Here is a 57,546-nt window from a genome sequence, read left to right on the forward strand (position 1 = left end):
GGCGAAATATACCCTTCGCAGCAATGCCCTATCTATCGTTCGTTCCGATTTGAACAGGTGCACAGGATCGAGGATGAAGTCTTCTGGCGGAAGGATGGTAAGCCGATCCGGGTCGAATATGTATCGACGCCAATCTACGACCAACAGGTTCTGGCCGGAGCGGTGGTAATCTTCCGCGATATTACCGAGCGAAAGGAAAATGAGCGTAAACTGCGGGACGCGTTGGATGAGGTCGCAGCGTTGCGGGATCGGCTGGAACAGGAAAACGCCTATCTACAAGAGGCGATCACGTCGGAACGTGCGCATCACGACATTATTGGCACTTCTCCGGCTATTCGACAGATCGTGACGCGGATCGACCTTGTTGCTGAAACTGACGCCACTGTTCTTGTCTCAGGGGAAACGGGAACTGGCAAGTCGCTGGTGGCTACCGAAATCCACAAGGCCAGCCCACGTGCGCGCCGACCGTTGATCCATTTCAAATGTGGGTCACTTGCAAGGGACGAAATCGAGGCCGAGCTGTTTGGTCACGTCCGCGGCGCGCCCAATGGCGCAACAAGGGATAAGCCCGGCAAGCTGGAATTGGCCCATGGTGGCACGCTGTTTATTGATGATGTCGAAGAGTTGCCCCTGGAGATTCAAGGCAAGCTTTTGGCCGCCTTGCAAAACGGAACAGTAACCCGCTTGGGCGACACACGCGAAAAGCCCATCGACATTCGCGTTATCGCCGCGACTTCACTGTCCGAGGCGCAGGCGCGGCGGGCGGATGTCATTCGCGAAGACCTGTATCTATTTCTAAACGTATTCCCCATCAATTGCCTGCCGCTGCGCGACCGGCAAGAGGATATCCCGTTACTGGCGACGCATCTTCTAAAGATCGCCTGCCGTCGCCTCAACCGCCCGGTTCCTGTCCTGACCGAGCGTGGCGTTCAGCAGCTTCAGGCTTATGACTGGCCGGGAAACGTGCGTGAATTGCACAACGTAATAGAACGGGCTGCGATCGTTTCACAGGACGCGAAACTTGTGATCGAACTTGCCGGTCCAGCCCAAGGCGGACAGACCAATATGGCCTTTCGAACCGAGGCACAGATGCAGGACCTTATGCGTCTGAACCTGATTTCGATTCTGCGCGAGACACAGGGGCGCATCTCAGGCACGTCGGGGGCTGCAGCTTTGTTGGGCGTCAAGCCAACGACGCTGTATTCACGGATAAAATCAATGAATATCCAGGACGCTGAGTGGCACTGAAAAGATAGTTGTGGGTTGCTGCTATCCGTTGGGGCGGGTGCGTAATTGCCGCGTAGCCGTTTCTTGCAGTGAGCATCCTTTTTGTCGGTGAGATCAAAATCTTTGTCGCAATTGGTCAGGAATGGGTAGAGCGATCGCTCTACCCTTGGTTCATGACCGGCACACAGTACCAAATCGCAGAAAACCTTGATCGGCAATTCTCGGAAATGGGGTTTGCCACGCAAGGGGTCGAAGCCTTGCGCGAAGGGGCCAACGTATCCCTGCGCACCCTCTACAAATACTTTCCCAGCCGCGAGGCCATGGTGATTGGGGCATTGGATCACCGCGACGCAGCCTATTCGGATTGGATCGGGAGTGATCGGGATGAAGGCGCGGATCATGTCCTTCATGTTCTTGTGCGCCTGTCAGATTGGTTGCATGGCGTGTCGAACACAGGCTGTTTGTTCCGCAACGCACTTGCCGCCTATCCTGAAAGCGATGCGATCCGTGAGGCCGTGACCAGCCACAAGGCACATGTCCGGGATATGTTCCGTAAGCGGCTGCTGTGCGTAGCCCCCGACTGTGATGTCGAAGTACTGTCTGAGGCATTGTTCATCTTGCACGAAGGTCTGACAGAAAGTGCCCGGCTACTAGGGGCCGGCCCCGCGACAAATGCCACGATGCGCTGTGCCCGTGCCCTGCTGGCCGAAGCTAATATCCACTGACTGTGAATATCTGGAACGCAACAAAGGTTCTGAAATGAAGATCAAGGAAATCCACATCTACGCCCATGACTTGCCGGTCAAGAACGGGCCCTACACGATGGCGAATGCAGAAGTTTGGGCGTTGGACACGACGCTGGTCAAACTGGTGGATGCGGACGGAACCGTCGGCTGGGGTGAAACCTGCCCCGTTGGCCCAACTTATGCCGAGGCACATGCCGAAGGGGCCCGCGCTGCCTTGGCGCAAATGGCAAAGGGTCTGATCGGCGCTGACCTATGGCCGGTGTCCTTGCATCAAAGGATGAACAGTTTGCTGAACGGCCACAACTATGCAAAGGCCGCGATTGACATCGCCGCTCATGACTTGATCGGTAAAAAGCTGGGGGTCAATGTCGCTGAGCTTTTGGGGGGTGCGCTTACCGACAAGGTACCATCCTATTATGCAACCGGCGTTGGGGCTCCTGATGATATCGCTCGACTGGCGCAGGAGAAACAAAAGGAAGGATACCCGCGTCTGCAGATCAAGGTAGGTGGTCGTCCGGTTGAAATCGACATCGAGACCATTCGCAAAGTCTGGGAGGTTTTGGCCGGAACAGGCATGCGTCTAGCGGTGGACGGGAACCGGGGTTGGACGACCCGTGATGCCCTGCGGGTCAGTCGGGAGTGCCCCGAAATTCCCTTTATCATGGAGCAGCCCTGCAACACGTATCAGGATCTGCAGAAAATCCGCCCGCAGGTCACGCACGGTATCTATATGGACGAAAACAGCGTCGACCTGAACACCGTCATCTCAGCCGCTGGTACAGGTTTGGTGGATGGGTTCGGGATGAAAGTAACCCGGATAGGCGGCCTGCAGAACATGCGCACGTTCCGTGACATCTGCGAAGCCCGCAACCTGCCGCATACATGCGATGACAGTTGGGGTGGAGATATCATCGCAGCCGCCTGCACACAGATCGCGTCAACCGTTCGGCCAACACTGATGGAGGGCGCATGGCTCGCAGCGCCGTACATCGAGGGCAATTATGATCCGGTGAACGGGATCAAAATCGAAGGTGGTCATATTCAGCGTCCAATCGGACCGGGTTTGGGCATTACCCCTGACGAAACCAAATTCGGCGCGCCTGTCGCCTCATTCTGACGGAGAACATGATGATCCCCGAAACCATGCATGCTGTTCAGCTTACAGGCCATGGCGGTATCGAAATGCTCGAGTACCGCACGGACGTGCAAATCCCCCAGCCCCGTGCCGGAGAGGTGTTGATCCGCGTGGCTGCAGCAGGTGTCAACAATACCGACATCAACACCCGTATCGGCTGGTATTCAAAGGCAGTTACCGAAGACACCAATACAGGCGGTGCTTCGGGCTTTGACACGGTTAATGACGCGGATGCCAGTTGGTCCGGTACACCGTTAACGTTCCCACGCATTCAAGGAGCAGACGTATGCGGTTATGTCGCCGCGGTCGGAGAGGACGTAGACCCGACCCGTATTGGTGAGCGTGTAATCGTGCGAAACATGCTGCGTAGCTATGTCGATTACCGCCCCTATGAATGCTGGACCATCGGCAGCGAATGCGATGGCGGTTTTGCGCAATTCTGCGTGGCCCCGGGGCAGGAAACCCATGCGGTAAACTGTGATTGGGACGATGTGGAACTTGCCGCAATCCCCTGTGCCTATTCCACAGCCGAAGGGATGCTGCACCGGGCAAACCTGGGCGCGGAAACCGTGCTGATCACAGGGGCTTCGGGCGGGGTAGGCTCGGCAGCTGTCCAACTGGCCAAACGACGCGGCGCGCATGTCATCGCCTTGTGTTCCCCGGCAAAAGCCGAGGCCGTCCGTGCACTGGGGGCCGATCAAATTCTGGACCGAAACGCAGATTTGGTAGCAGTGTTAGGCGAAGGGTCGGTAGACGTTGTCGTTGATCTGGTGGCAGGACCGCAATGGCCCAGCTTGCTGGATGTGCTGCGTCGGGGTGGGCGCTATGCCACAGCCGGAGCGATCGCGGGGCCGATCTGCGAGATTGATGTGCGCACCTTGTACCTCAAGGACCTCACGCTGTTTGGTTGCACGTTCCAAGAGGACATCGTGTTCGAAAACCTCGTGAAATACATAGAAGACGGGGAAATCCGCCCCGTGGTTGCCAAGACTTATCCGCTTAATGAAATCGCCACGGCGCAAGAAGACTTTCTTGCCAAGAAACACACAGGACAGCTGGTGCTGATCCCACCGCGGGTGTCATCATGAAGATAAAAAAGATCGAGCTTTTTGAACTGCATTTACCCTATGCCGGTGGATCTTACGAATTGTCGGGCGGGCGGATCTATACCGGCTTTGACAGCATCATCGTTTGCGTAACCGCGCAGGATGGAACTGAAGGCTGGGGAGAATCCACTCCGTTCGGGCCCAACTATATCGCAGCGCATGCAAAAGGCGCGCGTGCAGGTGTCGAAGAGATCGCGCCCTATCTGATTGGCCGCGACCCGCGCGACGTCGACCGGATCAATGACGCAATGGATGAGGCATTGTTGGGTCACAACCACGCCAAGTCGGCGATTGATCTGGCCTGTTGGGATCTATTCGGTAAATCCGTTGGCCTGCCAGTGTACAAACTGCTGGGTGGCGCAACGGGCAACCGTCTGCCAGCGATCAGTTCGATCTATGCAGGCACACCCGAGGACATGCGCGCCCGCGTCGCTGAGCACCGTGCCAAGGGTTACATGGGTCATTCGATCAAGGTGGGCGCTATGGACTCTGAGGGTGGTCCGGCGCTGGATGCTGAACGGATTGCTGCGTCGTTGGCGGATCGCCAGCCGGGTGAGTATTTCCTTGTCGATGCCAATGGCGGTCTGATCCCCGAAACGGCATTGCGAATGCTGCGCGCTTTGCCCGATGGTTTGGATTTCGTGCTCGAAGCCCCGTGCGCAACGTGGCGCGAGACCCTTTCGCTGCGTCAGCGGTGCGACGTGCCGATCATTCTGGATGAGTTGGCACAGGACGATGGTGACATAGCCAAGCTTGTGGCGCTGGATGTGGCGGATGGGATCGGCCTTAAGATCTCGAAAGCCGGTGGTTTGACCCATGCGCGTCGCCACCGCGATATTTGCCGTGCCGCGGGGTTGACGATCAGCGTACAGGATACGGTCGGCTCAACCCTGTCCGCGGCTTCGATTTTCCATATGGGTGCGACGGTTCCGGAACGTCTGCTGCGCTGTGTGTTGGACCCACGCGATATGGTGACCATCCAGACCGGAGCGTTTGACGCGCCCATCGAAGACGGAGGCGTGCTGCCCCCGGACGCACCTGGCCTAGGCGTTACAATGAACCGGGACCTGCTGGGGCAGGCCGTAGCAAGCTGGGAAGAATAAACATGTTTCAGGATAAGAAAGCCTTGGTGACCGGCGCGGCCGGGGGCATCGGGTTGGCTATTGTCAAACAACTGCGGGCCAAGGGTGCGCAGGTGGCCGTCGCTGATCGGTCCACTAACGGAATTGAGGCCGAGGCACACCTGCCGGGTGATCTGCTGGATTCAAACTACAGCGACCAACTGGCAGCCAACGCACAACAGGCATTGGGGGGGCTGGATATCGTCATAAACAATGCAGGCGTTATCACTCGTGGCCCGGTCACCGAAACCTCGGACGCGGATTGGGTCCTGTCCATGGGCGTGAATGTCGAGGCCCCGTTTCGGATTTGTCGCGCCGCAATCCCTTTGATGGCCGAAACCGGAGGAGGAGCCATCGTAAACACGGCGTCTTGCTGGGGTGGTAAAGCTCCGGGTCCGAACCATGCGCTTTACTGCATGACCAAGGCGGCGATTGCGTCTTTGACGGAATGTATGGGGATGGATCACGCGCACCAGGGCATACGCATCAACGCCGTTTGCCCCAATGAAGTGAACACCCCCATGTTGAGGTCAGGCTTTGCAAAGCGGGGGTTTGATCCGGACAAAGCCGTGGCTGAGTTGGGTCAAACGGTGCCACTGGGTCGGATCGCAGAACCGGATGACATTGCAGACGTCGTTCTGTTTTTGGCTTCCGATGCGGCACGCTACATGTGCGGCACATTGGTCGAGGTCAACGGTGGAAAGCCGGTCGCATGAGACGGTTTGAGAACAAGGTCGCGCTTGTTACCGGTGGCCGTTCAGGCATTGGGCAAGCCATTGCAGAACGCCTGACGAACGAAGGCGCGCGTGTTTTCACAGCGCAGCGGGGGCCAGATGATCGGTTCGAAGGGATCTCTGCCGATTTCACTGACCCAGCCTCGCCCGCGCAAGTCGTGGCCGAAGTGATTGCCCGCGCCGGGCAACTGGATGTGTTGGTCAATAACGCCGGGATGATGCAGGAAGCCCGCGTCGAGGATATGGGTCTGTCTGACTGGCAGAGAAACCTTATGGTTAACCTGACCGCGCCGTTTTTGATGATTCAGGCCGCCTTGCCGCATTTGCGCAAAACGCGTGGCAGCATCGTCAATACCGGCTCGATTGAGGGGTTGGGCAGCAATCCGGGTCATGCCGCTTATTGTGCCTCCAAAGCCGGCTTGCATGGCCTGACGCGCGCGGTGGCCGTGGACCACGGAGCCGAGGGTATTCGTTGCAATGCAATCGCGCCGGGCTGGATCGATACAGAGTTGAACCTGGATTTCATAGAGTCCATGCCCGATCCAGACACGTTCCGCCGTGATATCGGGAAAATCCATCCGGTTGCCCGAACTGGTAAGCCGGAAGAGGTTGCGGCACTGGCCGCGTTTTTGGCCGCCGAAGAAAGTGGGTTCATCACCGGGCAGGTCTATACGGTTGATGGTGGTCGGATGGCAAAGCTCAGCCTGCCATGAACTGATCGTTGTTGTTCGCGTTGTCGTGAAACGGGATTTTGCTCTGCACTTGTTTGCTGCTAAGCGGTATCTGGTGAAACGGAGACATGATCGTGGCAGAGCATAACTGGACGGATGCCATTCTGGATCGGCTTGCGGGCGAGAGCACCCGCTTGGATATCCCGGATGGCGCCGAACTATTCGCCCCAGGCGCCTACGGCGAAGTGTTTCTGATCGTCTTGTCTGGTGTCGTGCGAGTGGAACAGACCGGGCCGTCTGGTCGCACGGTCGTTTTATACAGGGTCGGACCCCACGATAGCTGCGTTATGACGACCTCGTGTATGCTGGCCGACACGCCCTATTCTGGCTTCGGCTATGCCGAAGGGCAGGTGACTGCGCTGGCGATCGGACGCGAACGGTTCAATGCGCTGCTGGCCGCAGATGCCGATTTCCGGGCTGCTGTTTTCGCCGCTTTCTCGCAACGCATTGTAGAGATGTCCGAGGTTATTGACGATCTGCTTCTCAATCGTATGGACCAGAAACTGGCTCAATGGCTGGTTGATCAAAGCGACACTGAAAATGAGATTCACACAACCCACCAACGCATCGCAACAGAACTTGGCAGTGCGCGTGAAGTCATGTCTCGTATCCTCAAGGATTTCGAACGGCGAGGCTGGGTTCGGCTGGAGCGGGGCGTCATTCACGTTCACGATATCGTGTCGCTAAAACGGCTGAGCCGACGCGAAACTGTGTGACCGCGTCACATTAAGTCGGGCCGTAATCTGCGACTCTCTCTTCAGACAAACGAGGAGAGTCGATTATGCAAATGTCATCTAATGTAGGAACGTTCGACCGTCTGGCACGCTTGATATTGGGGTCCGTACTGATCCTTCTTTCGGTTACTGGTACAATCGGTATTTGGGGTTGGCTGGGTGCGATTTTGGTCGTGACGGCCTTTGTCAAATTTTGCCCGATCTATGCGATGCTGGGTCTTTGCACTGACAAGGAGGCCGGACGATGAATGGAGCACTTGGCCCGTCTCGTCGCGCGGTTCTTAAGTTAGGTGTTGCAGGTGCCTTGGCGGGTCCTGCGACAATCGCGGCAGCAGCAAGCCAGATCAACACAGCGGTTGATCCGGCAAAGCTGAAAGACCGACAGCGCACCCCGCTTGGGTTGTACTTGACGCCGCATGATGCCCACGCCGCATTGCGCCGAAATCCGGACATACTGTTCGTTGATGTGCGCGATCCTGTCGAGATTTCGTTCGTTGGGCACCCACAAGGTCTGGATAAGATCATCCCTTTGGCAATTGTGACCCATACGGTTGATCCCAACAGCGGGCAGTACCGAATGGTCAATAACCCCAATGTCGTACAGGAATTCAATGCATTGCTCGAAGCAAGCGGAAAAACAAAAGACGCGGCAATCTTCGTAACCTGTCGATCCGGCGCGCGATCAGCCGTCGCTGCACGCCAGCTTATTCAAGCGGGCTATTCGAATGTCTGGAATCTCGTGGAGGGGTTTGAAGGCGACCGCGACGCAAACGGTGTACGCGCATTGAACGGGTGGCGGAATGCAGGGCTACCTTGGGGGTATACCCTTGGGCCCGGTGTCGCGTGGACGCGACCCGCATAAGTGGGCTATAGACAAGGCTATTGGCGGTTGAGTTGGCCGGTTTTTGCTTGTGCAAAAACTGGCCTTCAGCTGCGTTTCAATTTGTAAGATATGGACTGCACATGCGACGCAGACCTATCTGAAATCGTTAGGAAAAGACCTCCCCGAGTGCTTTTCCATCGTGGTTAGCGCTAAGATTGTTGACGTAACCTAACAGTTGCGTGAGATTTTCGGCCTGCGGCAAAGTAACCTTTGCTCTCCCTGTCGGCTCACTTCAATACTGGCACATCTGTCGTTTTATGCGGAGCTTTCATGCGAGTCAGCGTAGGCATCGCTGTTTCAATTCTGGTTGCGTTTTCTATCGGTGTTTCAACGTTCATTGTTCATTCTCTTTGGTGGACAACTGCGCGTGATAACAGCCGTATGTTGGCGGCTGAGATCAACAGCCAGATTGCGAACACGGTCCGCATAGAAGTCGGCGCATCGCTCAGGTCTGCTGAGGCAGCGTGGGCAGCCGTGCGAACAATCTTTGTGCAGAACGTGATCGAAACGCGCGAGGCGGATAAACGCGAGTTTGTCTTTCTGTCTCAATTGCAGGCTCAACCGAGTATCTCGTGGATGTTCTTCGGTTGGCCCGACGGGAACTTTTTCGCCTCGCACCGTTTGGGTGACGGCGGGCTTGAGATGATAGAAATCGACGAAAACATCCATGACCGGATGTTGCGCACGGATCGCTACATCTTCATTCCCGGGGATATTCAGTTCGAAGAACGGTCTTTTTCCGAAACCGATTATGACCCGCGTGACCATGCGTGGTTTGGAAATTTCATGGGCCTGAATTCCCAGGGATGGATCGAGGCGCGCGATCTGCCGGGCAGTGATAAGACGGTTTATGCCTTTGCCGGGCCTGTCGACGTGAACCGTACACGGCAGGGAGTTTTGGCGGTTGCAATTGAAACAGACCGGATCTCGCGGTTTCTGGCGACTTTGCATCCAGGCGAATTTGGTGCTGCCTTTATTCTCGATGCGAATGGCAAGGTAATCGCGGTACCAGATGCGGAAGCGGACGAGGTGACACCTGCCCGGATGGGTGAGGGTGAGCTGTATGAAGTCGCTATGATCTCGGGCGAAAAATTACTTGGCGATCCGAAAACCAAGGTTTCAGGCAGTCAGACAAAGCGAGTCGTGATAGATGATGTGCCCTATGCTGTCGCTCTGACACCATTGGGCTTTTACGGGTGGCGGGTGGCCACAGTAATTCCGGAATCTGCTTTCCTTTCCGGCATTGATGAGACGTTGATCAATCTCCTTTACATCCTGATTGGCGTGGTCGTTCTTGCGATTAGTTCTGCGATTTGGCTGGTCCGCCGCGTGGTCGCCAACCCGCTTGCGCGCATTGCCGAAGACCTTGGCCGGATTGAACGATTTGACGTTGAACGTATCTCGCGCAGACCGTCCAACCTGTCGGAACTGGCCAATCTGTCTGCAGCGACCGCCAGCATGGCAGCAGGCCTGTCGGCGTTCCGAAAATACGTTCCGACCGATCTTGTTCGGATGCTGGTTGCCGAAGGTATCAAGACGCAGCCCGGCGGGGATATGAAGCAGATATCGGTGCTGTTTTGCGATGTCACCGGCTTCACGGGGCTGTCCGAAAAACTCGGACCTCAAATCGTCCAGCTGATGGAACCGTTTTTCAGCGCGGCATCGGCAGCTATTACGCGGCATGACGGAACCATCGACAAATTCATGGGCGATGCAGTGATGGCGTTCTGGGGTGCGCCGCGCAAAGATGTTCATCATGCGGAGAACGCCTGCCGGGCAGCACTGGATCTTGTTACTGCCGTGGACGAAGCCGGAATTGTGGATGAGGCGGGCAATCCCCTTCGTGTCAGGATCGGCTTAAACAGCGGCGAGGCACTGGTGGGGAATATCGGTTCTGAACAACGTCTGAACTATACCGCGATCGGTGATGTGGTAAATGTTGCCAGCCGTCTGGAAGGGGCCAACAAGGACTATGGTTCTCAAATCCTGATCGGACCTGAGACGCGGCATGAGGCGGCCGAAACGATTATTGTGCGTGAGCTGGACACTTTGACCGTCTTTGGTCGTTCAGAAGAACTGATCGTTTATGAGCTGATCGCTATGGCTGATGCGTTTGACGGTGGACATACGTGGATTGGCTCTTACGAGCAGGGTCTGGCGCATTACCGGGCGGGTCGGTTTGAAGAGGCAGTCAAAGCTTTTGAAACCGCCGATCATGAGCGTGGTGGAGATCCGGCCTCGGTCGTCATGAAGACACGCGCCAAGGAGTTGCTTGAAAACCCGCCGGCGCAAGGCTGGCGAGCAGTTGCAAGCACTGACAAAAAGTAGTGTTTAAAAGCCTTCCCCTTTAGGCGTTGAAGCATTTTACGATCCGCTGGGTCAATCATCCCGTTGATTAAGCACTCCTGTGCCACCTGTATGACTGGCTCAAAAAGAAGTCTTGTGAAACAATTGAAACACGAGATTTACGTTTTGAAATAGCTTTGAAACACGCGCGTTTTAGAAATTCGGGATGACCAAGGATATGGCGAACGATTTTGCAGAAATCGAAAGAGCGCGAGATTTGCTGCGCGACGCTATTGAGTCCTTGAAAGAAGGTTTTGCCCTTTACGACGATGATCGCCGCCTTGTGATGTTCAATCAGCGCTATGCGGACATGAACAAGGGCGTCGCGGATCTGCTGAAGCCGGGTTTGGATTGGGAAATCCTCATGCGTGAGACCGCGCGCCGGGGTATTTATGCCGGTGCAATCGGGAATGAAGAGAAATGGGTTTCTGATCGTCTCGCCAATGGTATCGAGTTTATTCAGGATTATGAACTCACAGAGACAGACGGTCGAACGTATCTAGTCTCGGTCCATCCGACTAAATTGGGTGGTTTTGTTGTCACGCGAGAGGATATAACTGAAAGAAAACGAGCCGAGAACGAAGAACGCGACGGAGACCTGCTGATCCGCAAAGTGCTGGATTCCAGCTCGGCTATTGTGACCATGGCACGTGTTGGTGACGGTCAGATCCTTTACCGGACCCCGGCTGCCTTGCAGATGTTCGGGCCGTCAAAATCCGCGAAAGAACATTACCTCAACCCTGAAGAACGAGCCGACTTTATAACGGTACTATTGGCGGACGGCCGCGTTGATGACTACAAGCTCGACCTTTTGAACGCCGATGGCAAGGCGTTCCCAGCATCCATCTCCTCGCAACTTATCGACTACAAGGGTGAAGAGGTCATCGTTACCAGCATTGTCGATTTGACAGTGCAAAAAGAGGCCGATGCTTTGATCCGGCAGGTCATGGCCTCGTATCCCGCAGCGATCAACATGACCAATGCGGAGACGGGCGAAGTGTTGTTTGCGACGCCTGAGATCAAAGCGCTTTTTGGGGACGCCCCGAGTTCGAAGTCATATTATGCCGACCCAACGGAACGCGAACGATACCTGAAAGAACTTCGCGCAGCAGGTTCGCTCAAGGATCGTCGGGTTGAGTTCGTTGATGCCAACGGGCGAAAATTCTGGGCATCGGATTCCTCTCGGCTGATCGAATTCAACGGCGAGGAAGTCATCATCTCGAATACGCGGGATATGACAGATGAGCTGGCGATCGAGGAAGAGCTTTCAAGCCAGCGAGAACTGCTTTTCCAGAACGAGAAGATGTCGGCCTTGGGTGAGCTGTTGGCCGGCGTGGCGCATGAGTTGAATAACCCACTTTCCGTTGTCGTCGGTCATTCCCTGATGTTGAAGGAAGAAATCGCCGATCCTGATCTGATGGTCCGGATCGAAAAGATCAGCAACGCGGCCGAGCGCTGTGCCAAAATCGTCAAGACGTTTCTGGCGATGGCGCGTCAGAAACCCAGCAAGATCGAACAAGTTGATCTGGTCGGTGTAATCGAAACCGCCGCAGACGTCGTTGGTTACGGCCGAAAGACAAGCGACATCACGATCCGGCAAAACCTGCCAGCTGGACTACCCCGCATTGCGGCTGACGCAGATCAGATTACGCAGGTTGTTATCAACCTGATTATCAATGCTGAACAGGCCATGAACGCCTCTGGCAAAGGTGATCTGATAGAATTGACCGCCTCGGCGAAGCCGGACAGCGAAATGGTTGAAGTGCAGGTCAAGGACAATGGGCCGGGCATTCCCAAAGCCATTCGCGCCCGTATCTTTGAGCCGTTTTTCACGACCAAGGACGTGGGCGAGGGAACGGGTATTGGTCTGGCCTTCTGTCACCGCATCATTCTTTCGCATGGCGGGCAGATCAGGCTGGATCCCAACGAAGGCGCGGGAACCTGTTTCCGAATTTTGTTGCCCATTGCGATGGGCCAAAAGCCTGACCCGGAAGAACCCGCGGCACAGGTTCCACCGGTTGAACACCGCAAGATACTTGTTGTCGATGACGAGGCCGACGTCGGCGAGCTGAACGCCGAAATTCTGCGCAAAGAAGGTTTTGACGTTGAGTTTGTAACCTCTGGTGAAGAGGCCCTCCGTCGTCTTTTGAAGAACAAATATGACGCGCTTATCAGTGATCTGAACATGCCGGGCGTTGATGGCCGCCGTATCTACGAAACACTGAAAAGCCATTTGCCGGAGATGTTGGCAAGAACCGCCTATGTCACCGGCGACACCATGGGAAAGAGCTCTCTGACTTTGCTCAGAGAGTCTGGCCTGCCTTACCTTGAGAAACCCGTTTCACCCTTTGAACTCAGACAACTTGTCGGGCAACTCATCGCCGACCAGAAGGACACAGCAGATGGATAACCAAGAAACTCATATCCTGGTTTGTGACGACGAGGTCGATGTGCGCGATATGCTGCAGGAATACCTGGGCAAACGGGGTTACAAGGTTTCGGCGGTTTCGGGCGGGCAGGAGCTTCGGCAGATTATTGCAGCCGATACGGTGGATGTCATGATTATGGACATCAACATGCCCAAGGAAGATGGTCTTTCCATTCTAAGGTCTCTGCGTCCCGAAAACACGACACCTGTCATTATGTTGACCGCGGCGGGCGACGTGGTGGACAGGATCATCGGTTTGGAAATGGGAGCAGATGACTACCTGGGCAAACCCGTTGACCTACGTGAGCTAGAGGCACGCATAAAAGCTGTTATCCGGCGTAGTGCGATCAATAATGACGCAAGCCCTGAAAAATCAGAAGGTCAGACTGCTGTATTCGGTGATTGCACGCTGGACCTGGAGGGCGCCAAACTCTTGGCGTCGGACGGGTCTGAGATTCAACTGACAGCGATGGAATACAGCCTGTTGAAGGTTTTCGCCGAAAACAAAGGGCGCGTTTTGAACAGGGATCAACTGTTGGAACAGGCCCATGACCGCTCATGGGACCCTTTTGACCGGAGCATAGATATCCGGATTTCGCGCCTGCGCCGAAAACTGGAAACGAACCCCGAGAAGCCCGAGGTTATCAGAACCGTTCGTGGGATCGGCTATCTTTACGATCCAAAATAAACGCGCTCTTCAGACGCAAGTCTATCACCTGCTGCTAAAACCTGCGCGATTTCTAAAGTACAAACCAAGCGACTTTCGCCACAAACCATCAAGCGCTGCGTCCTGCGCGTAACGGCTTGTGTTGTATGTCTCGTGCTGTTCGCCGCCTTGTGTTGCAGTGCTTTTCGTATTTATCGCCCAAACGTTTCAATTGTTTCAGGCCAGAAATGAGCCAAGATTTCCGATTGCAGATTCTTTATATTTTCTAAGCGCTTTCATGGCTGTGTGACCTGCTTCACATAGTACAAATGAAACATTAAACGCCCCCAAAAGACATCGCCCTGAAACAATGAAAAGTCAGATTTTACCCATTCAAAACGCAAATGGGTAAATCCAATGACTATTCCATTTAGATCTTCCGAAGCAGACAATGCACCGATCGTCGCATTGCATTCTTCCGCGTCGAACAGCGGCCAGTGGCGCCAGCTGAAAGCAGAGCTGGAAGGCCGTTTTAAGGTCCATGCTTTCGATCTGCCTGGCTACGGCAAAGCGCCTTTGACAGGTGATGCGACGCAGAAAGGGGCCGCAATTTCCGCGACCTCGGTTATCCGGGAAATTGAAAACCTGGGACGCGCTGTTCATCTTGTGGGCCATTCAAACGGCGGTGGTATCGCGATCAAGGTTGCATTGATGCGCCCTGATCTGGTCAAAAGCCTGACGCTCTATGAACCCGCAGCCTTTCACGTTCTGAAAAACGGTGATGATGCGGACAAACGTCTGTTTCAGCAAATTCAGCTTGTTTCTGCGCAGGTGACTGCGGCCGCTGCCTCTGGTGAGGCTGCGGACGGGATGAAGCATTTCCTGGATTTCTGGAACGGTCGGGGCTTCTGGGACGGTCTTCCCACCGCGGCCAAATGGAAATTTGCAGGGATGATTTCGTCGATCATGGCTGATTTCGCGAACGGTTTCGCTGAAACCTGGACGCTGAGTGATCTGAGCAAGCTTGAGATGCCGGTATTGGTGATGATGGGGTTGGAGTCTCCGGAAATCACACAGCATGTTTCGGCTGCCATCGCAAAGGCGCTGCCAAATTCAAGGATCGCTTTGCTTCCTGAACTTGGACACATGGCGCCGGTTTTCCAGCCAAGCTGGGTCAATTCCAGAATCTTTGAACATATCGCTGGGGTCGAACGACCTGTGGCGAAGTTCAGCTGGCCAAGCCAAGCCGCTGCATAACGAAAAGAACTCGATAATTAACGAAACCCAATACCGGCGAATTCCGGTAACAAACTCAGAGGATTGAAAACATGGGCATTCAAACATCAATCGACGCGACAACCGATTTCACCGCGATCAAGGCCAAGCAAAATGTGGCTTGGGGATCGGGCGACTACAGTAAGGTCGGCGTCACGCTACAAATCACCGGCGAGGAGCTGGCCGAGGCGATGGACCTGCAACCCGGTGCCAAAGTTCTGGATGTGGCGGCAGGAAACGGCAATGTCACACTGGCCTGCGCAAGACGTTTCTGTGATGTCACGTCAACCGACTACGTCGAGGCCCTGTTAGACGCCAGTCAAAAACGCGCTCAGGCCGAAGGTCTGTTTGTGACGTACAAGGTCGCTGACGCCGAGAACCTTCCATTTCAGGATCATTCCTTTGACGCTGTCGTCTCTACCTTTGGTGTGATGTTCACGCCCAACCAACAGCAAGCTGCAGCTGAACTTCAGCGCATGGTGGTGCCGGGCGGCAAGATCGGGATGGCCAACTGGACACCGCAGAGCTTTGTTGGCCAGCTTTTCAAGACAATCGGACGGCATGTGCCGCCGCCTGCAGGCGTGAGCTCTCCAGCGCTTTGGGGGGACCGTGATTGGGTGGATGAGGCGTTTGGAGCCAACTGCGATGTGCGCTCGTTCCAACGGAAGAACTTTATGTTCCGCTACCGTTCCGCCGAACATTTTTTGGAGTACTTCCGGTCTTTCTATGGTCCTATGCACAAGGCCTTTGAAGCGCTGGATGTAGTCGGGAAGGAAGCCTTGCAGGACGACATAATGACACTTGTCGCCAAGTTTGACGTCTCGACAGGTGACACATTGTGCCTCGCGTCCGAGTATGCAGAAATCGTAGCCGAGCGCCGCTGAAACGGGTGAGAAAAGCTGCCTCGGGGACGTTGTGAACCGGGGCAACACAGGTCGGCAAAATCTGGAATAAGTTATAGTTTTAAAGGGTAAGATCATGGCTGAACGCACACTTTACGAGAAATACGGCGGGTTTTCGAAGATAAGTAAGATCGTGATCTCGTTTTATGACATCCTTTTGGACAACGATGAGGTTGGTCCATTTTTCGACGACATAGACATGACGCGGATGGTCGATCACCAGACCAAATTTGTCGCTTCGTTGCTTGGTGGACCCGCGTCATACACAGATAACCAACTGCGTCAGCTGCATTCTCATCTGGATATCAGTGACGCGCATTTCGATGAGCTCGAGGCCGTTTTGCGGGACGCTTTGCACAAACACAGCCTGGATATTGAGGATGTTGAAGCCGTCGTTGCAGAATTCGGCAAACGTCGTCCTTTGATTGTTGGGTAACTCATGACTATCGAAGCTATCAATGAACAACTGCTGCGCGCGATTGGTGTTGGCGTCGCCCTGTTGGACCGCGAAACTCTTCAGTTCGGGTTCCGGAACGACACATTCGAAGATTGGTTCAGCAACGAAGATCAGCCGACCCAGTTGCCGCAGCTTTTCCCTGATTTGGATATAAGCGCGGTCCGGCAAAACCTGTTGGAAAGCGGGCGTTACACATCCGAAATTAGTTTCAAGAAAAAACGCCGGACACTGGTGATCGCGCTGGATTTTACCGTGGCGCATGATGATGTGCTGGTTCTTGTCTGCCAGAACATCACCCGCATCAAAGAGTTGGAAACCATGATCGATTCCTATTCGATGATGGTGGAGCGCAACACGCGCGAGCTTAAGCGTGAAAAAGAGCAGGTCGAAAAGCTGCTGCTGAACCTCATGCCGCGATCTGTCTACGAGGAATTTAAGACCTTCGGCGTGGTGACGCCCCAGCTTTACGATCCGGTGTCTGTACTGATGCTGGATTTCGTTGGGTTCACGGACATGGTTGCCTCACAGGATCCGAGCGTCACGGTGACAGAGTTGAACGACATTTACAGTGCGTTTGACCGGATCGGTGAGCAATTCGGATGCGAACGCATCAAAACGATTGGCGATGCCTATATCACGGTTGCCGGTCTGCCCGACCCCACACCTGACCATGCCAAAGCCATCGCGAATACAGCAATCCGTTTTGTCCGCTATCTAAACCGCCGGAACCTAAGCCACCCACACCAATGGCGCTGTCGCATCGGTTTGTCGTCGGGGTCGGTTGTCGGTTCGGTCGTTGGAATTCAAAAATATGTCTACGACATATTCGGGCCCGCGGTAAATCTGGCTTCCCGCCTGCAAGAGTTTTCCGAGCCGATGGAAATCTCCGTTCAGAATGAGGTCGCGCAGGTGCTCAAAGATCGTTTCAACTTGGAAACAGTAGGCACGAAAGCGATCCGTGGTTTTGGCGAGCAAGAGGTCTGGCGATTGACGGACGATGATTGATCCACACCTGATGGATTGAGCGCTTTATGCACGCATGTCGGTGTCAGACCTGCCCCATGAAGGCGCTGGTTCAGCGTGCAGCGTTTGTTCAGCTACATATTTTTTTGACCCTGGAACCCGATATTTGTCGGTTCCGGCGTTGTTTATGTCCGAATCCGACGCTGAAGAATCTGGGCTCGGTTGCGTAGATTATCATCAGCAACCAATAGGAGCCCTCATGCGATACTCGGCGCTGCGACTTTTCAAAGAGGCGATAACCGGCCACAAAGGCTGGGGTCCGCAATGGCGCGACCCTGCACCTGCGGATTCCTATGACTATGTGATTGTTGGCGGTGGTGGTCATGGTTTGGCGACGGCGTATTACCTGGCCAAGGAATTTGGTGAGGCGCGGATTGCCGTTTTGGAAAAGGGCTGGATCGGTGGCGGTAACGTGGGCCGCAACACAACCATCATCCGTTCAAACTATTTGCTGGACGGGAATGAGCCGTTCTATGAGTTCTCGCTGAAACTGTGGGAAAATCTGGAACAGGATTTCAACTACAATGCGATGGTCAGCCAGCGCGGTATTCTGAACCTCGTCCACACGGATGCGCAGCGCGATGCGGCGCGGCGGCGGGGCAATGCGATGATCTTGAACGGATCGGATGCCGAGCTGCTGGATACCGACGGTGTGCGCGCGATGTATCCGTTACTGAACTTCAACGATGCGCGGTTCCCGATCAAAGGTGGCCTGCTGCATCGCCGAGGAGGCACGGTGCGTCACGATGCGGTTGCGTGGGGCTATGCGCGCGGTGCGGATATGCGTGGCGTCGACATCATCCAGAACTGTGAGGTCACTGGCTTCCGCATCGAGAATGGCAAGATTCTGGGGGTCGAGACTTCGCGGGGCTATATCGGCGCTAAAAAGGTCGGTGTTGCGGTTGCGGGCAGTTCCAGCCGCGTGATGGAGAAGGCGGGGATGCGCCTGCCCATCGAAAGCCATGTGTTGCAGGCTTTTGTGTCCGAGGGGCTCAAGCCGTTTATTCCGGGCGTTATCACCTATGGTGCGGGTCACTTCTATTGCAGCCAGTCCGACAAAGGCGGACTGGTCTTTGGCGGTGACATCGACATGTACAACACCTATGCCCAACGCGGGAACCTGCCGGTGGTCGAGGATGTGATCGAAAGCGGCATGTCATTGATACCGGCGTTGGGTCGTGCGCGTTTGCTGCGCAGCTGGGGTGGGATCATGGATATGTCCATGGACGGCTCACCCTTTATCGACAAGACGCATATTGATGGGCTCTTTTTCAATGGCGGCTGGTGCTATGGCGGGTTCAAGGCCACGCCCGCGTCTGGCTATTGCTTTGCTCATCTTCTGAAAACCGACCGTCCGCATGAAACCGCGACTGCCTACCGGCTGGACCGCTTTATGACCGGTCACATGATCGACGAAAAAGGGCAGGGTGCCCAACCGAACCTGCACTAAGGAACAAGGCCATGATCAATAAGTTTGCACGTGATCTGATCGAACATTGGCATCTGGGCTTTGTTGCCACTGCCGATGCCGAAGGGAATCCGAACGTATCGCCCAAAGGAACATTCGTGGTTCATGACGACACCACGATCAGTTTCGCTGAAATTCGCTCGCCGGATACACTGGCCAACATCGCGGTACGCCCGCAGATCGAGGTGAATTTCGTCGACATTCTGACCCGTCGTGGTCTGCTTATTCAGGGTGAGGCGACCTATGTACCGCGTGACAATCCGCGTTACCCGTCGCTGCGCCCGGTTTACACCAACCGCTGGCCCGATCTTGAGCCCGAGTTTTCAGGCTTTGTCGTAATCAACGTGACGGCCTGCAAACCGCTGGCGACACCGGCCTACGATATCGGTGCCACAAGCGAGGACCTGCGCGCCAAATGGATGCAGCGGGTGCGGGACATCAACATCATTCACAAAGGGGCAGAGGTGGAAGCATGCTGATCAACCATCCTCTCCTTGGGCCGCGCGACGCACAGGAATTTACCTATCTGGGTGATGCGACCTTGATCAACCGCCCCGACTGGCAGGCCGAAGACGCAGCGCAAGCGTTTCACGATTATCTCTACCTGCGTGACAATCCGGCGGGCGAACACCGTGAGCTTTGGTATCACGAACAGGGTGACCGGTCGTGGCTGGTGGTCACGCGCAACACGCTGACGCATGAAATTCTGAATGTCGAACTTGCGCGCGATGTCGCCAAGGCGGCCAGAAAGGCAGAACAATGACGCAAAGCAATCGTCTGAACGGCGGGCTGATCGACCGGGACGCCAGCCTGAGTTTCACTTTCGACGGCAAATCCTATCAGGGCTATGAAGGCGACACGCTGGCCTCGGCCCTGCTGGCCAATGGTGTGCGACTGATGGGTCGGTCGTTCAAATACCACCGCCCGCGCGGCCCGCTGACTGCGGGCAGCGAGGAACCGAACGCTCTGGTCGAGCTGCGCTCGGGCGGGCGGCAGGAGCCCAACACGCGCGCCACCGTGGCCGAGCTGTATGAGGGCCTGAACGCCAATTCCCAGAACCGCTGGCCGTCGCTGGAGCGCGATTTCATGGCGATCAACGACCGGTTCTCGAACTTCCTGACAGCCGGGTTTTATTACAAGACCTTCATGTGGCCCAAAGCGTTCTGGGAAAAACTGTATGAACCGATCATCCGCAAAGCCGCCGGTCTGGGCAGCCTGACCGGTGAGGATGATCCCGACCTTTATGACAAGGGTTTCCTGCATTGCGATCTGCTGATCATCGGTGCAGGTCCGACCGGTCTGGCGGCGGCGCTGACGGCTGGGCGCGCGGGGGCTCAGGTCATTATCGCCGATGAAGATTTCCGCATGGGCGGACGTCTGATTGCCGAGACCGGCGCGCTGGCCGATATGTCCGGCGCGGATTGGGTCTCGCAGGCGCTGGGTGAACTGGCGTCGATGGATAACGTGCGGGTCATGCCGCGCACGACCGTGTTCGGGGCCTATGACCACGGCATTTATGGTGCCGTCGAACGCAACGCGGATCACATGATCGCGCCCGAGGCGGACAAGCCGCGCCAGACCCTGTGGCGCATCTATTCCAAACGTGCGCTGATCGCGACCGGGGCCATCGAACGCCCCATCGCTTTTGAGAACAACGACCGGCCCGGTATCCTGCTGGCCGGCGCGGTGCGGTCTTATGCCAACCGCTGGGCCGCAACGCCCGCGCAATCGGTTGTGGTCTTTGCCAATAACGACGACGCGCACCAGACGGCGCGCGATCTGATGGCGCAGGGCGTCAAGGTTCCGGCGATTGTCGATACCCGCGCGGATGCGGCAGATGTCGAAGGCACCGAGGTTCTTAAAGGGGCCGAGATCATCAACACCTCGGGCCGTCTGGGTCTGACCTCGGTTCAGGTGCGCACCGACAAGGGTTATACCCGTGATCTGCACTGCGAGGCGCTGGCCATGTCCGGCGGCTGGAACCCGAACCTGGGCCTGACTTGCCATCAGCGCGGTCGCCCGGTCTGGAACGCGGATATCCACGCCTTTGTTCCGGGCGACGGCCTGCCCGTTGGTCAGATCGTTGCCGGCGCGGCCAAGGGTGAGATGACCACCGAAGCGGCGTTGCAAGGTGGCGCGGCTGCGGCTGTAACTGCGCTGGGTGATCTGGGGATCACCGCATCCCCCGCCGATCTGCCCGCTGCGGCAGATGCGCCGGTCTCGATCAGCCCGTTCTGGCACGTCAAAAGCGCAAAACGCGCATGGCTGGATTACCAGAACGACGTGACCGTCAAGGACGTCAAGCTGGCGCACCAAGAGAACTTTACCTCGGTCGAGCACCTGAAACGCTATACCACATTGGGCATGGCGACCGATCAGGGCAAAACCTCGAACGTGGGCGCGCTGGCTGTGATGGCCGAGCTGACCGGCAAATCCATCCCCGAAACCGGCACGACCATCTTCCGCCCGCCCTATACGCCGGTGGCGATGGGTGCGTTCGGTGGCCGCGCGGTGGGCAAGGATTTCCACCCGACCCGCCTGACGCCCAGCCACAAATGGGCCGAGGAACAGGGCGCTGTGTTTGTCGAGGTCGGCAACTGGCTGCGGGCCCAATGGTTCCCGCGCAAGGGCGAAACCCATTGGCGGCAATCGGTGGATCGCGAGGTTCTGCAGACCCGAAACTCGGTCGGTGTGTGTGACGTGACCACGCTGGGCAAGATTGATGTGCAGGGCGCGGATGCTGCTGCGTTCCTGAACATGGTCTATTCGAACGCCTTCGCCAAACTGCCCGTGGGCAAGGTCCGCTATGGCCTGATGCTGCGCGAGGATGGCATTGCCTATGACGACGGCACCGCCGCGCGGTTTGCCGAGGACCATTTTGTCGTGACCACCACCACCGCCAACGCGGTTCTGGTTTATCGCAACATGGAATTCGTGCGCCAATGCCTGTGCCCGGATATGGACGTACAGCTGATCTCGACCACCGAAGCCTGGGCGCAATATGCCGTGGCCGGTCCCAACAGCCGCAAGCTGCTGCAAAAGATCGTGGACCCCGAGTTCGACATCTCGAACGAAGCGTTCCCCTTCATGGGCTGTGGTGAGGTCACCGTGTGCGGCGGTCTGCGAGCGCGGCTGTTCCGCATCTCGTTCTCGGGCGAGCTGGCCTATGAGATCGCGGTGCCCACACGTTACGGCGACGGGCTGATGCGCGCGCTGATGGAGGCGGGCGAAGAGTTCGACGTGATGCCCTACGGCACCGAAGCCTTGGGCGTCATGCGGATCGAAAAGGGCCACGCGACGGGGAATGAGCTGAACGGCACGACCACGGCGCTGAACCTTGGTATGGCGCGTATGGTCAGCACCAAGAAGGACTGTATCGGCAACACGCTCAGCCGTCGGGAAGGGCTGAATGCCCCGGACGCGCTGGCGCTGGTCGGTCTCAAACCGGTGGAAGCCAAGGACAGCGTGCCTGCGGGCGGGCATCTGATGAACGCCACCGGGCCGGTCGATGCGGCCCATGATCAGGGCTATGTCACCTCGGCCGCCTATTCGCCGATCCTGCAAAGCTCAATCGGGCTGGCTTTTGTCAAAGGCGGCTCGGACCGGATGGGTGAAAAGCTGCGTCTGGTGAACCCGCTGGAAGGCCAGGAAGTCATGGTCGAGATTGTCAGCGCTCATTTCGTGGACCCGGAAGGGGAGAAGCTTCGTGCATAAACTGAAACCCATCACCCCGCTGGGCGGCGACACGCCGCGCACCGATACCATCGGCAAGATCACCATCGCCGAGGTCGTGGATCAGGCGCTGGCCTCGGTCGCGGCGCGCAACGATCAGGCGGATGCCGTGCAAAAGGCGCTGGCCGACAAGATCGGTCTGACCCTGCCCGGTGTCGGCCAATCCGCCGAGGCAAAACCCTATGCCGCCTTCTGGACGGGCCCGGATCAGTGGATGGTCACTGCGTCCCATGACAGCCACGAATTGCTGGCTTCCGAATTGAAGGCCGTCGTGGGCGATAGCGCCTCGGTGGTCGAGCAGACGGACGGCTGGTGTCGCTTCGACGTGCAGGGCGCGGCCCTGTGCGATGTGTTCGAACGGCTGACCAACGCTCCGGTTCGTACGATGGAGCCTGGCGCGGCAATTCGTACTACGGCTGAGCATCTTGGTGTGTTTCTTTGGAAACTGGCTGAAGACCGCTTGGCTATCATCGGGCCCCGCTCGTCAGCGGCATCACTGCATCACGGCCTTTTGGGCGCAGCAAAGTCCATCGCCTGATCCCTAAGGCAGCGCATCGTCGCTGCCGACCCGAAGCCGAATTTTTGCGCGTCGGCCACTAGTCGGCGTGCACTTGACCGGAATTCACATGGCGTTTTACACAATCCGCTTGGGCGAAACGTCCATGCGGGCTTTAGCCTTAGTCTGCTTTATATCTGGATATACCCTTGCCGACCCGTGGCAATGGGCTGGTTCCCTTATATCGAAACATCTTTTACCGATTGCATTGAGACATGTGTCGAAGTGCTGTCCACATGGGGCAGGGTTGAGACAACGCGCCCCAGAACCTCGCGGTATGTTCGCATGTCTTTGGTTCTGAGTTTCAACAGGTAGTCAAATGCGCCTGCGATCATGTGGCATTGTTCAATTTCCGGCACTTTCTGAACGGCGGAATTAAATTCGGTCAATGCCTCTTCGGTCGTCTTTTTCAGGCGGACTTCCACGAACACGACCTGCTCGATACCCAGTTTCGAAGGGTCGAGGACCGCTCGGAAGCCTTGAATGTAACCATCGGCTATCAACCTCTTCATGCGAACCTGGCACGGCGTTTTCGATAGCCCAACACGGGCGGACAACTCTGTAACAGGCAATCGGCCTTCGCGACTTAGAACTTGGAGGATTTCGATATCGTGCCGGTCAAGATGACTGGAATTTTCAATTTTCATGGAAATAGGCCTGATTGATTGGTCAATTTAGGGAATAGTGGTTCGCCGATGGGATCAATATAGTCAACATGACTTTCGTGTTTTTGGTAGAATTAACCGAAACGGAACCTGTGAGATCTACATCATGTCCAAGCTGAGCGACCTTCGCATTGACCTTCGCCGCAATCATCTGAGAGACGAAGCAGATGTTCTAAGTGATCTGACCAAAGCAAACGCGATGAGCGCCGCAGAGCGGGCAGTGGTCAAGAACCGTGCTGCAGACCTTGTTCGGTCGATCCGTAATCATAGCGATCCTGGTCTTATGGAGGTTTTCCTGGCGGAATACGGGTTGTCCACGAACGAAGGCGTGGCGTTGATGTGCCTCGCCGAAGCGTTGTTGCGGGTACCGGATGCCGACACGATTGATGCGCTGATCGAAGACAAAATCGCGCCTTCCGAATGGGGGCAGCACTTGGGTCAGTCGTCGTCCTCTTTGGTGAATGCATCGACGTGGGCGTTGATGCTGACTGGTAAGGTTCTGCAGGATGGGACGGGCGTTGTTGCCACGCTGAAAGGGGCCGTGAAGCGTTTGGGAGAGCCCGTGATACGCGTCGCTGTAGCCCGGGCGATGAAAGAGATGGGCGCGCAATTCGTTCTTGGTCAAACCATTGAAGAGGCTGTGAAACGAGGCAGCAAGCAAGAGGCCGCGGGTTACACCTATTCCTATGACATGCTGGGCGAAGCGGCGTTGACCGCACGGGACGCAAAGGCGTTCATGGAGGCGTACTCGGACGCGATCGCCAAGTTGGCCCGCGTGTGCCGTTCACAGGACATTCGTGAAAACCCGGGTATTTCCATCAAGCTTTCAGCGCTGCATCCCCGCTACGAAGTCGGCCAGAAGGCGCGCGTGATGGAAGAGCTTGTGCCGCTTACCCTGCAATTGGCCCGGCAGGCGAAAGACGCCAATATGGGGTTGAACATTGATGCCGAAGAAGCGGACCGGTTGGACCTGTCGCTCGACGTGATCGAGGCCGTGCTACGTGATCCATCTTTGGCAGGTTGGGACAGCTTTGGTGTCGTGGTGCAAGCCTACGGTAAACGGGCACCTCTCGTTCTGGATTGGTTGTACGCCTTGGCGACCGAGTTGGATCGAAAGATCATGGTTCGTCTGGTGAAAGGCGCCTATTGGGATACCGAGATCAAACGCGCGCAGGTCGAAGGCTTGTCGGGTTTTCCCGTCTACACGCGTAAGGCTGCAACCGACGTATCCTATATCTGCTGTGCCCGAAAACTGCTGCGCATGACTGATCGGGTTTACCCGCAGTTTGCGACGCATAATGCTCATACCGTGGCTGCGATCCTTGAAATGGCAGAAGACAAGCGTGCTTTTGAATTCCAGCGCCTGCACGGAATGGGGGAAAGCCTGCACGATATCGTTCTGAAGGGCAGCGGAACGCGGTGCCGGATCTACGCGCCGGTCGGAGCGCATCGTGACCTCTTGGCTTATTTGGTGCGGCGTTTGTTAGAAAACGGAGCCAACTCATCCTTTGTGAACCAGATTGTAGACGTTTCAGTTGCCCCAGAAATCGTCGCGGCAGACCCTTTCGAAATGTTGGAGGTTGGCAAGTCAAATGCAGCTGTTCGTTTGCCAAGCGAAATCTATGGGGCCGAACGTCCGAACTCCAAGGGGTGGGATTTACACGATCTCGACGACCTGTATGAGATCGAAAAAGAACGGGAACCGTTTCAAACGCATTTCTGGACGGTCCATCCCCTGATTGTGGGCGAGCCGACCCAAAACACAGAGCGTCCCGTGATCAACCCGGCTGATCACAGCGACAAAGTTGGCGTCGTGGCCGAAGCATCGGTAGAAGATGTTGAAGCGGCGTTAACGAGTGCTGCGACTTGGGATGCTGACGCGCAAAACCGTGCGGATATTCTATTCCGCGCGGCGGATTTGTATGAGGAAAATTTCGGAGAGTTGTTTGCAGCATTGACGCGCGAGGCCGGTAAAACGCCTATGGATGCGATCGCCGAGCTTCGTGAAGCTGTTGATTTCTTGCGGTACTATGCGGTGCGGGGCACGGAACTGTCGAACCCTGCGCGTGGTATCGTGACCTGTATTTCGCCGTGGAATTTTCCGTTGGCCATTTTCACCGGTCAGATTTCCGCTGCATTGGCGGCCGGCAACGGGGTTGTTGCGAAACCTGCTGATCCAACGGCGATAACGGCGACAATTGCGGTTAGATTGATGCATGAAGCTGGCGTGCCTGAAACCGCGTTGCAGCTTTTGCCGGGTCGGGGTTCGGTTGTTGGCGCGCGCCTCACCGCGGACCCGCGGATCAAGGGGGTTTGTTTCACTGGGTCGACAAACACCGCCCAAACCATCAACCGCGCTATGGTCGAACGTATCGCGCCGGACGCGCCGCTGATCGCGGAAACCGGTGGCTTGAACGCAATGATTGTGGACTCAACGGCTCTGCCGGAACAGGCAATCAAGGATATCGTGGCCTCGGCCTTTCAGTCGGCGGGTCAACGGTGTTCCGCGCTGCGTCTGCTTTATGTTCAGGAAGACGTGGCCGAGCCGTTCCTGGAGATGCTCTATGGTGCAATGGACGAGCTGGTTGTTGGAAATCCATGGAAAACGGACACCGATGTTGGCCCGGTGATCAACGAGGGCGCGCATCGTGAAATCGCGGAATACATTGAGCATGCGCGGGGGAAGGGCCGTGTTCTGAAACAACTGACCGCACCAGAAGGCGGCACGTTCATCGCGCCGACTGTGCTGCGCGTCAATGGCATTGCCGACCTTGAAAAAGAGGTGTTTGGCCCGGTCATGCACGTCGCGACATACAAGGCGTCCGAATTGGATGCCGTAGTTGCAGCTATCAACGCAACGGGGTTTGGTTTGACCTTTGGGATGCACTCTCGAATTGATGACCGGATCGAACAGGTGACGTCACAATTGAACGTGGGGAACATGTATATCAACCGCAACCAGATTGGTGCGATTGTTGGGTCTCAACCCTTCGGTGGCGAAGGTTTGTCGGGCACCGGGCCCAAAGCGGGCGGTCCATCTTACGTAAAACGGTTTGCTCAGCCTACGGTTTGCACGCTTCAGGCTGGTCCGTCGACGCCAGCGGACCCCCAAGCCGTTCAAACCGCGATTAGTAAGGCGCCGCGACCAGCGCGCAAAGCGTTGAAACGGCAAGAGCTTCCGGGGCCGACGGGCGAGTCCAATATTCTGTCCACCTACGGGCGCGGTGTCTATCTGTGTCTTGGCCCAACGCTGGAATCTGCGCGGGCACAAAGCGAAATTGCCCGGGCGCATGGCTGCACCGCGGTGGTTGTCGCCCCGGGTGCGAGTGGTGAACTTGCTGTCGATGGGCAACTCGCCCCTGAAAATCTAACAGAACTTACCGGGTTCGATGCGGTGGTCAGCTGGGCGCGGGAGGCTGAGCTGCGCGATATCCGAAAGGCACTTGCACAGCGCGATGGCGCATTGATCCCGCTAATCAATGACGAGGACTTTGGCGAAAGGTGCTATCTGGAACGTCATGTCTGTATCGACACGACAGCGGCTGGGGGCAACGCATCCTTGTTGGCGGCGGCCAGTTAACAGGGCGTTCAATTAATGCGGGCGTCTCAATAACCATTGTGGTTAGAAAGATGGGTCGCCCGCATGGTGGTTTTCGTTTCGGTTCTTTGCCAAAGGTCGCCAATGAAGCGTTCCGGCCCTAGATCCGCAGACGTCAAGCCTGCGGTCGGATGTTCTGGTTGAACCTAAACCGGTTCTCCGGATCGTATTTGGTTTTGATGTCTACAAGACGTTGGTAATTCGGGCCGAATGTGGCGCGAATTAACGCATCGCCATCCTCTCCGTGGCCGGGGAAGTTCAGGTAGGCACGCCCATAGTGTCCGTGCTCAGCCGCACTGTCCCATCCCGCGCGCGCCCATGCTATGTTGCTGGCGTCCTCATCGGGTTCCGACCAAACCCCATCCAGCGAGTACATCCATCCCATTGATCGGTCACCAAAGGCGCTGGCGTCAGCCGCAACTTGTGACGTTGCCCCGCCAAAGTTCCACAGGGATGAGATCGAAGCATCCGAGGGTGCAGCCATAGCATTTTGCATTGCAAGGTCGATCATCTCATCTGACAAGTTGGTCAGATATCGGGCTTTCCAATAGCATCGGAACTCCCCTGCGGGCATCAAAGTGTCAAATAATTGCTGAACGTCGCAATAGCTCATGCGACCCGAGAAGTCGGTAACAAGGTTTTCAAACTTACGCAGAGGTTTCAGGATAGCCTCGCCCTCGGCCGCGTCGCCGTTGTAGACACATGCCAGCGTGTAGACGCGTTTGCCCTGAGCGTAGTCGGGATAGTCCTCGCCCGCTGCAGTCGAGAACTCGCAAAGAGACCCCACAAGATCCCCATGTTGACGCATCAGGTCCCGCCACGCGCGAATAGGTGCTGGCCCATCCTCAATGGCATAGATTGGCGCGGCAAACATGACTTCTGGGCCGAACGGATGCAGGGCAAATTCAAATTTGGTAACCACGCCAAAATTGCCACCACCCCCTTTGAGTGCCCATAACAAATCAGGGTTTTCCTCCGGGCTGGCCCGGCGTACTTGACCGTCTGCGGTGACCACTTCGGCAGCAACGAGATTGTCGATTGATAGCCCGTGTTTGGCCCGCAACCATCCAATGCCGCCGGATAGGGTCAGCCCGGCAACGCCAGTGTCAGAGATCAATCCACCCGGTGTCGCCAATCCATGTGGTTGGCTGGCAGTGTCGACGTCTTTCCACAATGCGCCACCCTGGACAGATGCAATGCGGTTTTCAACGTCTATGGTGACATTCCGCATTGGACTTAGATCCAGCATAAGCCCGTCATCGCAGACAGCGTGACCGGCCACGTTGTGGCCCCCCGCTCGGATCGAAATAGGTAAGTCGTTTTTGCGCGCGTAGTTGACCGCAGCCACGACGTCCTCTGTGCCGTGACATTGAACTATGACGGTCGGATGCCTGTCGATCATGGCGTTCCAGACGGAGCGGGCCTGATCGTAGCCATCCGCGCCCGGCACCAAAACTTTGCCCTGGATACCTTTCAATGCTGGTCTGTGTTGGGTGCTTGCGTCATCCATTTTTCAATCCTCACCAAAAGTATTCCCAACCATAAACCGTCGTCACCCTGTGGATCAGTGGCGATTTTGCCAACCGAGTGGCATAATAGACATTCTAATATGGCAAATAGGACAAAACCGCGCCGATTATGACGGGAGGGGCCAATGACAAAGAACAGAAAACCCGTAATCGCGCTGTTAGCGGCGCCGGAAACTTCTGCGTCAGTCCTTTATGGTCTGTATGACGTTTTGCTATCTGCCGGCGCGGTTTACCCCGACATGGTCAATGGATCACCCGGGGATGAATTCCTGGATGTCCGGATCGTATCGGCGGACGGAAAACCGTTTCACTGCATTGGCAATGTCCCGGTTGAGCCGCATCAAGCTATTGGGCAGGTCGATGATGCAGATGCCGTGGTGGTCTGCGACATGTACACCTCGATCTACGACGTGCCAAAAGGTCGGTATCCGCGCGAGATTGAGTGGCTAAAGCGTGTGCACAAGTCTGGCGCGCTTATTACGTCTGTGTGTTCGGGGTCGTTGCTATTGGCTGAATCCGGCTTGTTGGACGGGCACGAAGCCACCGCGCACTGGGCCTACCGCGATATGTTTCAGCGTCATTTTCCAAAAATCCAGTTCAGAAACGAGTCCATCTTATGTCTTACGGCCGAAAGCGACCGTATCGTTACAGCGGGTGGCGTGAGTGCGTGGCATGATTTGACCGTTTATTTGATCGCAAGGTACTGCGGCTATAAGACGGCGATCGAGACGGCCAAGGTATTCCTTATCAGCGGGCATTCAGAGGGCCAGTCACCCTATTCAGTAATGACCCGCCCGATGGAGTCGAATGACGGCCCGATATCCGACTGTCAGGTCTGGATCGCAGAACACTATGCTTCCGCCAAACCGGTTGAGAAAATGGCCGAACGTTCGGGTCTGAATTCTCGTACCTTTTCGCGCAGGTTTCGTGCGGCGACCGGCTTTACACCAATCGAATACGTTCAGGCCCTGCGTGTGGAAGAAGCAAAGCAAATGCTGGAAACCGATCAGTTGTCGAACGACGATGTCGGGGTTTCCGTTGGATATGATGACCCGGCTTCGTTCCGGCGGGTGTTCAAACGCGGGACAGGATTGTCTCCAGCGGCATATCGAAAGAAGTTCCGACGTATTTCTCAAATCGCTAAATCGAATTGAAACGTGCGATCTGGTGATGAGCTGGCTGGCGCAGTAGATTTACAAATATCTTCAGGAACCGGCTTCAAGCGTTTGCCAAACCGCACCGCCCTCGGACGACCGAATGCAGGCGTCGACAAAGGCCATGCCGTGCACACCATCCTCCAGACTTGTAAGGCCAAGCGCGGGGTCCGCGTCGTGCCCTGAGCTGTGTGACCGTATGGCCGTCGCTGCGTTTGTGTAGATTGTTGCAAAGGCTTCCAAATAACCCTCTGGGTGTCCGCCCGGCGTACGGGACACCGCGTTCGCGGCGTCGGTCGCGCCTGCTCCGCCTCGTGTCAAAAGCTGTTTGGGTTTACCGAAGGGCGTATACCAAAGATAATTGGGGTCCTCCTGACGCCACTCAAGACCGCCTTTGTCGCCGTAAACACGAATACTCAGGCCATTCTCATTTCCGGGAGCCACTTGGCTGACCCAGATCATCCCTTTTGCACCGCTGTCAAACCGCAGCAAGATAGCGGCATTGTCGTCAACTTTCCGACCCGGAACGAATGATGTGAGATCGGCGCAGAGCGATGAGGCACGTTGACCGGTGACGAAATTCGTCAATTGGTAGGCGTGGGTCCCAATGTCGCCGATTGATCCGCCTTTGCCGGATCGGGTGGGATCGGTTCGCCATGCGGCCTGTTTGTTGTCGACGGCGGCTGGTTCGGTTAGCCAATCCTGAACATATTCCACCTGCACATGCCGCAATTTCCCGATCATTCCGTCTGCAACCATTTCCTTGGCCTGACGGACCATAGGTGTGCCCGGATAGTTATGGGTCAGAATGAACAGGGCATTTGATTGCGCCTGTCTGGCTGCGAAGGCTTGGGCCGATGCCAGATCGGTGGTCAATGGCTTGTCGCATATCACATGGATGCCTGCGTCCATGAAAACCTGTGCAACGGGCAGGTGCATGTGGTTTGGGGTCACGATCGACACCGCCTGAATGCCATCAGGGAGTTTAGCTTCCGCCTCGGCCATTTCGGAATAGCTGCCGTAGCAGCGGTCGGCATCAATCCCCAACTCTGCGCCTGACCGGCGTGATTTTTCAGGATCGGATGAAAACGCACCTGCCACGAGGTTGAACTGACCATCAAGCCGGGCTGCAATTCGGTGAACCCCGCCTATGAACGCGCCTTCGCCGCCGCCCACCATACCAAGTTTAATTGGACTGCTCATTTCGATATCCCCAACAGTTTTTGCAATGTGGCGGGGTCCGTTTCACCGCCTGCAAAATCGTCAAACGCTTTGTCTGTCACAGGGATGATGTGATTGCGAATAAAGGGCGCGCCTTCGGCGGCTCCTGCTTCGGGGTGTTTAAGACAGCATTCCCATTCCAGCACTGCCCAACCTTCATAGCCGTGAGTGGCGAGCCTTGAAAAGATGCCCGAGAAATCAACCTGTCCGTCCCCCAAAGACCGGAAGCGGCCTGCGCGCGATAGCCATGGCTGATACCCTGAGTAAACGCCTTGTCGACCGTCCGGATTGAATTCGGCGTCCTTGACGTGAAACGCGCAAATACGCTCATGATAGATGTCTATGAAAGACAGGTAGTCCAACTGTTGCAGCAGGAAATGTGAAGGGTCATAGTTTATCTGACACCGGGGGTGCCCGTTGAGCGCATCAAGAAACATCTCAAACGTCGCTCCGTCGAACACATCTTCGCCGGGATGCAGTTCGTAACCTATATCTACGCCCTGTTCGTCATAGGCATCCAGAATTGGTTTCCACCGTCTTGCCAGTTCGGCAAACGCCTCTTCAATCAGACCTGCAGGACGCTGAGGCCAAGGATAGAGAAACGGAAAAGCCAAGGCACCGGTGAATGAAACAGATACATCCAACCCCATGTTTCGTGACGCTCGCGCGGCTTTTGTGACCTGGTCCACAGCCCAAGCCTGGCGTGCGGCTGGATTTCCGGCCAGTTCCGGCGGGGCAAACCCGTCGAACTGGGGGTCGTACGCGGGATGCACAGCCACCAGTTGCCCTTGCAGGTGGGTCGAAAGTTCGGTGATTTCCACTCCATGTTGGGCGCAGGTGCCAAGCAGCTCATCGCAATAATCGCGGCTTTCGGCGGCCTTGTTCAAATCTATGAACCGACTGTCCCAACTTGGAACCTGAATGCCTGTATACCCCAGCTTTCCGGCCCATTTGGCAATGGCATCAAGCGAGTTGAATGGTGCGTCGTCCCCTGCAAATTGCGCAAGAAAGATCGCAGGACCTTTGATGGACCCGGGCATGGCGGCCTCCGAAGTTAAAACAAATGGGGGGTCCGGGCCACGCACAAGTCGTGGCCCGGTGATTGGGTCAGATTATTTTCCACCCCAGCGGGCTGGATAGTCTGGCATACCCTCACATCCGCAGGCCGCATAGTGCAGCGGGGGCATCGATGGGTTCACGAAATCGGCCAGATTGTCGTTTGTGATCGCAGGTTGCGGCAGGTTCCAGGCCGGTCCGGGGATTGCTTCGCCGTCCAGAACGCTTAGCGCCGCAAGAATAGGCGTGCGCCACTGGTAGGTCGGGTATGTCGGAGCAATCGTATTCAACCCTTCGGACTGCCATTTCTGCAAAAAGTCCTGCTGGTCTTCGCCTGTTACGATCGGGGTTTCAAAGCCCATATCCTCGAATGCTTCGATGGCGGCCACCGATGTTGCGCCCGCATCCATCCATACAGCCCCAAGCTGGCCGTTGCGTTGCAGATAATCCTCGACGATTGCCTTGGTTTTCGCCCGGTCACCATCTGTAAATTCGGCGCCAACGATGTTCATGCCAGCCTCTTCAAGGATGCGTTTGGCGGCAGAGTAACGCGTTTCCAGAACGTCAACGCCGGGCAGGATGCGCAGCATCAGAACATCGGATCCGGCAGGGGCGTTGTCGGCAATGAACTGCCCTGACTGAATGCCAAAGCCATAGCCGCCAACAGGTTTGATAAAGGTGACAGGGCAATCCGTATTCACACCGCGGTCGAACACGATAACCGGCAATTGTTCGCAGGCACGTTCCACTGCGGGGGTCAGGGCAGCTGTGGTGTTTGGCGACACGATCAATACGTCGCATGATCCTCCGGCCAACAGGTCGTCGATGTCGGCGATCTGCTTATCGTCCGAACCCTCTGCGTCGGTCACGATGAAGTCGGCAATGTTGTCGTGCAGTTCAACTTCGGCTTGCATCGTATTCCAGCCGACCACACGCCAAGGGTTGTTAACACCGGCATTCGAAAAACAGATCGTGTGTGGGCCATCCTTTTTGAATGCGGATGTATCGGCCAGCTCGTCACCAAAATATTGCAGCCAAGGTGTTTCGGCAGACCCGTTAGGCGTGCTTTCCAGCATTGCTTTTTGTGCAGCGAATTCGACCGGGTCGTCAAAATTCTGCGCCTGCGCGGGCAGCGCTGTCATCGACGCAAGCGCGGCCACCATTGTAAGTCTGTTGAATGTCATTTTTTCCTCCTCTGGGTTAGTCTTCGTATGAAATGAGCTGGCTACGAGCCTGACTTTCGCCGCCGGTAGCTGGCCAATGCGACGGCGGATATCAGGATCAATCCTTGGACCACGTCGCGAATGGGTTTTGGAAAGCCTAAAATATTAAGCAGGGTGAATATGGTCTGCAGAACCAAAGCTCCCGCCACAGTCGCACCAACTGTCCCGCGGCCACCCAGTAGCTGTGCGCCGCCGATCACGGCGGCTGTAATGGCCTGCAATTCAAGTCCGGTGCCGACATCCGTGGACACCCCTGCGAAACCGCCCAACAGGATACCGGCCAATACTGCGCTAATGGATGAGACGCAGAATGCGATGACGCGTGTACGTACAAGCGGAACCCCAGCAAGCCGGGCGGAATAGGGATTGTCGCCCATTGCCACAAGTTGTTTGCCGTAATTGGTGCGATGCATCAGCCACCACAAGATCGCGCAGACGATGATCAAGACGATTACAGCGACTGGCAGGATCTTAATAAGCGGCACATCCTTGATCAGCATGCGGCCAAAGATCCGGAAATTCTCAGGCAGATACCCGCGAGGAGCGCCACCGGACCAGGTCAGGGCGATACCGCTGAGTGAGATCATCATGCCCAGTGTGGCGATGATTGACGGCACTTTGAGGTAGGAAACGACCAATGCGTTGACCGTGCCGACAACGATACCAATGCCAAACATCGCGATAATCACCCACCAGGTCGCCTCGGCATTTCCATCAAGCAGAATCGAACTGCCGATAACCGTCAGGGTCACCAGAGCGCCGGCAGAAAGGTCGAAGCCACCGGAATTGATGACGAAAAGCTGCCCAACAGCCAGAATGGCAATAGGCGCAGCCCTTTTGAGAAAGTTCATGTACCCGGTCGGCTGCAGGAAATGCGGAGACAGAACGGCCACCGCGATCAGCAACAAGGCCAGGACGATAAAGACAGGGTTGATCTGTCTCAGGCGGCTCATGCCTCGATCCTCCGCGAGCGGGCCGCGTAAAGAGCAACGGCTGCAACGATGATGACCCCGCGCAGGATCTGCTTGGCAAATGCGTCAACGCCCGCCAGATTGAAGGTGGAGTCGATGAGCGAAAAGATCATCACGCCCATGAGGGTTCCCCAAACCCCACCGCGGCCACCTGATAAAGCGGTCCCTCCGATTACGACGACGGCAATGGATTCCAGATCGTAAACACCATCGCGGCCGATCCACGGTGCGCCTGAGCGCAACCTGCTGGCCAAGTACAACCCCGCGACTGTTGCGCAAAGCGAACAGATTACATGAGCCATGATGACCACGCGGGTGGTTCGCATGCCTGCAAGCTTCGACGCTTCGGGATTGCCACCGACCGAGTAGATGTTGGACCCGGCGCGCGTGAATTTCAAAAATCCCCACGCGACGATCGTCAGGCCGATCAGAAACAGAAGGCTGATCGAAATGCCGCCGATTTCGCCATAAGCAAACACCTGAAACTCGGCGGGCACCTCACCGGCAAAATTGTTGAACGAAGCGCTGAGCAATCCTTGCAGCAGTAACGCCATCCCCAGCGTTGCGATCAGTGGATTGACTTCTAGTTGAGTGATGACCAAGCCATTTACCAACCCGACCAGAGCGCCTACCGTCAAAACAACCGCGATGGCGGGCAGCATCATGGATGGGTCGCCAGACATAATATACGAAGCCAAAACAGCCGATACGGAAATCAAATTGGCGACGCTCAGATCAATAGAGGCGATCAGGATAGCAAAGGTCTGGCCTACGGCGGTGATCCCCAACGCGATTGAACGGCCAAGTAACCCAATTAGATTTTCAGAGCTCAGGTACTGGGTCTGGTCCGTTATCAAAGCGACAACCACATAAGTTGCGAAGGCAGCAAGCAGCAAGAAAAACGGTGCGAAACCAATAAGGTTGGATTTCTTGAACATGCTCACGCCGCCCCCAACGCTTCATGCGCTTCGGTTGCGGCAAGCATTACCTCGGCTTCGGATGCGCCACGTGGAAACTCTGCCACGATCTGGCCGTCACTCATGACCAAGACGCGGTCTGAGACCCCCAAAACCTCGGGCAGATCGGATGAAATCATCATTACAGCGGCCCCATCCCGTGCGAGGCGCCGCATCTGAGCATAGATGCCTGCCTTTGTGTTCACATCGATCCCGCGCGTGGGTTCGACAAAGATCAGGACATCTGGCTTCAGGGCCAACCATCGCGCAACGATCGTTTTTTGCTGATTGCCGCCAGATAGCGACTGAATTTCGACGTCATAACTGGCGGCCCGGGTGTCCAAAGCATCCAAAGCCGCATCGAAATCCTTTTCCTGTCCGAACTTGGTTTTGAATGGATTTCCCAAAAGCTTTGAAAACGCCCGTGCGGACAGCAGCGCGTTGTCGCGTACGGATTGCATCAGCGAAAGCCCTTCGGCTTTGCGATCCCCCGGTAACATGGCGATACCTGCCTTGGCAGCTTGTCGCGGCGATGACACTGTAAGCGCGTTGCCGTTCAACATGATTTCGCCGGTTTCAAAGGGTTCGGCACCAAACAAGGCCATAGCCAGAGCTGTGCGGCCCGCGCCCTGAACGCCGGCAAATCCGGTAATTTCCCCTGCGCGAAGATCAAGATCAATCTCGCTGAGTTTGGCATTTGCACCGCCGCGCACGCTTAAGACGGGCTCACCGATTTCATCGGGCAGGGCGGGGTCAGGATAGAACTGCCCCAACTCTCGGCCGACCATTGCGTGGACGATTTGATCGGTCTCGGGGACATCATCGAAATGGGCGGCAACCTTGCCGTCCTTGATGACCGTAACCCGATTTGCCAAGCGCCGGATTTCACGCATGCGATGGGTAATGTAAACAATCGAATGACCGTGATCCCGCAGGTCGTCGACCAGATCGAACAGCAACTCGCATTCACTGTCGTTCAAGGCGGCTGTGGGCTCATCCATTACGATGACCTGCGCATCCAATGAAAGCGCCTTGGCTATCTCGACCAATTGTTGTTGGGCCACATCCAGCGATCCGACCAGCGTGTCTGCGTCGAATTTGTGCTTGTTTCCGAACTTGCGCAGAACGCGCGTGGTTTCATCGCGCATCGTGACGTGATCCAGAAACCCGCGCTTTAAAGGCTCACGGCCTAAGAAGATGTTCTGCGCGACCGTGCGGTCCGGTAGCAGAGAGAATTCCTGATAAATCACACTGACCCCCTGGGCCAGAGAATCGGATGGGTGGTTGAACCGCACTTTCTGCCCACGCAGAAAAATATCGCCGTGCTCTGCCTGATAGACGCCGGACAAAACCTTCATCAACGTGGATTTGCCTGCCCCGTTTTCTCCGGCCAGCGCATGCACCTCTCCGGCTTTGCAGTCAAAGGTGACATCATCCAGTGCCTTGATCCCCGGAAACTCTTTGGTGATCCCGCGCATCTCAAACAGGATGTCCTGCGTCATGCGTCCCTCCAGCAGCGTCTAATGAATTGCGCGCTGTCGGTGAAAAGCTGTTCATGGGTATCAAACATTGGGCGCCAGATGCGAGTCGCAGCGGCAATCTCGGGAACGCCGGAACCGAAGGCTTCCATCACGACCCAGCCGTCAAAGCCTGTTTGTTTGATGCAGCCCATGATGGTTGGGAAATCAATTTGCCCGGTTCCCGGCGTACCCCGATCATTTTCGGACACGTGGAGCACATTGATCTTGCCAGACAGCGCTGCGATGGCCTGAGTTTGGCTTTTCTCTTCGATATGAGAATGAAAGGTGTCGTACATGATGCCGAACGCAGGATGATCAACCATGTCGCAATAGTCTGAGGCTTGTTGCGCGGTGTTCAGAAAATGGGTTTCGAACCTGTTCAAAGGTTCAAGCGCAAGCTTGATGCCTTGTGCTGCCGCCTTTTCCGACATGGCGTGATGTGCTTGCGCGCCGCGCTGCCATTCGTCCCGTGTTGGGCCACTGCCGGTAAAATGCCCGATCGGCGCGTGAAAGGGACCGCCGATTGTCTCAGCGCCAAGGGCGGTCGCACAATCGACAATCCAATCCAGATGTTCGCGCCCCCGTTGGTTGACCTGCGGGTCTTCGTGGGTTGGGTCTGCATCTGGTGAAGGAACAATCGCCGTGCAGGTCCGCGCCAACCCAAGGTCGTCCAAATCCATTGCAAGGCGGGCATAATGATCCGGCTTTCCTTCTAAAACGGGAATTTCCACGCCATCAAACCCAGCTGACTTAGCCGTTTCTAGCAGTGGTTTGTGGGCCTCCTCCACAAAGCCGGTTGCGCATAAAAGATTAACGCCTAACCGCATTCTCCCCCCGTCTTCGATCCTTTGGGGCAACGCCTTCAAAGGTGATGATTAGTGAATGTAAAGGATTACATTGCTTATGTAAAGGATTACATAGCGACTGGGAAAGTGCTATGAACTGAACACGATGAACCCATTGACGAAAAAAAGACCGACGATTTCTGATGTTGCCCGGATTGCAAATGTTTCCACGGCAACGGTCAGTCGTGCTTTGCAGAATCCCGACGTCGTATCCGAAGCGACGCGCACCCTTGTGTTCGATGCAGTCGCGCGCACAGGCTATCGCGCCAATACGGCAGCTCAGATGCTGCGGCAAAGCAGGTCCGGCACGATACTTGTTGTGCTGCCGGATATTGCGAACCCGTTCTTCTCTGAGATTTTGTCGGGCATAGAAGATGCCGCGACCGAAGCGAAATATACAATCCTGATTGGGAACACCAACGGGGATGCCAGACGTGTTCAGGACTTGCTTGGGTATATGCGGAACGGGCGGGCCGACGGCGCATTGCTGATGAATGGCGTTCTTCCGATTTCTCAGGAGGAAATCGCCGACCTCCCTCTGGTTACCATTTCAGAATTTATCCCCGGCTCTGGCGTGCCTCATGTTGGGACCGATAACCTAAGTGCTGCGATGGAGGTCACGAACCATCTGATCGAATTGGGGCATCGAAAAATCGCGCACTTTGTAGGCCCGGAACACAATATTCTGTCGTCACTGCGCAGGGAAGGCTACGAACAGGCGATGCAGCAAGCGGGCCTGGCGCATGAGATTGCCTGCTATCCTTGTGGATTTACCTTGGAAGCGGGTGCTGAGGCGGCAGATGCTGTCCTGAGTCAGCCCAATCGACCAAGTGCTATCACCTGCGCCAACGACGAGTCAGCGATTGGAGCCATTTCGAGATTTAAGGAAAGCGGGGTTTCCGTGCCTGATGATATTTCGGTCGCCGGGTTTGATGACATCAGCTTTGCGGGCGTGCTGTCTCCTGCGCTGACGACGGTTCACCAGTTCCGCAAAGAGATGGGTAAGCGCGCAATGCAGCTTCTGTTGGAACTCATGTCTGGGCAGTTCTCTGGCGAAAAAACCATAACGATCAAGCATGATGTCGTTCTGCGAAACAGCACCGCGCGCTACCGCGGATAGTTTGTTTGGAGTGACGGAAAGTCGAAGTTTTTGGATAAATCGGCTGGTCTAATAAAAGGACTCAAGATTGACAAATGGCCGTCCCGGCATGCCTGATGAGACGGCGTATACCAACGTGGTTCAGCTTCAGGGAGGGTGACAATCATGTCGATTACAACTGAAACTTACACTTCGAAACCTGAGGGGATGATCCCCAACAGTCGATTTCCGCTTCTTGTGCATCGAAACGCTGTTCCCGGAGGCGGAGCCGATGCGATCAAGGATCGTTTTCGATCCAACGGCTGGTCGAACAACTGGGATTATCCCGGTGTCTACGAATATGCCCATTTCCATTCGACAACACATGAGTGTTTGGGTTGCGCGCGCGGATGGATGGAATTCAGCATATCCGTAGGCGAGGGTGGTTGGTCCAAGGTACGTATCGAGGCCGGGGACGTGATTGTCATGCCGGCAGGGGTCAGCCATGAGATGATTGGACAGTCGGCGGACATTCACATGTGCGGCGGTTATCCGGATGGTCGTGATTGGGATGACATTCAGGAAGAGTTCCTGACCGAGGAAGACTACAAACGCGCCTGCAAACGTATCATGATGCTGCCCATCCCCGCCAAAGACCCCGCCACCGGAGAACCCATGCCACATTGGCATGCAGCTCCGTCCTCGGTGGATGGGGGGTGGAATGACTGGCGTCATGCTTTGGACACGCGGTCTTGACCCATTAATGGGTGCAGGGCCGGTATTCCGGTGACAATCCCTAGACCGCTCGCACGGTAATTCCGTCCCTGCACCAAATCTGCACAAAAGGCTCTGATCAGCTGCCAACATAGCAGCCTAAACTTGCATGCGCTTTGCTCAGACTGTGGGCAAGAAAAGCGCAAGCAGGAGAAAGTGTAATGGGGCAGAAACTGGTTATTCAGGGCGTACCTGACCGCATAAGACTCGACGGATGGTGGTTGGAGACATCGGGCGAGCATCCCGCGTCAATTACAAACGGTTCCCGAGATAGCTCTTCGGCTATTGCGTCTCTTCGGATGCAACATAAGATACCACTACTTGCGGCCTTGGTTGCGGTTGCAGATTGGTTATTCTGGCATCAACCGTTGGGCGTTTCTATTGCAGTATTTATGTTGCTGCTGTCTGTCGCGATCCTAGCGGTAAAGTCGCCAAGGCCATCTGTGCGTGAGGCCGTCGGCGCAATGGCGTTTGCAACGCTAAGCAACGTGCCGCTCTGCATCGACCTGCAGTTTTTGTCTGTGCTTTTCAGCTTGGGTGGTTTGGCCTGCATGGCAACATGGTTGGTTTACCGACATGAGCTGACCGAAAGACTATTGTTGCGAACGGCTGTGTATCTGCCGACGGTCGGGGCCTTCCTGCTGGGGCGGTTCGCTATGGCTGAAACCTCGAAAACGGACTTGGGGGCAGGTTTTCGAGGCACGGCTTCGCATCTGGCCTTACCTTGTCTAGTGGGTGCGGTGTTTCTGCTGCTTTTGGCAGAGGCCAATCCGGTTCTTGAAAACATGTTTGCTGAATTGGACTTGGCTCGCATATTCGAGCCCGAGTTTTGGTTGCGTCTAGTGTTTTGGTGCGCGTTCGCATCATGGCTCTGGCCCTACCTGAACCTGAGCAAAAGCTGGCTGGGCCCAGTTGTAAAACGCGCTGCTGTTGAAAGGGTAGGGCCGGGTAGAGTGGATTTTCTGGTGAACCCGGTATCGGTTCGCAACTCGTTGGTTTTGTTCAACCTAATGTTTCTGGTGCAATCGGTTATGGATTTGGGCGTTTTGACGGGGGGTGTCTCGCTTCCCGAAGGGATGAGCTACGCGTCCTATGCCCATCGCGGTGCATACCCTTTGGTCGTCACCGCGTTATTGGCGGGTGTGTTTGCCATAGCAACACATCGGATGATTGGCGCGGATCGGATTTTGCGGCTCTTGGTATTTCTGTGGCTCGGACAAAACCTGTTTCTGGTCGTGACTGCAGCCGTCCGGCTGCAACTATACGTCGAAGCTTACGCTCTGACCTACCTGCGGGTGGCGGCTTTCATTTGGATGGGGCTTGTCTTTGTTGGACTGTTGCTGACCGCGGTGCAAATCCATCGTGGCCTTAGCAATGCGTGGTTGGTACGTCGCTGTTTTTTCGCCCTTGGTGTCACCTTGTACCTGTGTTGTTTCGTAAACTTTGCCCAACTCATCGCCAGCCATAACCTAAGACATGGCGAGACGTTAGCGGAACGCGATACGGCGTATATTTGCGCGTTGGGTGCAGACGCCTACCCCGCAATTCATGCGTTTGAAGTTAAGACAGGTCAGCAAGTTTGCGGTGACTGGATGCAATATAAGGTTGCCAAAGATGCGATCACGAACTGGCGCGAATGGGGCTTTCGCAGATGGCGTATCCAAGCCTATTATCAGCAGCACAATTGAAGGACACCATTTGATGCCCGCTCGCATTCTCATTGTTGATGATGATCCGGATATTCGTGAAATCACTGGGTTAGCGGTTCAAAAAGCAGGATTTGATACCCTTTTTGCCTGTGATGGGCTTGAGGCGCTGAACGCTGCGCAACAGGAAAAACCAGACTTGATCGTGCTGGATATTGGCCTGCCCGAAAAGGACGGGCTTGAGGTTTGCCGGAACATTCGAAAGTCCTCAGAGGTGCCGATTTTATTTCTAACCGCACGTGATGATGAAGTAGACCGGGTCGTCGGTTTGGAGATCGGGGCGGATGATTACCTAACGAAACCCTTTTCACCCCGAGAACTGGTGGCTCGGATCAAGGCAATCCTAAAGCGAAGCCTGGCCGCCGTTCAAAAGGAAGAAGCGGTTCTTGTTCAAGGCGTTCTTAGGTTAGACGTAGAGCGGCACCAATGTCAGTTTCAGAACCAACAGATCCCATTAACCGGATCTGAGTTTCGCTTGCTCGCAACGCTCATGGCGCGACCAGATCATGTCCTGTCCAGAAGCCAGCTGATCGATGCTTTGTACGGCTACAACATTCATGTGTCGGATCGCACAATAGACAGCCACGTCCGAAATCTTCGCGCCAAGTTATCACAAGCTGGTTGTTCCGAAGGGATCGTAACAGTCCACGGAGTGGGTCTGAGGATGGGTGCATGCGAAACAGGCTAAAGCCAAGGTGGCGGCCGCGGCTCTGGACAATCGTTTTGCTGGTGTTGGCAATCGTTCTTTGTCTTCCATTCGCAGGCTTGGTCTTGTTCCGTTTTTACGACAGCCAATTGGTGCAGCAAACAGAAGAAAGCCTGTTATCCCAGGCGGCCGTGATGTCCTCGGCATTTGCCGAGTTGTACCAAGAGGCTGCCGGTTCGCCGCCGCAGGTTCAGGGCGCGATATCTGTAGAAGAGGCCGTGTTCCCGTCTTTGTCCATCAACCGTGGCACTGTCTTGCCACCGCGGCCAGATGCGAAACCGGTGAACGCGCAGCCCGCGGCGGTCTACGGGGACATTGCGCAAGTGCTGTCTCGAATGGCCAACGGGGCCCAAGAGAAAACTCTTGCCGGATACAGGTTTCTTGATCCCGACGGAAATGTTTTCGCCGGAACTGCAGAAACAGGCACGAACCTTGCCCAAGTCAGGGAAGTTCGAAGGGCGCTTGACGGCGATACCGCGTCGGTTGCACGAACCCGTTTAAGGGAAGACAAGACGCCTTTTGTCTACACCCTGAGCCGCGCCGCGCGGGTTCGGGTTTTTGTAGCCATGCCGGTATTCGTGGATAAGAAACTTATAGGAGCGGTATACCTAAGCCGGACGCCAAACCACATTTTCAGATTTCTCTATGGCGAACGTTTTAATCTCGCGAAGGCTGCGGCTTTTGTGGCATTGTCCACGGCTTTGATTGGCTATGTCTTTTGGCGGTTTATTACGCGCCCGATCAAAGATCTAAGCAGGCAAAGTCAAATCGCAGGGTACGGGGACACCCCATGGGAGCCACCCGCCCATCTTGGAACGCGTGAGATTGAGGAGCTTGGTCAAAGCTTCAAGTCGCTGACCGAGCGTTTGCAAGGCAAGCAAACGGCTCTCAAGACCTACACAGCGCATGTGACGCACGAATTAAAGTCGCCTCTGACGGCGCTTAAAGGCGCGACCGAGTTGTTGCGCGATGATGAACTTTCGGCGACGCAGCGCCAGAAATTGCTGGATACTGTCGACAAGGGCGGCAAGAGGATGGAAGATTTGTTGGCCAATATGCGCGCCTTTAGTCTTGCCGACCAGCGCGCTTTGACGGGCACTGTTTCGTTGATGGACATCGTCGAGCCAATGTCTGAGGCTTTCCCTGATCTGGAAATCCGACTCGAAAACGGCGGGCAAAGTCTGCCGATTGCCGAACAAACCTTGCGGATCATTTTAACGCATTTATTTGAAAACGCGCTGCAACACGGTGCTACGGAAATTGTTCTTGGAACAAGCTTTGACGGGAAGACCCCGACGCTTCAAATCAAAGACAACGGTGCGGGCATTAGCGAAGGAAACGCCGGGAAAGTATTCGAACCCTTTTTCACGACACGCCGAAACAGCGGTGGCACCGGCATGGGGCTCAATATCGTCATCGCCACCTTAGAGGCTGTAGGCGGCACTTTGACTCTCGCCCCATCCGGTAATGGGGCGTGTTTTTTGATCACTTTCAGCTAAGAAACGATCACGATCGGGGTCCGTCACCGCCTCAGCTTTGTTCCTTGGTCGGAGCGATCTGCGTGAAGATCGCGTTACAGATTTGATCCATTTCAAGTGCGAAAAAATTTTTCGCAGCGGCTTCGTTCGGGTGATACGGATCTTTGACCAAACCTTTTTTGTTCAGCCTGAAATAGTCTTTATTTCCTTGATTGGCCGCAACAGTTTCTGGCGTAGCACCGGGTACGAATGTGCAGCGCAAACCCGATGTTTTAAAAGCGTCCATCAGGTTCTTTTGCGCCCGAAGCCGCAGATCCACGATCTTCTTTTTATACGCGGGTGCCGTTGTCATAAATATGCACGGCAAGTCCGGGGGGAGTTGCGTTTTCAGTTTCTGTACATCGCTTAACGCAGCCTCGGGGCTGTTGGCCCAGCGTTTGGCGGAATTTCCCAGAAAAGACATCAGTATCAGTTTCGGATCATAGTAATCTTCACGCAGCATCTCTTCGAGTGGTGATGTCTTGGGGGCGCAGAATTGGTAGTCACGCCCTTCGCCGATCTGGACATACTTGTTGCCATTCTTGTTTACGAAACCATAGGTGCCAGCGTTAACTTTCCATTTGGGATCGACCTTGCAGATGGTATCCTTGCCCTTGCCCGAACGCGACGTCCAAGAATGGATCGAGCTGGAGCGCACCCCGATTACGCCCACACGCATCTCTTCCAACCTTTTAAGGTGTTCTTTTTGTTCTGCGTTCGGTTTGCAGTGCGTTTTGATATTGCTGAAGAATTCCAAAAACGCCGGGCCGGACCCAAACGATATCTGACTATCGCCGATTATCAGGATTTCCGGCGAAACGAACTCCTCCGCGCTGGTTGCCGGAGCGTACATGAGCAGGGCGATCAAAACCCCTGCGATCTTGTTTAGAAACTGCATCTTTCCCCCCTATGCGGTTTCTCTATTTCAGTGCTGCGAAAATGGCATCGCAAAGTGCTGTGTTGTTTATGTTCAGAAACTGGCGGATCGCGGCGTTGCTTGGATGATGTGGGTCTTTGACCCGTCCAGCATCGTTGCGGCGAAAGAACTTTGGTTTTCCTTCAATGGCAGCGCGTGTCTCAGCGTTGAATCCTTCGACTACTTTGCATTGTGCGTCGGCACGTTCAAAAGCCCGGGCGATCTGTGTCTGCGCCTTCATCCTTTTGTCATTTGTTTTTTTCAGGTAAACCGGTGCGCTTGATACGAAGACGCACGGCATATCGCGCGGAACCTGCGCCAAGGTTCGACGTACGTCCTGTTCTGCGGCCTCAGGTGAGTTTGCCCATCGGTCTGCCGAGTTTCCAAGGAATGTCAGAATAAGCAGGCCTGGATCATAATAGTTTTCCGCAAACATCGCCTCGAACGCGGTCTGTTTTGGTTTGCAGAATTGATAGGACGCGCCCTTGCCGATCTGAATGAAGACGCGATCCGGGTTTCCGTCTATGCCATAGGCACCCGCGTTCACGCCAAATTTCTTATCTACGTCGCAGATTGCGCCCCGTGTTGCACCGCTGGTCGATGTCCAGGATTGTAACGACGTCGACCGCACACCAATTGCAGCCGTTTGTCGTGCGCCCAGTTTTTCCAGCAGTTTTGTCCGCTCAGGTGTCATCTCGCACCGATCCGGAAGCTGTTCGAAGAACTTGACGTATTCCTTACCGGCCCCGAAAGATATCTGGCTATCGCCAAGTACAAGGATGTCCGGCTGTGCCAAAGCCGGCAAAGGCGCAATCAGTAACGTCGCGGCGAACATTCCGCGCAGCTTTGAAACTATACTATTCGTCACGCAGTCACCTTGGTCGTGAGCCTACTATCCATCCGATATTCTTACTGGTCGGTGAAAGATGCCGCAATGGACGATGAAATACCAATCAAGAGCCGGTTACACAAAGTCATCGCCTTTTTCGGGATCATGTCCCGTTTTCTGAGGCGAAAGTGGCGGGCGACAACTTCGGCAAGTCGTGCAACATGCCCGTTATGTGCGTGTGGCACTTGGCCAAAGCTCCATCCGGTACCAATGAAATATGGGCCCAGTTGGCATCACGCAGCGCGATTTTCCGCCAGTGATGGAGCATCAGTAGACGCGCGGCAGCTTGCGAAAGGGGCGGTAGGTCATGAACACGGGTTTCACATAGGTCGTGTAGCTTTTGTGCCAATGACAATGTGCGCTGGGGTGCGATCTGGTCGGTTAGCCAGGTTGGTAGATTCGGACCTTTGAAACATAGCCCGAGCCTGTCGTGATCAGCTGCGACCGATTGGATTGGCGCCATCACCACAGAACGGTCCAGCGCGATGGAACTGTCGGGGGGCGCTGTGTCGGGACGTAGCAGAAACAACTGCCACCCTTCAGGAAATTTGACGTCCCGGCGATATACGTCTTCATACGCTGCCCGCGTTTCGGCAAGCCCATAAGAGGACAAACGATAAGAAACCTCGCGCCCCGATTTTGTGGATTCGATCCACCCGTCTTTCCTGAGACGATGAAGAGCAACCCTTATGGCCTCGGTCTTAATGCCGACCCGTCCCAGCAGCAGTGCAAGCTCTTTACCTGTAATGTCTTTTCCGTTCAGGTCGCCGAAAAGCGTGACAATCAGCGACCACGTCTTGATCGGTTCCAGTGCGCTGAGGTCGTCAATCAAGGTCTCTGCTGCATTCAACGTCAGGTCTTTCCCATTGGCGATTTTCAGGGCTGGACCTTTCGATACCACGGCCGCGTGCTGCGTGGCCACGGGAAATAAAATCTTGCACCTGCTAGCACGCGTTCATGGTCAAAAGCTCGTATTCGGCAGCGACTTCGTCGTGTTGGTTCCTAATCGAAACATGCCAACGGATTTCACCGTATTCCTGATTGCGTGGCGTCTTGGCCATGACCGTCAACCGAACGCAAATACTGTCACCCGCCTGAACGGGTTTCAGGAACCGCAGGTTGTCTAAACCTGTGTTGGCCAAAACCGGACCTTCGTCCGGTTGGACAAAAAGCCCTGCCGCAAAGCTCAGCAGTAAATATCCATGGGCGACGCGGCCGGGGAAAAAAGGGTTACGGGCGGCGGCGTCTTCATCCATATGGGCATAGAACGTATCGCCGGTGAAATGCGCAAAGGTCTCAATATCCTGTATTGAAATCTCTCGCGACTCGGTCAGTAGCGTTTCCCCAATTTCCAATTCCTGAAACCTGCGCGTGAATGGGTGTGCATCATGTGTGATTTCAGCAGAACCCGGCACCCATTTCTGACCAATGCGGGTTAAGATGTCTGGACTGCCCTGAACGGCCGTTCGCTGCATATAGTGCATTACACCGCGTACCCCGCCCATTTCTTCGCCGCCGCCCGCGCGACCGGGGCCGCCATGGACCATGTGCGGTAGCGGAGTTCCGTGACCGGTGCTTTCATCCATTGATGTGCGGTTGTTGAAATACAAACGACCGTGATACGCGCCAGCCTTGATCGCGATCTCGCGGGCGGCATCCTTGTCATTGGTAATGACGGAGGTCACCAGACTGCCGCCACCTTTATTCGCAAGCTCCAGTGCATGGTCCAAGTCGCCGTATGGCATGATTGTGGATACAGGACCGAAGGCTTCGATCTGATGTACATGCGCCGCGGCATCCGGATTTGCGCAGAAATACAGCATCGGTGGCACATAGGCCCCATTGTCAGCGTCCGCGCCTACTAGGGCAAACCTGTCGGGGTCGCCAAAAACACGCTCGGCCTCTTGTCCTATCAAGTTGGCTTTTTCCAAAACATCACGTTTTTGGGGCAACGAAACGAGGGCCCCCATCTGTGTGGTGTCAGCGCGAGGATCTCCGATTACGATTTTGCTGAGTTTTGTCCGCAGGGCATCAATAACCGCCTCAGTTTGTTCCTGGGGGGTAAGAATCCGACGAATGGCCGTGCATTTTTGCCCGGCTTTCGCGGTCATCTCTTTTGTGACTTCCTTTATGAACAAATCAAATTCTGCCGTTCCGGGTTTGGCATCCGGTCCTAGAATAGAAGCGTTCAGGCTGTCTTGTTCCGCAATGAACCGGGTTGCGTTTTGCAGCAGGTTGGGTGTGCTGCGTAGGCGCGTGGCCGTTTGGGCAGAACCGGTGAAGCTGACCACGTCCTGCGGCCCCACATGGTCCAACAATGGACCCAAATCGCCCGAAACCAGTTGTACCGCGCCTTCGGGCAACAAACCGCTATCGAGCATTATCCTGAAGCAAAGCTCTGTCACATAGCAGGTGGCAGTGGCTGGTTTCACAATCGCTGGAACACCGGCTAACAGTGCCGGGGCCAGCTTTTCCAGCATACCCCAGACCGGGAAGTTGAACGCGTTGATGTGAACGGCAACCCCTGTCAGTGACGTGCAGATGTGTTGGCCCAGAAACGTTCCCTTTCGCGACAATTGCTCGATTTCGCCGTCGAGGTAAATTGTGTCATCGGGCATTTCACGCCGACCTTTGCTGGCGAAAACCAGCATGGTGCCAATCCCGCCGTCGACATCGATTAGATGGTCTTTTTGTGTCGCGCCGGTCGCGAACGATATCTCATAAAGTGCTTGCCTGTGCTCTTTGATGTGCAAAGCCAAGGCTTTGAGCATGCGCGCACGGTCGTGAAACGTCATGGCGCGTAATGCCGGTCCGCCTTTCTGGCGCGCAAATTGAAGCATCGCGTCGACGTCGAGGGTGCTGTTCCCGGCCCGCGCGATACGCTCACCTGTCACTGCCGAGAAAATGTCGCGCGCAGAATCGTCACTATTTATCCAGTGCCCAGCTACGAAGCTTTCAACCTGTTTTATCGTCATGTGACATCTTCTCCAACGCGCGACTGATGGTCGGTATCAATTAATTGACCTACCGGTCGGTTTATGAAATGTTTAAGTTTAAGGCAGCGAGATTTCAAGGAGATTATAGTGTCGAACACAGTGCTTGTCGCGAGACACGCGGGTTGGGTCGAAGTGACCTTGAACCGTCCTGAAAAGCTGAACAGCTTTAATGATGAGATGCATCTGGCCCTTCGTGACGCGCTGACGCAGGCGAAAGAAGAGGCGCGGGCGGTTTTGATCACAGGGGCGGGTCGCGGTTTTTGCGCCGGGCAGGACCTGGGTGACCGTGATCCATCTAAGATGGATGGGCCGCCTGACCTTAGCCTGTCGATGACACGGTACTACAACCCTTTGATCCGGCAAATCAGGTCGTTCAACGCGCCGGTGATTTGTGCGGTGAACGGTGTTGCTGCGGGGGCAGGGGCGAACATAGCGTTGGCCTGCGATATTGTACTGGCGGCGGACACCGCCAAGTTCGTGCAGTCCTTTGCCAAAGTGGGGCTGATCCCGGATTCCGGCGGTACCTGGGTGCTGACACAGCGGTTGGGAGAGGCACGGGCAAAGGCGCTGGCTATGACGGCCGAGCCCATACCGGCGCAAAAAGCAGAAGACTGGGGTTTGATCTGGAAATGTACGTCTGCTGCTGACCTGATGACAGACGCGCGTGCTTTGGCTGAGAAGCTGGCGCAAGGTCCGACATTGGGCCTGTCGCATATCAAGACAGCTATTCATGCAGCCACGGAAAATGATCTGGACGAACAATTGGAGCTTGAGGCCCGCTTCCAGAAAACCTGTGGCGAAAGCGCCGACTACGCTGAGGGGGTTGCAGCGTTTTTGCAAAAGCGCCCGCCAAATTTCACGGGGCGGTGAAATGACACCGAAGGAACGGGCAGAACGCGCAGCTCAGGCAATGTGGAACAAAGACAGCGCAAGTCCGGCACTTGGGCTAAAGATGGAAAATGTGGATGAGGGGCATGCGCAACTTTCTCTGGTCGTTGAGAAGCGACACACGAATGGGCATGGGATCTGCCACGGTGGCGTAATTTTCATGCTGGCGGATACTGCGTTTGCTTTTGCCTGCAATAGTCGAAATCAGTCGACGGTCGCGCATCACAACGCGATCACATACGTCGCGCCAGCAAGGCCAGGAGACCAGCTGACCGCCACTGCGACGGAGGTCAGTCTCAGGGGGCGCAACGGCATCTATGACGTGACCGTCGTCAATCAGGACAACGACCTTATCGCTGAATTCCGCGGTTGCTCGCGTGCGGTGCGCGGGCATCTTTTTGATGAAGAGGGGAGGGGCTCATGAAAGATCTAACGCCGGCACGTGAAGACTTGGACCCGATCGAAATTGCATCCATTGATGAAATCCGTGCCTTGCAGTTAAAGCGTCTTCAATGGTCGTTGCGGCATGCCTATGAAAACGTCCCATTCTACCGAGAAAGATTTGATGCCGCGGGCGTGCATCCGGATGATCTGAATTCCCTCGAAGATCTTGCCAAGTTTCCGTTCACCCACAAGGAGGATCTAAGGGCCAACTATCCGTTTGGCTTGTTCGCCGTGCCGCGCGAACAAATTGTGCGCGTTCATGCATCCTCGGGGACCACAGGTAAACCAACGGTGGTGGGTTACACACGCACAGATATTGAGAATTGGGCGCATCTTGTCGCGCGTTCAATGCGCGCCAGCGGGACAAGGCCGGGTGACATGGTGCACGTTGCCTATGGGTATGGTTTGTTCACTGGCGGCCTTGGCGCACATTACGGTGCCGAGCATCTGAACTGCACCGTCGTTCCTGTTTCAGGCGGGATGACGGAGCGGCAGGTCTTGCTGATTCAGGACTTTAAACCCAGCACCATCATGGTCACACCATCATATATGTTGAATATACTCGAACAGTTTCACGCGGCGGGTCTGGACCCGCGTGATTGTTCCTTGGAGGTTGGCATATTCGGGGCCGAGCCGTGGACAAACGCAATGCGGGTCGAGGTCGAAGAGGCGTTCGATATGCACGCCGTTGATATTTATGGGCTGTCCGAAATCATGGGCCCGGGTGTTGCCAATGAATGCGTTGAAACCAAAGACGGACTGCATGTGTGGGAAGATCATTTCTACCCCGAGATCATCGACCCCAACACCGGAGAGGTTTTACCGGATGGTGAAATGGGTGAGTTGGTTTTTACCACGCTCACCAAAGAAGGCCTGCCGATGGTACGCTATCGTACCCGCGATTTGACACGGCTGCTTCCCGGCACGGCACGTTCGATGCGACGGATGGAAAAGATTACCGGGCGGTCAGACGATATGATGATCCTGCGCGGAGTGAATGTTTTCCCAACTCAGATAGAGGAGTTGGTTCTGGCGACCCCCGACCTTGCGCCTTACTTCCAGATTTCACTGGATCGAGCAGGGCGTATGGACGTGATGACGGTCCATGTAGAGGCCGAAAGCGGCGCTGCAACGGCCGAGGCCAGACAAGCCTTGACGGGTGTCTTGTCCCAAAAGATCAAAGATACGATTGGCGTCGGCGCCACCGTCGATGTGGGCATACCCGGAAGTGTCGAGCGCAGTCAGGGTAAGGCTCGTCGTGTCATCGACAACAGGCCGAAGGAGTAATCCTGTGGCGCGGACGATCGCAAAGGATCACGAACAAAAACGGCAAAGCATCCTTGCGGTTGCGGCCAATGTCTTTGCCCACGAAGGAATAGCCCGTGCTTCGATGAATCAGGTGGCGAAAGGTGTCGGTATCTCGAAGGCAAACATCTACCATTACTATGACAGCAAAGAAGCGCTGCTGTTTGATATTCTGGACACATATCTTTCCGAATTGGCGACGCGTGTTACCGAAGTTGACCTGGAAGGGAAACAGCCCGAGGACCAATTGCATATCGTTCTGCGCGAGTATCTGCTGGCCTACGAAGGCATGGATTACGAGCACACAATTCAGACCGAAGGGTTGTCACTACTACCCGAAGCGATGCAAAAAACGCTGAAGGCATATCAGAAGAAAATGGTTGCCCAGATGAGTGACTTGTTGGACGCAATTAGCGGCGGGCAGTTGCGTCAAGCCCCTCAGCTACTGCGCGAAGTCACCATGTCTGTATTCGGGATGCTGAATTGGTATTACATGTGGCACCCAAAGGCGACACGCGCGGATCGCGAACGCTATGCCCAAGTAATCGCCCGGCTGACCGTGTCGGGGTTGCCCGGCACGCAGATTGTGGATTAATGACCGGCTTCGTCATAGTCCCAGACAACTATTTCTGACACCGGAAAACACTGGCAAGTCAGCACAAACCCCGCTTCGACCTCATAGTCTTCGAGGGCATGGTTATTGACCATTTCAACTTCACCTTCCAGCACGCGCGCCTTGCAGGTAGAGCATACTCCGGCTTTGCAGGCGTGCGGCGCATCAAGGTTTTCCGCCAACGCGGCCTCGAGCAGGCTGGTGTCTTTCGGAATGGTGAAACTGCTCCGTACACCACCTAATGTAACGCGTGCTTGGGTGCCGCTTTTGCCGTCGGATTTTGATGCGGCACGGTTTTTCGCGCGCCCGGGCTGCGACGAGGCGAACAATTCGAAACGGATTTGATCTTTCGTCAGGCCGTGGTCTTTCAACGCTTGTGAAATCGCTAACATCATAGGTTCAGGCCCGCAGATATAGGCCATAGAAACCGAGTTTATGTCGATCCAATTCTGAAACAGAGCCGCGCATTTTTCGCCATCGACGCGGCCTTTGAACAGGTCGATCTCCTGACTGTCATCTTCCAGAATGTGAACGATATTCAGGCGATGCAAATATTGGTTCTTTAGGTCCTCAAGCTCCTCTCGGAACATGATCGTATTTGGTGTTCGATTGGCATAGATTAGCGTGAAGCGGGCCGCGGGGTCCTCTGACAAAGCTGTCTTCAGGATTGAAAGCACCGGTGTAATGCCTGACCCGCCAGCGAAAGCCAGGTAATGGGGCGCGTCGACCTCTGCAGCAGCGTGAAAGTTCCCCATCGGCGGCATGGCATCCATGACATCGCCCACTTGCAACTCGGTATTGGCCCAAGTGGAAAAAGCACCGCCATCGACGCTTTTGATGCCAACCTGCAAAATGCCTTCATGTGGGGCAGCGCAGATGGAATAAGATCGCCGCAGTTCTTCCCCGTCGAAATGGCGTTTGAAAGTCAGGTACTGGCCCGGCGCAAATTGAAAGTCTTCGGCCTTTTCCGGCGACAAGGTCACAACGACAGCGTCGCGGATTGTCTTATGGATATGAGTCACTTTCAAAGGTTGAAACTTGGCCATTGGGGCGGACCTCAAATGCATTTGAAATAGTCAAAGGGTTCAAGGCAGTCCTGACACCGCCATTGCGCCTTGCACGGTGTGGACCCAAACTGGCTAATCTTTTCGATCTGAACAGACTTGCAAAGTGGGCACCGAGTGGGGCCTCCCGCTGGTTGCGGCGGTGCTATCCCATACGCCTCCAGTCGCGCACGTCCTTTGTCCGATAGCCAGTCTGTCGTCCAAGCCGGAGCGATGCGGGTTTTGATCTTGGGATTTAGGATGCCGTTCCTTTCCAGCGCGGTTTGAATGTCCATCGTGATTACAGACATTGCCGGGCATCCCGAGTATGTCGGCGTGATTGTAACCGTCACCTGATCCTGGGAGATCGACACATCTCGCACAACGCCCAGGTCAACGACCGAAATCACCGGGATCTCGGGGTCAGGTACCGTGTCCAGTAAATCCCATACCTGTGCCTGGGTGATCGCCATCGCGTCTACCACGTCGCACCGGGGTAAGACCGTTGAAGCGTTTGCATAACCGCCAGCATATGGCCCAGATGTTCGGTATGGCGAAATCCAGTGCGCCCACCGGTTTGAACGTAATTCTCTTCAGGCAACGTCAGGCACGCTTCGGTCAGAACCTTGTTAACGGTATCCAGCCAAGCTTCACGTAATTCAGACGGCAAAGGAGCGATCTGCGCTTGCGCCATTGCATGATCCGTTTCGTCGTCTACGAAAACTTCACCGCTGTATGGCCAAAGATACGCCAATGCATCTGCCATGCGCGCGTTGCTCTCTGCTGTTCCGTCTCCCAGCGCGATCACAGTTTGGGACGAGCGATCCAGATGGTACAAAGCCTCTTTCAAACACTTGGCGGCGATTTCTGCGACACGAACATCCGATGACTCCTGCAAGCGGGTCAACCACGGCACCTGAAAGGCATCAAAGAAAAACTGCCTCATCTGCGTACGGCCGAAATCACCATTTGGCACTTCGAGCATCAAAAGATTCTTAAAGTCGTAAACGTCGCGCAAAAAGGCCAGATTGTCTGCGGTCCGCCCCAGACCTTCGACCTCACCCGCGTATCCAAGCCACATTTGCGTTTGACCGATGAGATCCAGCGCCATGTTCGCGAGGGCGATGTCTTCTTCCAGTATCGGCGCAACGCCGCACCATTCGGACGTGCGATGCCCCAAGACCAACGTGTTGTCGCCCTGCCGCAAAAGGAATTGGAACAAAGGATTGTCGGCCATCACATTTTTCCAACTTCGTCGGGGATGTCGTAAAATGTTGGGTGCCTGTAAACTTTGTCACGCGCCGGATCAAACAAGGGGCCTTTGTCAGATGGGCTGGAGGCTGCGATTTTTGCAGCCTCGACCACCCAGATGCTGACGCCCTCATTCCGACGAGTATAAACGTCGCGCGCGTTGCGGATGGCATGGGCCGCGTCCGCAGCATGGAGCGACCCCACATGCCGATGGCTCATGCCGTGCTGCCCCCGAATAAAGACCTCCCAAAGGGGCCATTCATTTTCATGCGTCATTAAATTACTCCGCTGCGTGGGATTGTTTGCGGGATTTTCGCGCATGTGCCAGCATGGCCTCGCGCACCCATGCGCCATCGTCCCATGCTTTGCGCCGCGCGGTTAGGCGTTCGGAATTGCAAGGACCATTGCCCGAGATGACTTGGTAGAACTCGGACCAGTCGGGCTCACTATAATCGAAATGCCCGGTTTCATCGTTCCAGCGCAGGTCAGCATCTGGGATTGTCAGCCCAAGAAACTCGGCCTGTGGCACTGTTTCATCCACAAATTTTTGCCGAAGCTCGTCATTTGTGTTGATTTTGATTTTCCAAGCCATGGATTGCGCTGAATGCACGCTGTCTTTGTCGGACGGGCCAAACATCATGAGGGCAGGGTACCAAAACCGGTTCAAAGCGTCCTGTGCCATGCGTTTTTGGTCGGCGGTGCCCTCTTTCGCCATCTTGATCATGATGTGATAGCCTTGGCGTTGGTGAAAGCTTTCTTCCTTGCAGATGCGGACCATCGCGCGGGCGTAGGGACCATATGAGGTTCGCTGCAACGGCACCTGATTCATAATGGCCGCGCCGTCCACCAACCAACCGACAGCACCCATATCCGCCCATGTCAGTGTGGGGTAATTGAAGATTGACGAGTATTTCATACGTTCGGAATGCAACATGTCGACCAGTTCATCTCGGCTGACCCCCAGAGTTTCCGCGGCGCAATACAGGTAAAGACCGTGTCCTGCCTCGTCCTGCACTTTGGCAAGCAGATTTGCTTTCCGCTCGAGTGTCGGGGCGCGCGTGATCCAGTTTCCTTCGGGCAGTTGGCCAACGATTTCGGAATGCGCATGCTGCCCAATCTGACGGATCAGGGTCTTGCGGTAGGCGTCGGGCATATAATCCTTGGGCTCAATCTTGTCGCCCCGATCAATGCGATCCTGAAAGGCACGATCCTGCGGGCTCATATCTTCGCGCGATTGAACACCGCGCCCTGTCGACTGCACCATTTGCGCGTACATGGTCATGTCCTCCTCAATCCCTCTTGCACCATATTATGTTACCGAAAAAAACTAAATACAAATTTTTGTAACGTAAGGAGATTGCGGTAGTGAAAGGATTGAATTGGTGACAACCGAGGCCGACGATTAATAGGGATAAAAACCCATCAGGTGCACACTGTTTCCCGGGATCTAGTCAAGTGGAATCCCAGTCTGATGATGCAAGCCGCATCTGTCAAAGCCAAACCCTGGCCGCTGGTATTTTGATGGAATCGGAAGAGCGTTTCACTGGCGGGCTGTTGCACATATGAAACCGGTTAGGCTTGGGGCAGCTACGTTCCCCAATGCGTGTTGAGGCAACCGGAAGGTCGGTTTAATTCGACGCCTGCCAATCAATGTTCTTCAAATATAATATAGCAATTACAGACACCTAAATGGCCAAGATGGTTAGAAAAACGATTTGCCATTTTAGCGGGGCATCGGTGTCCGAATGGCCGTTCATCAAATGCACAAATCACCACTTATAAAAAAAGCTTGACGATTTATCTGTGGGAGTGGTTTTGTATATGAAACGAGTTTGAGGAGACTCGTTTTGAAAATGGCGTGGGGAGGCGCTGTAATGACTGTCAAGCAATCGGCTCTGCGGGCGAAGCACGGTACCGAAAGCCAGATTTCCCTGTCTCTCAATGGGATCGGCATGTCTTTTTCGGGCGTTTCGGTCCTGCGCGACGTGAACCTCGCCATCGAAGGCGGTGAGATTCACACCCTCATGGGTGAAAACGGGGCGGGCAAAAGTACGCTGGTCAAGATCATCAGCGGCGTGCAAAAGCCGACCTTTGGCGCGTTCCAGATAGATGGCGAGACGGTCGAATTCAGCGCACCTCGTGATGCAGAACAGCACGGCATCGTCATCATGCATCAGGAACTGAGCCTGATCCCCGAGATGACGGTCGCCGAGAATGTTTTGCTGGGGCATGAGCCCCGGAAATTCGGCACGTTCATTGATCGCAAAGCCCTTCGTGACAAAGCGCAGAAGGCGCTGTCGCGTTTTGGGTTCACGTTGGATATCGACACGCCTGTCAAAGACCTTAGGGTCGGCGAACAGCAATTGGTCGAAATTGCCCGCGCCCTACTAATGAACGCACGGCTGTTGATTATGGACGAGCCGACTTCGGCGCTATCCCAGGCCGAAGCAGATATTCTCATGGAAGTGGTGCGGGATCTGGCGCTGCAGGGCGTTGCTGTCGTCTACATCTCACACCGCATGGACGAAGTCTTCGAGATTTCCGACCGTGTTACGGTTCTGCGAGATGGCGATTTGATCGGAACACGACTGGCGACGGAAACAACGCCGGACGACTTGATCCGCATGATGGTTGGCCGCACGGTCGAGATTAATCCGGTCGCCAGACAGAACCCAGCTACAGACGAAGTTGTTCTGAGCGTGGCAAACCTGACAGCCTGGAGTGACCGTCGCAAGGTTTTGGATGACATCTCATTTGACCTGAAACGGGGTGAAGTGCTTGGCGTTGGTGGGTTGCTGGGTGCAGGCCGGACAGAATTGCTGGAAACGCTTTTTGGTGCCCGTGGTGGCAGCTATCAAGGGTCACTGACTTTGGAAGGGCGTCCTTTACGCCCTGTGCGTCCGCAGGACGGTGTCCGCAACGGGCTTGCGCTGATTACAGAAGATCGAAAAGGAAACGGTCTGATCCTTGACCGGTCGATCTCTTCGAATGTTGCGTTGCCATTGATGCCATTGCAATCCCGGTTCGGTCGGTATTCCGAAGCCGAGCAGCGCAAGCAGGCATTGAAAGCCATAGAAACTCTGAAAGTAGCGGCCACCGGTCCTGACCATCCGGTCGGAAAGCTGAGCGGCGGGAACCAGCAGAAAGTGGTTTTGGGAAAGTGGCTGGCCACGGAACCCCGGGTGCTGCTGTTGGATGAGCCCACCCGCGGGATCGATATCGGCGCCAAGGATGAGATTTACGATCTGGTCGGGCGACTGGCTGATCAGGGGATCTCGGTTCTGTTTGCCAGTTCTGAGTTGTCCGAATTCATGGCCGTTTGTGATCGCATGATCGTGCTGTGCGAAGGGCAGTTGGCAGGAGAGCTGTCCCGCGACGAGATGACCGTAGATTCAATCAAGGCCCTGGCGATGCAGTTCCGCTAACTGCCCC

52 protein-coding genes (1 of these 52 running past the window's edge) are annotated in these 57,546 nt (G+C 55.4%); 34 read left to right on the forward strand and 18 right to left on the reverse strand.

Translation table 11 applies throughout. The features are described from left to right. The 22 genes from ACR0BD_RS07770 to ACR0BD_RS07875 form a co-directional block, all read left to right on the forward strand. On the forward strand, positions 1 to 1,248 hold the 3' portion of the coding sequence (locus ACR0BD_RS07770; protein ID WP_480829794.1) for a sigma 54-interacting transcriptional regulator. The gene continues 609 nt to the left of window position 1, outside the view; the window shows 1,248 of its 1,857 coding nt (coding positions 610-1,857); its start codon lies beyond the left edge, outside the window; the stop codon is at positions 1,246 to 1,248. Positions 1,249 to 1,316: 68 nt separating this feature from the next. After that, positions 1,317 to 1,952 (forward strand): TetR/AcrR family transcriptional regulator, encoded by a 636-nt coding sequence (locus ACR0BD_RS07775; protein ID WP_480829795.1) that lies wholly within the window; start codon positions 1,317 to 1,319, stop codon positions 1,950 to 1,952. A gap of 34 nt (positions 1,953 to 1,986) precedes the next feature. Continuing rightward, on the forward strand, positions 1,987 to 3,090 hold the full coding sequence (locus ACR0BD_RS07780; protein WP_480829796.1) for a mandelate racemase/muconate lactonizing enzyme family protein: 1,104 nt from the start codon (positions 1,987 to 1,989) through the stop codon (positions 3,088 to 3,090). Positions 3,091 to 3,101: 11 nt separating this feature from the next. Next, on the forward strand, positions 3,102 to 4,196 hold the full coding sequence (locus ACR0BD_RS07785; RefSeq protein WP_480829797.1) for an alcohol dehydrogenase family protein: 1,095 nt from the start codon (positions 3,102 to 3,104) through the stop codon (positions 4,194 to 4,196). After that, on the forward strand, positions 4,193 to 5,317 hold the full coding sequence (locus tag ACR0BD_RS07790) for a mandelate racemase/muconate lactonizing enzyme family protein (RefSeq protein WP_480829798.1): 1,125 nt from the start codon (positions 4,193 to 4,195) through the stop codon (positions 5,315 to 5,317). Before ACR0BD_RS07785 ends, ACR0BD_RS07790 begins: the two co-directional genes overlap by 4 nt. Positions 5,318 to 5,319: 2 nt before the next feature. Beyond that, positions 5,320 to 6,051 (forward strand): SDR family NAD(P)-dependent oxidoreductase, encoded by a 732-nt coding sequence (locus ACR0BD_RS07795; protein ID WP_480829799.1) that lies wholly within the window; start codon positions 5,320 to 5,322, stop codon positions 6,049 to 6,051. Further along, complete coding sequence (locus ACR0BD_RS07800) at positions 6,048 to 6,782, forward strand: SDR family NAD(P)-dependent oxidoreductase (RefSeq protein WP_480829800.1); 735 nt, start codon at positions 6,048 to 6,050, stop codon at positions 6,780 to 6,782. The genes ACR0BD_RS07795 and ACR0BD_RS07800 overlap by 4 nt, the downstream gene beginning before the upstream one ends. A 92-nt stretch (positions 6,783 to 6,874) precedes the next feature. Next, positions 6,875 to 7,516, forward strand: coding sequence for a Crp/Fnr family transcriptional regulator (locus ACR0BD_RS07805; RefSeq protein ID WP_480829801.1), 642 nt, complete (start codon positions 6,875 to 6,877; stop codon positions 7,514 to 7,516). Positions 7,517 to 7,581: 65 nt separating this feature from the next. Then, a complete protein-coding gene (locus ACR0BD_RS07810; RefSeq protein ID WP_480829802.1) occupies positions 7,582 to 7,782 on the forward strand; it encodes a YgaP family membrane protein in 201 nt (66 codons plus the stop codon). Continuing rightward, entirely contained in the window at positions 7,779 to 8,396 is a 618-nt protein-coding gene (locus ACR0BD_RS07815; protein WP_480829803.1) for a rhodanese-like domain-containing protein, read from the forward strand. The genes ACR0BD_RS07810 and ACR0BD_RS07815 overlap by 4 nt, the downstream gene beginning before the upstream one ends. A gap of 291 nt (positions 8,397 to 8,687) precedes the next feature. Beyond that, the gene (locus ACR0BD_RS07820; protein WP_480829804.1) at positions 8,688 to 10,745 is read left to right on the forward strand and encodes an adenylate/guanylate cyclase domain-containing protein; all 2,058 of its coding nucleotides are present in this window, start codon (positions 8,688 to 8,690) and stop codon (positions 10,743 to 10,745) included. Positions 10,746 to 10,929: 184 nt separating this feature from the next. Next, entirely contained in the window at positions 10,930 to 13,173 is a 2,244-nt protein-coding gene (locus ACR0BD_RS07825) for a hybrid sensor histidine kinase/response regulator (protein WP_480829805.1), read from the forward strand. Next, positions 13,166 to 13,879 (forward strand): response regulator, encoded by a 714-nt coding sequence (locus ACR0BD_RS07830; protein WP_480697169.1) that lies wholly within the window; start codon positions 13,166 to 13,168, stop codon positions 13,877 to 13,879. Before ACR0BD_RS07825 ends, ACR0BD_RS07830 begins: the two co-directional genes overlap by 8 nt. 375 nt (positions 13,880 to 14,254) lie before the next feature. Then, positions 14,255 to 15,094, forward strand: coding sequence for an alpha/beta fold hydrolase (locus ACR0BD_RS07835; protein WP_480829807.1), 840 nt, complete (start codon positions 14,255 to 14,257; stop codon positions 15,092 to 15,094). A 71-nt stretch (positions 15,095 to 15,165) separates the two neighbouring features. Continuing rightward, positions 15,166 to 15,996: a class I SAM-dependent methyltransferase gene (locus ACR0BD_RS07840; protein ID WP_480829809.1), complete on the forward strand. Its 831-nt coding sequence runs from the start codon at positions 15,166 to 15,168 to the stop codon at positions 15,994 to 15,996. A 94-nt stretch (positions 15,997 to 16,090) separates the two neighbouring features. After that, positions 16,091 to 16,450 carry a group I truncated hemoglobin gene (locus ACR0BD_RS07845; protein ID WP_480697175.1) on the forward strand — a complete coding sequence of 120 codons (360 nt, stop codon included), beginning with the start codon at positions 16,091 to 16,093 and terminating at the stop codon, positions 16,448 to 16,450. Between the two features lie 3 nt (positions 16,451 to 16,453). Beyond that, entirely contained in the window at positions 16,454 to 17,476 is a 1,023-nt protein-coding gene (locus ACR0BD_RS07850) for an adenylate/guanylate cyclase domain-containing protein (RefSeq protein ID WP_480829810.1), read from the forward strand. Positions 17,477 to 17,693: 217 nt separating this feature from the next. Then, a complete protein-coding gene (locus tag ACR0BD_RS07855) occupies positions 17,694 to 18,944 on the forward strand; it encodes a sarcosine oxidase subunit beta family protein (RefSeq protein ID WP_480829812.1) in 1,251 nt (416 codons plus the stop codon). An 11-nt stretch (positions 18,945 to 18,955) separates the two neighbouring features. Continuing rightward, positions 18,956 to 19,441 (forward strand): pyridoxamine 5'-phosphate oxidase family protein, encoded by a 486-nt coding sequence (locus ACR0BD_RS07860; RefSeq protein ID WP_480697181.1) that lies wholly within the window; start codon positions 18,956 to 18,958, stop codon positions 19,439 to 19,441. Further along, positions 19,435 to 19,725, forward strand: coding sequence for a sarcosine oxidase subunit delta (locus ACR0BD_RS07865; protein ID WP_480654488.1), 291 nt, complete (start codon positions 19,435 to 19,437; stop codon positions 19,723 to 19,725). The genes ACR0BD_RS07860 and ACR0BD_RS07865 overlap by 7 nt, the downstream gene beginning before the upstream one ends. Then, entirely contained in the window at positions 19,722 to 22,676 is a 2,955-nt protein-coding gene (locus tag ACR0BD_RS07870) for a sarcosine oxidase subunit alpha family protein (protein WP_480829813.1), read from the forward strand. Before ACR0BD_RS07865 ends, ACR0BD_RS07870 begins: the two co-directional genes overlap by 4 nt. Then, positions 22,669 to 23,232, forward strand: coding sequence for a sarcosine oxidase subunit gamma (locus ACR0BD_RS07875; protein ID WP_480829814.1), 564 nt, complete (start codon positions 22,669 to 22,671; stop codon positions 23,230 to 23,232). Before ACR0BD_RS07870 ends, ACR0BD_RS07875 begins: the two co-directional genes overlap by 8 nt. 197 nt (positions 23,233 to 23,429) lie before the next feature. Here the strand turns inward: ACR0BD_RS07875 and ACR0BD_RS07880 are convergent, their stop codons facing one another. Further along, the gene (locus tag ACR0BD_RS07880; RefSeq protein WP_480829815.1) at positions 23,430 to 23,897 is read right to left on the reverse strand and encodes an Lrp/AsnC ligand binding domain-containing protein; all 468 of its coding nucleotides are present in this window, start codon (positions 23,895 to 23,897) and stop codon (positions 23,430 to 23,432) included. A 124-nt stretch (positions 23,898 to 24,021) separates the two neighbouring features. On the opposite strand from ACR0BD_RS07880, the gene putA reads away from it, so the two are divergent. Further along, a complete protein-coding gene (putA, locus tag ACR0BD_RS07885; protein WP_480829816.1) occupies positions 24,022 to 27,495 on the forward strand; it encodes a bifunctional proline dehydrogenase/L-glutamate gamma-semialdehyde dehydrogenase PutA in 3,474 nt (1,157 codons plus the stop codon). A gap of 133 nt (positions 27,496 to 27,628) precedes the next feature. On the opposite strand, the gene ACR0BD_RS07890 is transcribed toward putA, so the two are convergent. Next, complete coding sequence (locus ACR0BD_RS07890; RefSeq protein ID WP_480829817.1) at positions 27,629 to 29,023, reverse strand: FAD-binding oxidoreductase; 1,395 nt, start codon at positions 29,021 to 29,023, stop codon at positions 27,629 to 27,631. A 144-nt stretch (positions 29,024 to 29,167) separates the two neighbouring features. Between ACR0BD_RS07890 and ACR0BD_RS07895 the strand changes: the two genes are divergently transcribed. Then, on the forward strand, positions 29,168 to 30,196 hold the full coding sequence (locus ACR0BD_RS07895) for a GlxA family transcriptional regulator (protein WP_480829818.1): 1,029 nt from the start codon (positions 29,168 to 29,170) through the stop codon (positions 30,194 to 30,196). 51 nt (positions 30,197 to 30,247) lie between these two features. On the opposite strand, the gene ACR0BD_RS07900 is transcribed toward ACR0BD_RS07895, so the two are convergent. From ACR0BD_RS07900 to ACR0BD_RS07930, 7 genes are all read right to left on the reverse strand, one after another. Further along, complete coding sequence (locus tag ACR0BD_RS07900; RefSeq protein WP_480829820.1) at positions 30,248 to 31,399, reverse strand: Gfo/Idh/MocA family protein; 1,152 nt, start codon at positions 31,397 to 31,399, stop codon at positions 30,248 to 30,250. Further along, the gene (locus tag ACR0BD_RS07905; RefSeq protein ID WP_480829821.1) at positions 31,396 to 32,457 is read right to left on the reverse strand and encodes a sugar phosphate isomerase/epimerase family protein; all 1,062 of its coding nucleotides are present in this window, start codon (positions 32,455 to 32,457) and stop codon (positions 31,396 to 31,398) included. Before ACR0BD_RS07905 ends, ACR0BD_RS07900 begins: the two co-directional genes overlap by 4 nt. Before the next feature lie 72 nt (positions 32,458 to 32,529). After that, positions 32,530 to 33,657, reverse strand: a complete 1,128-nt coding sequence (locus ACR0BD_RS07910) for a substrate-binding domain-containing protein (protein WP_480829822.1) — start codon at positions 33,655 to 33,657, stop codon at positions 32,530 to 32,532. A gap of 41 nt (positions 33,658 to 33,698) precedes the next feature. Then, positions 33,699 to 34,649: an ABC transporter permease gene (locus tag ACR0BD_RS07915; RefSeq protein ID WP_480829823.1), complete on the reverse strand. Its 951-nt coding sequence runs from the start codon at positions 34,647 to 34,649 to the stop codon at positions 33,699 to 33,701. Next, positions 34,646 to 35,605, reverse strand: a complete 960-nt coding sequence (locus ACR0BD_RS07920) for an ABC transporter permease (RefSeq protein ID WP_480829825.1) — start codon at positions 35,603 to 35,605, stop codon at positions 34,646 to 34,648. The genes ACR0BD_RS07915 and ACR0BD_RS07920 overlap by 4 nt, the downstream gene beginning before the upstream one ends. A gap of 2 nt (positions 35,606 to 35,607) precedes the next feature. After that, positions 35,608 to 37,125, reverse strand: coding sequence for a sugar ABC transporter ATP-binding protein (locus ACR0BD_RS07925; protein WP_480829827.1), 1,518 nt, complete (start codon positions 37,123 to 37,125; stop codon positions 35,608 to 35,610). After that, positions 37,122 to 37,970 carry a sugar phosphate isomerase/epimerase family protein gene (locus ACR0BD_RS07930; protein ID WP_480829828.1) on the reverse strand — a complete coding sequence of 283 codons (849 nt, stop codon included), beginning with the start codon at positions 37,968 to 37,970 and terminating at the stop codon, positions 37,122 to 37,124. The genes ACR0BD_RS07925 and ACR0BD_RS07930 overlap by 4 nt, the downstream gene beginning before the upstream one ends. A gap of 124 nt (positions 37,971 to 38,094) precedes the next feature. On the opposite strand from ACR0BD_RS07930, the gene ACR0BD_RS07935 reads away from it, so the two are divergent. The 5 genes from ACR0BD_RS07935 to ACR0BD_RS07955 all read left to right on the forward strand — a co-directional run bounded on the left by ACR0BD_RS07935 (position 38,095) and on the right by ACR0BD_RS07955 (position 43,751). Further along, positions 38,095 to 39,108: a LacI family DNA-binding transcriptional regulator gene (locus tag ACR0BD_RS07935; RefSeq protein WP_480829829.1), complete on the forward strand. Its 1,014-nt coding sequence runs from the start codon at positions 38,095 to 38,097 to the stop codon at positions 39,106 to 39,108. A 144-nt stretch (positions 39,109 to 39,252) separates the two neighbouring features. After that, on the forward strand, positions 39,253 to 39,822 hold the full coding sequence (locus tag ACR0BD_RS07940; protein ID WP_480697211.1) for a hypothetical protein: 570 nt from the start codon (positions 39,253 to 39,255) through the stop codon (positions 39,820 to 39,822). 179 nt (positions 39,823 to 40,001) lie between these two features. After that, complete coding sequence (locus tag ACR0BD_RS07945; protein WP_480829831.1) at positions 40,002 to 41,528, forward strand: DUF4153 domain-containing protein; 1,527 nt, start codon at positions 40,002 to 40,004, stop codon at positions 41,526 to 41,528. 13 nt (positions 41,529 to 41,541) lie between these two features. Beyond that, positions 41,542 to 42,234, forward strand: coding sequence for a response regulator transcription factor (locus ACR0BD_RS07950; RefSeq protein WP_480829832.1), 693 nt, complete (start codon positions 41,542 to 41,544; stop codon positions 42,232 to 42,234). Beyond that, positions 42,219 to 43,751 carry a HAMP domain-containing sensor histidine kinase gene (locus ACR0BD_RS07955; protein WP_480829833.1) on the forward strand — a complete coding sequence of 511 codons (1,533 nt, stop codon included), beginning with the start codon at positions 42,219 to 42,221 and terminating at the stop codon, positions 43,749 to 43,751. The genes ACR0BD_RS07950 and ACR0BD_RS07955 overlap by 16 nt, the downstream gene beginning before the upstream one ends. Positions 43,752 to 43,782: 31 nt before the next feature. Here the strand turns inward: ACR0BD_RS07955 and ACR0BD_RS07960 are convergent, their stop codons facing one another. The 4 genes from ACR0BD_RS07960 to paaZ all read right to left on the reverse strand — a co-directional run bounded on the left by ACR0BD_RS07960 (position 43,783) and on the right by paaZ (position 48,549). Further along, the gene (locus ACR0BD_RS07960) at positions 43,783 to 44,667 is read right to left on the reverse strand and encodes an SGNH/GDSL hydrolase family protein (protein WP_480829834.1); all 885 of its coding nucleotides are present in this window, start codon (positions 44,665 to 44,667) and stop codon (positions 43,783 to 43,785) included. A 22-nt stretch (positions 44,668 to 44,689) separates the two neighbouring features. Beyond that, positions 44,690 to 45,553, reverse strand: a complete 864-nt coding sequence (locus ACR0BD_RS07965) for an SGNH/GDSL hydrolase family protein (protein ID WP_480829835.1) — start codon at positions 45,551 to 45,553, stop codon at positions 44,690 to 44,692. Between the two features lie 124 nt (positions 45,554 to 45,677). Continuing rightward, positions 45,678 to 46,496, reverse strand: coding sequence for a hypothetical protein (locus tag ACR0BD_RS07970; RefSeq protein ID WP_480829836.1), 819 nt, complete (start codon positions 46,494 to 46,496; stop codon positions 45,678 to 45,680). Positions 46,497 to 46,518: 22 nt separating this feature from the next. Next, entirely contained in the window at positions 46,519 to 48,549 is a 2,031-nt protein-coding gene (paaZ, locus tag ACR0BD_RS07975) for a phenylacetic acid degradation bifunctional protein PaaZ (RefSeq protein WP_480829838.1), read from the reverse strand. Between the two features lie 108 nt (positions 48,550 to 48,657). Between paaZ and paaG the strand changes: the two genes are divergently transcribed. The 4 genes from paaG to ACR0BD_RS07995 are packed head-to-tail and all read left to right on the forward strand — an operon-like array spanning position 48,658 to position 51,802. Then, positions 48,658 to 49,440: a 2-(1,2-epoxy-1,2-dihydrophenyl)acetyl-CoA isomerase PaaG gene (paaG, locus tag ACR0BD_RS07980; RefSeq protein ID WP_480829840.1), complete on the forward strand. Its 783-nt coding sequence runs from the start codon at positions 48,658 to 48,660 to the stop codon at positions 49,438 to 49,440. A gap of 1 nt (position 49,441) precedes the next feature. Next, positions 49,442 to 49,882, forward strand: a complete 441-nt coding sequence (gene paaI / locus ACR0BD_RS07985) for a hydroxyphenylacetyl-CoA thioesterase PaaI (protein WP_480829841.1) — start codon at positions 49,442 to 49,444, stop codon at positions 49,880 to 49,882. Next, a complete protein-coding gene (paaK, locus tag ACR0BD_RS07990; protein WP_480829843.1) occupies positions 49,879 to 51,189 on the forward strand; it encodes a phenylacetate--CoA ligase PaaK in 1,311 nt (436 codons plus the stop codon). The genes paaI and paaK overlap by 4 nt, the downstream gene beginning before the upstream one ends. Before the next feature lie 4 nt (positions 51,190 to 51,193). Then, complete coding sequence (locus tag ACR0BD_RS07995) at positions 51,194 to 51,802, forward strand: TetR/AcrR family transcriptional regulator (protein ID WP_480829844.1); 609 nt, start codon at positions 51,194 to 51,196, stop codon at positions 51,800 to 51,802. Here ACR0BD_RS07995 and ACR0BD_RS08000 read toward each other — a convergent pair. Genes ACR0BD_RS08000 through paaA form a run of 5 tightly spaced genes read right to left on the reverse strand, consistent with a single transcriptional unit; the run spans position 51,799 to position 55,390 of the window. Continuing rightward, entirely contained in the window at positions 51,799 to 52,866 is a 1,068-nt protein-coding gene (locus tag ACR0BD_RS08000; RefSeq protein WP_480829845.1) for a 2Fe-2S iron-sulfur cluster-binding protein, read from the reverse strand. The genes ACR0BD_RS07995 and ACR0BD_RS08000 overlap by 4 nt on opposite strands. 11 nt (positions 52,867 to 52,877) lie before the next feature. After that, positions 52,878 to 53,336, reverse strand: a complete 459-nt coding sequence (paaD, locus tag ACR0BD_RS08005; protein ID WP_480829873.1) for a 1,2-phenylacetyl-CoA epoxidase subunit PaaD — start codon at positions 53,334 to 53,336, stop codon at positions 52,878 to 52,880. 5 nt (positions 53,337 to 53,341) lie between these two features. Next, positions 53,342 to 54,100 (reverse strand): 1,2-phenylacetyl-CoA epoxidase subunit PaaC, encoded by a 759-nt coding sequence (gene paaC / locus ACR0BD_RS08010; protein ID WP_480829846.1) that lies wholly within the window; start codon positions 54,098 to 54,100, stop codon positions 53,342 to 53,344. Continuing rightward, the gene (gene paaB, locus ACR0BD_RS08015) at positions 54,100 to 54,390 is read right to left on the reverse strand and encodes a 1,2-phenylacetyl-CoA epoxidase subunit PaaB (RefSeq protein WP_480829847.1); all 291 of its coding nucleotides are present in this window, start codon (positions 54,388 to 54,390) and stop codon (positions 54,100 to 54,102) included. The genes paaC and paaB overlap by 1 nt, the downstream gene beginning before the upstream one ends. 4 nt (positions 54,391 to 54,394) lie before the next feature. Continuing rightward, a complete protein-coding gene (gene paaA, locus ACR0BD_RS08020) occupies positions 54,395 to 55,390 on the reverse strand; it encodes a 1,2-phenylacetyl-CoA epoxidase subunit PaaA (RefSeq protein ID WP_480829874.1) in 996 nt (331 codons plus the stop codon). 598 nt (positions 55,391 to 55,988) lie between these two features. Here paaA and ACR0BD_RS08025 point away from each other — a divergent pair. Further along, positions 55,989 to 57,539, forward strand: coding sequence for a sugar ABC transporter ATP-binding protein (locus ACR0BD_RS08025; RefSeq protein ID WP_480829848.1), 1,551 nt, complete (start codon positions 55,989 to 55,991; stop codon positions 57,537 to 57,539). Positions 57,540 to 57,546: the final 7 nt, after the last annotated feature.

It is taken from the genome of Ruegeria sp. G5 (assembly GCF_056533365.1).

Bases quoted from the DNA above. Each gene is read 5' to 3' on its own strand.
- ACR0BD_RS07780 (WP_480829796.1), top strand. From the start codon at position 1,987: ATGAAGATCAAGGAAATCCACATCTACGCCCATGACTTGCCGGTCAAG.
- ACR0BD_RS07785 (WP_480829797.1), top strand. From the start codon at position 3,102: ATGATCCCCGAAACCATGCATGCTGTTCAGCTTACAGGCCATGGCGGT.
- ACR0BD_RS07790 (WP_480829798.1), top strand. From the start codon at position 4,193: ATGAAGATAAAAAAGATCGAGCTTTTTGAACTGCATTTACCCTATGCC.
- ACR0BD_RS07795 (WP_480829799.1), top strand. From the start codon at position 5,320: ATGTTTCAGGATAAGAAAGCCTTGGTGACCGGCGCGGCCGGGGGCATC.
- ACR0BD_RS07800 (WP_480829800.1), top strand. From the start codon at position 6,048: ATGAGACGGTTTGAGAACAAGGTCGCGCTTGTTACCGGTGGCCGTTCA.
- ACR0BD_RS07810 (WP_480829802.1), top strand. From the start codon at position 7,582: ATGCAAATGTCATCTAATGTAGGAACGTTCGACCGTCTGGCACGCTTG.
- ACR0BD_RS07815 (WP_480829803.1), top strand. From the start codon at position 7,779: ATGAATGGAGCACTTGGCCCGTCTCGTCGCGCGGTTCTTAAGTTAGGT.
- ACR0BD_RS07820 (WP_480829804.1), top strand. From the start codon at position 8,688: ATGCGAGTCAGCGTAGGCATCGCTGTTTCAATTCTGGTTGCGTTTTCT.
- ACR0BD_RS07825 (WP_480829805.1), top strand. From the start codon at position 10,930: ATGACCAAGGATATGGCGAACGATTTTGCAGAAATCGAAAGAGCGCGA.
- ACR0BD_RS07830 (WP_480697169.1), top strand. From the start codon at position 13,166: ATGGATAACCAAGAAACTCATATCCTGGTTTGTGACGACGAGGTCGAT.
- ACR0BD_RS07835 (WP_480829807.1), top strand. From the start codon at position 14,255: ATGACTATTCCATTTAGATCTTCCGAAGCAGACAATGCACCGATCGTC.
- ACR0BD_RS07840 (WP_480829809.1), top strand. From the start codon at position 15,166: ATGGGCATTCAAACATCAATCGACGCGACAACCGATTTCACCGCGATC.
- ACR0BD_RS07845 (WP_480697175.1), top strand. From the start codon at position 16,091: ATGGCTGAACGCACACTTTACGAGAAATACGGCGGGTTTTCGAAGATA.
- ACR0BD_RS07850 (WP_480829810.1), top strand. From the start codon at position 16,454: ATGACTATCGAAGCTATCAATGAACAACTGCTGCGCGCGATTGGTGTT.
- ACR0BD_RS07855 (WP_480829812.1), top strand. From the start codon at position 17,694: ATGCGATACTCGGCGCTGCGACTTTTCAAAGAGGCGATAACCGGCCAC.
- ACR0BD_RS07860 (WP_480697181.1), top strand. From the start codon at position 18,956: ATGATCAATAAGTTTGCACGTGATCTGATCGAACATTGGCATCTGGGC.
- ACR0BD_RS07865 (WP_480654488.1), top strand. From the start codon at position 19,435: ATGCTGATCAACCATCCTCTCCTTGGGCCGCGCGACGCACAGGAATTT.
- ACR0BD_RS07870 (WP_480829813.1), top strand. From the start codon at position 19,722: ATGACGCAAAGCAATCGTCTGAACGGCGGGCTGATCGACCGGGACGCC.
- ACR0BD_RS07880 (WP_480829815.1), bottom strand. From the start codon at position 23,897: ATGAAAATTGAAAATTCCAGTCATCTTGACCGGCACGATATCGAAATC.
- putA (WP_480829816.1), top strand. From the start codon at position 24,022: ATGTCCAAGCTGAGCGACCTTCGCATTGACCTTCGCCGCAATCATCTG.
- ACR0BD_RS07890 (WP_480829817.1), bottom strand. From the start codon at position 29,023: ATGGATGACGCAAGCACCCAACACAGACCAGCATTGAAAGGTATCCAG.
- ACR0BD_RS07895 (WP_480829818.1), top strand. From the start codon at position 29,168: ATGACAAAGAACAGAAAACCCGTAATCGCGCTGTTAGCGGCGCCGGAA.
- ACR0BD_RS07900 (WP_480829820.1), bottom strand. From the start codon at position 31,399: ATGAGCAGTCCAATTAAACTTGGTATGGTGGGCGGCGGCGAAGGCGCG.
- ACR0BD_RS07905 (WP_480829821.1), bottom strand. From the start codon at position 32,457: ATGCCCGGGTCCATCAAAGGTCCTGCGATCTTTCTTGCGCAATTTGCA.
- ACR0BD_RS07910 (WP_480829822.1), bottom strand. From the start codon at position 33,657: ATGACATTCAACAGACTTACAATGGTGGCCGCGCTTGCGTCGATGACA.
- ACR0BD_RS07915 (WP_480829823.1), bottom strand. From the start codon at position 34,649: ATGAGCCGCCTGAGACAGATCAACCCTGTCTTTATCGTCCTGGCCTTG.
- ACR0BD_RS07920 (WP_480829825.1), bottom strand. From the start codon at position 35,605: ATGTTCAAGAAATCCAACCTTATTGGTTTCGCACCGTTTTTCTTGCTG.
- ACR0BD_RS07925 (WP_480829827.1), bottom strand. From the start codon at position 37,125: ATGACGCAGGACATCCTGTTTGAGATGCGCGGGATCACCAAAGAGTTT.
- ACR0BD_RS07930 (WP_480829828.1), bottom strand. From the start codon at position 37,970: ATGCGGTTAGGCGTTAATCTTTTATGCGCAACCGGCTTTGTGGAGGAG.
- ACR0BD_RS07935 (WP_480829829.1), top strand. From the start codon at position 38,095: ATGAACCCATTGACGAAAAAAAGACCGACGATTTCTGATGTTGCCCGG.
- ACR0BD_RS07940 (WP_480697211.1), top strand. From the start codon at position 39,253: ATGTCGATTACAACTGAAACTTACACTTCGAAACCTGAGGGGATGATC.
- ACR0BD_RS07945 (WP_480829831.1), top strand. From the start codon at position 40,002: ATGGGGCAGAAACTGGTTATTCAGGGCGTACCTGACCGCATAAGACTC.
- ACR0BD_RS07950 (WP_480829832.1), top strand. From the start codon at position 41,542: ATGCCCGCTCGCATTCTCATTGTTGATGATGATCCGGATATTCGTGAA.
- ACR0BD_RS07955 (WP_480829833.1), top strand. From the start codon at position 42,219: ATGCGAAACAGGCTAAAGCCAAGGTGGCGGCCGCGGCTCTGGACAATC.
- ACR0BD_RS07960 (WP_480829834.1), bottom strand. From the start codon at position 44,667: ATGCAGTTTCTAAACAAGATCGCAGGGGTTTTGATCGCCCTGCTCATG.
- paaZ (WP_480829838.1), bottom strand. From the start codon at position 48,549: ATGACGATAAAACAGGTTGAAAGCTTCGTAGCTGGGCACTGGATAAAT.
- paaI (WP_480829841.1), top strand. From the start codon at position 49,442: ATGACACCGAAGGAACGGGCAGAACGCGCAGCTCAGGCAATGTGGAAC.
- paaK (WP_480829843.1), top strand. From the start codon at position 49,879: ATGAAAGATCTAACGCCGGCACGTGAAGACTTGGACCCGATCGAAATT.
- ACR0BD_RS08000 (WP_480829845.1), bottom strand. From the start codon at position 52,866: ATGGCCAAGTTTCAACCTTTGAAAGTGACTCATATCCATAAGACAATC.
- paaD (WP_480829873.1), bottom strand. From the start codon at position 53,336: ATGGCGATCACCCAGGCACAGGTATGGGATTTACTGGACACGGTACCT.
- paaC (WP_480829846.1), bottom strand. From the start codon at position 54,100: ATGGCCGACAATCCTTTGTTCCAATTCCTTTTGCGGCAGGGCGACAAC.
- paaB (WP_480829847.1), bottom strand. From the start codon at position 54,390: ATGACGCATGAAAATGAATGGCCCCTTTGGGAGGTCTTTATTCGGGGG.
- paaA (WP_480829874.1), bottom strand. From the start codon at position 55,390: ATGTACGCGCAAATGGTGCAGTCGACAGGGCGCGGTGTTCAATCGCGC.
- ACR0BD_RS08025 (WP_480829848.1), top strand. From the start codon at position 55,989: ATGACTGTCAAGCAATCGGCTCTGCGGGCGAAGCACGGTACCGAAAGC.